49 protein-coding genes and 2 tRNA genes are annotated in these 57671 nt (G+C 66.3%); 23 read left to right on the top strand and 28 right to left on the bottom strand.

Features of this window, described 5'->3' with window-relative positions; translation table 11 throughout:
- Positions 1-54 precede the first annotated feature (54 nt).
- The 5 genes from KHP16_RS26205 to KHP16_RS26180 all read left to right on the top strand — a co-directional run bounded on the left by KHP16_RS26205 (position 55) and on the right by KHP16_RS26180 (position 5022).
- Positions 55-909 carry an AraC family transcriptional regulator gene (locus KHP16_RS26205; RefSeq protein WP_115952511.1) on the top strand — a complete coding sequence of 285 codons (855 nt, stop codon included), beginning with the start codon at positions 55-57 and terminating at the stop codon, positions 907-909.
- Positions 910-931: 22 nt separating this feature from the next.
- Entirely contained in the window at positions 932-1534 is a 603-nt protein-coding gene (locus KHP16_RS26200; RefSeq protein ID WP_121490714.1) for a LysE family translocator, read from the top strand.
- Positions 1535-1664: 130 nt separating this feature from the next.
- On the top strand, positions 1665-2162 hold the full coding sequence (locus KHP16_RS26190) for a LysR family transcriptional regulator substrate-binding protein (protein ID WP_109580685.1): 498 nt from the start codon (positions 1665-1667) through the stop codon (positions 2160-2162).
- A gap of 194 nt (positions 2163-2356) precedes the next feature.
- A complete protein-coding gene (locus tag KHP16_RS26185; protein ID WP_109580684.1) occupies positions 2357-3610 on the top strand; it encodes an oxalate decarboxylase family bicupin in 1254 nt (417 codons plus the stop codon).
- Positions 3611-3789: 179 nt separating this feature from the next.
- Positions 3790-5022: an Nramp family divalent metal transporter gene (locus KHP16_RS26180; protein WP_109580683.1), complete on the top strand. Its 1233-nt coding sequence runs from the start codon at positions 3790-3792 to the stop codon at positions 5020-5022.
- A gap of 12 nt (positions 5023-5034) precedes the next feature.
- Here KHP16_RS26180 and KHP16_RS26175 read toward each other — a convergent pair whose 3' ends face one another.
- From KHP16_RS26175 to KHP16_RS26165, 3 genes are read right to left on the bottom strand one after another with little or no spacing between them, the layout of a single operon-like run.
- Entirely contained in the window at positions 5035-6120 is a 1086-nt protein-coding gene (locus KHP16_RS26175; protein WP_109580682.1) for a LacI family DNA-binding transcriptional regulator, read from the bottom strand.
- A 59-nt stretch (positions 6121-6179) separates the two neighbouring features.
- Entirely contained in the window at positions 6180-6977 is a 798-nt protein-coding gene (locus KHP16_RS26170; RefSeq protein ID WP_244836047.1) for an SDR family NAD(P)-dependent oxidoreductase, read from the bottom strand.
- Positions 6974-7543 (bottom strand): VOC family protein, encoded by a 570-nt coding sequence (locus tag KHP16_RS26165; protein WP_211961442.1) that lies wholly within the window; start codon positions 7541-7543, stop codon positions 6974-6976. The genes KHP16_RS26170 and KHP16_RS26165 overlap by 4 nt, the downstream gene beginning before the upstream one ends.
- Positions 7544-7757: 214 nt before the next feature.
- On the opposite strand from KHP16_RS26165, the gene KHP16_RS26160 reads away from it, so the two are divergent.
- Genes KHP16_RS26160 through KHP16_RS26150 form a run of 3 tightly spaced genes read left to right on the top strand, consistent with a single transcriptional unit; the run spans position 7758 to position 9745 of the window.
- A complete protein-coding gene (locus KHP16_RS26160) occupies positions 7758-8726 on the top strand; it encodes a Bug family tripartite tricarboxylate transporter substrate binding protein (RefSeq protein WP_211961441.1) in 969 nt (322 codons plus the stop codon).
- 27 nt (positions 8727-8753) lie between these two features.
- Complete coding sequence (locus tag KHP16_RS26155; protein WP_121490710.1) at positions 8754-9188, top strand: ester cyclase; 435 nt, start codon at positions 8754-8756, stop codon at positions 9186-9188.
- 17 nt (positions 9189-9205) lie between these two features.
- Positions 9206-9745, top strand: coding sequence for a 2,4'-dihydroxyacetophenone dioxygenase family protein (locus KHP16_RS26150; protein ID WP_121490709.1), 540 nt, complete (start codon positions 9206-9208; stop codon positions 9743-9745).
- Here the strand turns inward: KHP16_RS26150 and KHP16_RS26145 are convergent.
- Both KHP16_RS26145 and hmpA read right to left on the bottom strand, forming a co-directional pair.
- Positions 9712-10692, bottom strand: a complete 981-nt coding sequence (locus KHP16_RS26145; protein WP_211961440.1) for an aldo/keto reductase — start codon at positions 10690-10692, stop codon at positions 9712-9714. The two genes, KHP16_RS26150 and KHP16_RS26145, sit on opposite strands and share 34 nt — an antisense overlap.
- Before the next feature lie 157 nt (positions 10693-10849).
- A complete protein-coding gene (gene hmpA, locus KHP16_RS26140) occupies positions 10850-12037 on the bottom strand; it encodes an NO-inducible flavohemoprotein (protein WP_115952516.1) in 1188 nt (395 codons plus the stop codon).
- A gap of 310 nt (positions 12038-12347) precedes the next feature.
- Here hmpA and KHP16_RS26135 point away from each other — a divergent pair, with 310 nt between their 5' ends.
- Positions 12348-14669, top strand: coding sequence for an FdhF/YdeP family oxidoreductase (locus KHP16_RS26135; RefSeq protein WP_211961439.1), 2322 nt, complete (start codon positions 12348-12350; stop codon positions 14667-14669).
- A 35-nt stretch (positions 14670-14704) separates the two neighbouring features.
- Positions 14705-15016 carry a hypothetical protein gene (locus KHP16_RS26130; RefSeq protein ID WP_109580674.1) on the top strand — a complete coding sequence of 104 codons (312 nt, stop codon included), beginning with the start codon at positions 14705-14707 and terminating at the stop codon, positions 15014-15016.
- A 59-nt stretch (positions 15017-15075) separates the two neighbouring features.
- Here KHP16_RS26130 and KHP16_RS26125 read toward each other — a convergent pair whose 3' ends face one another.
- Positions 15076-15492, bottom strand: a complete 417-nt coding sequence (locus KHP16_RS26125) for an SRPBCC family protein (RefSeq protein ID WP_115952518.1) — start codon at positions 15490-15492, stop codon at positions 15076-15078.
- Between the two features lie 24 nt (positions 15493-15516).
- The gene (locus KHP16_RS26120; RefSeq protein WP_211961438.1) at positions 15517-16530 is read right to left on the bottom strand and encodes an aldo/keto reductase; all 1014 of its coding nucleotides are present in this window, start codon (positions 16528-16530) and stop codon (positions 15517-15519) included.
- A 222-nt stretch (positions 16531-16752) separates the two neighbouring features.
- Between KHP16_RS26120 and KHP16_RS26115 the strand changes: the two genes are divergently transcribed.
- The 3 genes from KHP16_RS26115 to KHP16_RS26105 all read left to right on the top strand — a co-directional run bounded on the left by KHP16_RS26115 (position 16753) and on the right by KHP16_RS26105 (position 22598).
- Positions 16753-18135, top strand: coding sequence for an ATP-binding protein (locus tag KHP16_RS26115; RefSeq protein ID WP_211961437.1), 1383 nt, complete (start codon positions 16753-16755; stop codon positions 18133-18135).
- 144 nt (positions 18136-18279) lie between these two features.
- The gene (locus tag KHP16_RS26110) at positions 18280-19542 is read left to right on the top strand and encodes an oxidoreductase (RefSeq protein WP_211961436.1); all 1263 of its coding nucleotides are present in this window, start codon (positions 18280-18282) and stop codon (positions 19540-19542) included.
- A gap of 107 nt (positions 19543-19649) precedes the next feature.
- Positions 19650-22598, top strand: coding sequence for an ATP-binding protein (locus tag KHP16_RS26105; protein ID WP_211961435.1), 2949 nt, complete (start codon positions 19650-19652; stop codon positions 22596-22598).
- A 35-nt stretch (positions 22599-22633) separates the two neighbouring features.
- Here the strand turns inward: KHP16_RS26105 and KHP16_RS26100 are convergent.
- Positions 22634-22710, bottom strand: a tRNA-Arg gene (locus KHP16_RS26100).
- A gap of 80 nt (positions 22711-22790) precedes the next feature.
- The gene (locus KHP16_RS26095) at positions 22791-24089 is read right to left on the bottom strand and encodes a GGDEF domain-containing protein (protein ID WP_115952523.1); all 1299 of its coding nucleotides are present in this window, start codon (positions 24087-24089) and stop codon (positions 22791-22793) included.
- A gap of 379 nt (positions 24090-24468) precedes the next feature.
- Between KHP16_RS26095 and KHP16_RS26090 the strand changes: the two genes are divergently transcribed.
- From KHP16_RS26090 to KHP16_RS26075, 4 genes are all read left to right on the top strand, one after another.
- Positions 24469-24545: transfer RNA gene (locus tag KHP16_RS26090), tRNA-Pro, on the top strand.
- 223 nt (positions 24546-24768) lie between these two features.
- Entirely contained in the window at positions 24769-24990 is a 222-nt protein-coding gene (gene infA, locus KHP16_RS26085; protein WP_008641674.1) for a translation initiation factor IF-1, read from the top strand.
- A 221-nt stretch (positions 24991-25211) separates the two neighbouring features.
- On the top strand, positions 25212-25736 hold the full coding sequence (locus KHP16_RS26080) for a SixA phosphatase family protein (protein ID WP_121490702.1): 525 nt from the start codon (positions 25212-25214) through the stop codon (positions 25734-25736).
- A gap of 226 nt (positions 25737-25962) precedes the next feature.
- The gene (locus KHP16_RS26075) at positions 25963-26796 is read left to right on the top strand and encodes a GNAT family N-acetyltransferase (RefSeq protein WP_211961434.1); all 834 of its coding nucleotides are present in this window, start codon (positions 25963-25965) and stop codon (positions 26794-26796) included.
- Positions 26797-26841: 45 nt separating this feature from the next.
- Here KHP16_RS26075 and ppx read toward each other — a convergent pair whose 3' ends face one another.
- Entirely contained in the window at positions 26842-28374 is a 1533-nt protein-coding gene (ppx, locus tag KHP16_RS26070) for an exopolyphosphatase (protein WP_109580665.1), read from the bottom strand.
- 166 nt (positions 28375-28540) lie between these two features.
- Here ppx and ppk1 point away from each other — a divergent pair, with 166 nt between their 5' ends.
- The 4 genes from ppk1 (at position 28541) to KHP16_RS26050 (ending at position 34844) form a co-directional block, all read left to right on the top strand.
- Positions 28541-30634, top strand: coding sequence for a polyphosphate kinase 1 (gene ppk1, locus KHP16_RS26065; RefSeq protein WP_115952905.1), 2094 nt, complete (start codon positions 28541-28543; stop codon positions 30632-30634).
- Positions 30635-30748: 114 nt separating this feature from the next.
- Positions 30749-31306 (top strand): fimbrial protein, encoded by a 558-nt coding sequence (locus tag KHP16_RS26060; RefSeq protein ID WP_109580663.1) that lies wholly within the window; start codon positions 30749-30751, stop codon positions 31304-31306.
- A 35-nt stretch (positions 31307-31341) separates the two neighbouring features.
- Positions 31342-32163 (top strand): fimbrial biogenesis chaperone, encoded by an 822-nt coding sequence (locus KHP16_RS26055; protein ID WP_211961433.1) that lies wholly within the window; start codon positions 31342-31344, stop codon positions 32161-32163.
- A gap of 44 nt (positions 32164-32207) precedes the next feature.
- Positions 32208-34844 (top strand): fimbria/pilus outer membrane usher protein, encoded by a 2637-nt coding sequence (locus KHP16_RS26050; protein WP_211961432.1) that lies wholly within the window; start codon positions 32208-32210, stop codon positions 34842-34844.
- 18 nt (positions 34845-34862) lie between these two features.
- Here KHP16_RS26050 and phoR read toward each other — a convergent pair whose 3' ends face one another.
- From phoR to KHP16_RS25995, 11 genes are all read right to left on the bottom strand, one after another.
- Entirely contained in the window at positions 34863-36188 is a 1326-nt protein-coding gene (gene phoR, locus KHP16_RS26045; RefSeq protein ID WP_109580660.1) for a phosphate regulon sensor histidine kinase PhoR, read from the bottom strand.
- A 129-nt stretch (positions 36189-36317) separates the two neighbouring features.
- The gene (phoB, locus tag KHP16_RS26040) at positions 36318-37025 is read right to left on the bottom strand and encodes a phosphate regulon transcriptional regulator PhoB (RefSeq protein ID WP_109580659.1); all 708 of its coding nucleotides are present in this window, start codon (positions 37023-37025) and stop codon (positions 36318-36320) included.
- A gap of 33 nt (positions 37026-37058) precedes the next feature.
- Complete coding sequence (gene phoU, locus KHP16_RS26035; RefSeq protein ID WP_109580658.1) at positions 37059-37763, bottom strand: phosphate signaling complex protein PhoU; 705 nt, start codon at positions 37761-37763, stop codon at positions 37059-37061.
- Between the two features lie 73 nt (positions 37764-37836).
- Positions 37837-38625, bottom strand: a complete 789-nt coding sequence (pstB, locus tag KHP16_RS26030) for a phosphate ABC transporter ATP-binding protein PstB (protein WP_109582615.1) — start codon at positions 38623-38625, stop codon at positions 37837-37839.
- Between the two features lie 24 nt (positions 38626-38649).
- On the bottom strand, positions 38650-39552 hold the full coding sequence (gene pstA / locus KHP16_RS26025) for a phosphate ABC transporter permease PstA (RefSeq protein ID WP_109580657.1): 903 nt from the start codon (positions 39550-39552) through the stop codon (positions 38650-38652).
- Positions 39549-40514: a phosphate ABC transporter permease PstC gene (gene pstC, locus KHP16_RS26020; protein ID WP_109580656.1), complete on the bottom strand. Its 966-nt coding sequence runs from the start codon at positions 40512-40514 to the stop codon at positions 39549-39551. The genes pstA and pstC overlap by 4 nt, the downstream gene beginning before the upstream one ends.
- Before the next feature lie 61 nt (positions 40515-40575).
- Complete coding sequence (pstS, locus tag KHP16_RS26015) at positions 40576-41607, bottom strand: phosphate ABC transporter substrate-binding protein PstS (RefSeq protein ID WP_115952528.1); 1032 nt, start codon at positions 41605-41607, stop codon at positions 40576-40578.
- A 272-nt stretch (positions 41608-41879) separates the two neighbouring features.
- Positions 41880-43223 (bottom strand): phosphoglucosamine mutase, encoded by a 1344-nt coding sequence (gene glmM, locus KHP16_RS26010; protein ID WP_109580654.1) that lies wholly within the window; start codon positions 43221-43223, stop codon positions 41880-41882.
- On the bottom strand, positions 43213-44082 hold the full coding sequence (gene folP / locus KHP16_RS26005) for a dihydropteroate synthase (protein WP_211961431.1): 870 nt from the start codon (positions 44080-44082) through the stop codon (positions 43213-43215). The genes glmM and folP overlap by 11 nt, the downstream gene beginning before the upstream one ends.
- 70 nt (positions 44083-44152) lie before the next feature.
- A complete protein-coding gene (gene ftsH / locus KHP16_RS26000) occupies positions 44153-46039 on the bottom strand; it encodes an ATP-dependent zinc metalloprotease FtsH (protein WP_109580652.1) in 1887 nt (628 codons plus the stop codon).
- Positions 46040-46154: 115 nt separating this feature from the next.
- Positions 46155-46820 (bottom strand): RlmE family RNA methyltransferase, encoded by a 666-nt coding sequence (locus tag KHP16_RS25995; protein WP_109580651.1) that lies wholly within the window; start codon positions 46818-46820, stop codon positions 46155-46157.
- Positions 46821-46945: 125 nt separating this feature from the next.
- Between KHP16_RS25995 and KHP16_RS25990 the strand changes: the two genes are divergently transcribed.
- Positions 46946-47449 carry a YhbY family RNA-binding protein gene (locus KHP16_RS25990; protein ID WP_109580650.1) on the top strand — a complete coding sequence of 168 codons (504 nt, stop codon included), beginning with the start codon at positions 46946-46948 and terminating at the stop codon, positions 47447-47449.
- Between the two features lie 78 nt (positions 47450-47527).
- Here KHP16_RS25990 and KHP16_RS25985 read toward each other — a convergent pair whose 3' ends face one another.
- The 7 genes from KHP16_RS25985 to KHP16_RS25955 form a co-directional block, all read right to left on the bottom strand.
- Positions 47528-48031, bottom strand: coding sequence for a DUF4149 domain-containing protein (locus KHP16_RS25985; RefSeq protein ID WP_109580649.1), 504 nt, complete (start codon positions 48029-48031; stop codon positions 47528-47530).
- 13 nt (positions 48032-48044) lie between these two features.
- Positions 48045-48521: a transcription elongation factor GreA gene (gene greA / locus KHP16_RS25980; protein ID WP_109580648.1), complete on the bottom strand. Its 477-nt coding sequence runs from the start codon at positions 48519-48521 to the stop codon at positions 48045-48047.
- A gap of 232 nt (positions 48522-48753) precedes the next feature.
- On the bottom strand, positions 48754-52002 hold the full coding sequence (carB, locus tag KHP16_RS25975; protein ID WP_109580647.1) for a carbamoyl-phosphate synthase large subunit: 3249 nt from the start codon (positions 52000-52002) through the stop codon (positions 48754-48756).
- 72 nt (positions 52003-52074) lie between these two features.
- Entirely contained in the window at positions 52075-52761 is a 687-nt protein-coding gene (gene leuE, locus KHP16_RS25970) for a leucine efflux protein LeuE (RefSeq protein WP_115952531.1), read from the bottom strand.
- A 20-nt stretch (positions 52762-52781) separates the two neighbouring features.
- A complete protein-coding gene (gene carA, locus KHP16_RS25965; protein ID WP_115952532.1) occupies positions 52782-53918 on the bottom strand; it encodes a glutamine-hydrolyzing carbamoyl-phosphate synthase small subunit in 1137 nt (378 codons plus the stop codon).
- 311 nt (positions 53919-54229) lie between these two features.
- A complete protein-coding gene (locus KHP16_RS25960) occupies positions 54230-56122 on the bottom strand; it encodes a propionate--CoA ligase (RefSeq protein WP_121490699.1) in 1893 nt (630 codons plus the stop codon).
- A gap of 80 nt (positions 56123-56202) precedes the next feature.
- Positions 56203-57108 (bottom strand): glycerophosphodiester phosphodiesterase family protein, encoded by a 906-nt coding sequence (locus KHP16_RS25955; protein ID WP_244214463.1) that lies wholly within the window; start codon positions 57106-57108, stop codon positions 56203-56205.
- On the opposite strand from KHP16_RS25955, the gene KHP16_RS28490 reads away from it, so the two are divergent.
- Positions 57089-57355, top strand: coding sequence for a hypothetical protein (locus tag KHP16_RS28490; RefSeq protein ID WP_244214464.1), 267 nt, complete (start codon positions 57089-57091; stop codon positions 57353-57355). The genes KHP16_RS25955 and KHP16_RS28490 overlap by 20 nt on opposite strands.
- Positions 57356-57671 lie beyond the last annotated feature (316 nt).

The following is a 57671-nucleotide window of genomic DNA, read 5'->3' as shown; positions in this document are numbered from 1 at the left end:
CAGAACGCCGCGCGCCAACGGCGTAACATCGCGATTCAGCCGCCCCGCATCGCCATGGATACTGCCCCCTCCTCCCGCAACTGGATCGACCTCCGGCACGACGCTGCCTCGGGCATCGAGACGCTGCGCGCGCATTTCGAGGGACACGCCTACGACCCACACTGGCACGACTATTACATGGTCGGCTACACCGAGCAGGGCATCCAGCAGTTCCATTGCCGCAAGTCCCTGATCAGCAGTACCCCCGGGCAGGTGTTCATGCTCGAGCCCGGCGAGGTGCACGACGGCCACGCGGTGGCGCCCGACGGTTTCACGTATTCGATCCTTTGCCTCGATCCGCGGATGGTGGAGACGCGCCTGCGCGCGTTGTTCCCCGACATGCCGGACCGCTTCCAGCCAGCCTTCGTCCAGACGCTGATGCCCGATCCCGCGCTGGTCGCCGCGGCGGCCAACGCGTTTCGCGCCACGCATGACCCCGAGCTGCGCATCGTGCGCGAGGCCGCGCTCGATGCCTTGTTCGAGCGCCTGACCGGCCATATGCACTGGCGCAAGCGCATCGCGCAGGATCCGCGGCTGCCCGTGGTGGCGCAGCGCGCGCGGGAATTCCTGCACGATCATGCGAGCGAGGACATCGGTCTCGACGACCTCGCGCGGGTCACCAGCGTGGATCGCTACCGGCTGACGCGCGCGTTCAAGGCCGCGTTCGGGCTGGCGCCCCATGCCTACCTCGTGCAACTGCGGCTTGCGCACGCGCGGCGCCTGATGGCGTTCGGCGCCTCGCCGGCCGATGCGGCCGCGGCATCGGGCTTCGCGGACCAGAGCCATCTCGGGCGCTGGTTCCGGCGCGCCTATGGCATGACGCCCGCCCACTATCGTCAGCGCTGCTCAAACGTTCCAGACGCGCTCTAGTCCCGCCCGCAATACTGGGCGCATGAATCCCGCCCTGCTCCCCTTCCTCATGTTCGCGTTCGTGGCCTCGATCACGCCCGGGCCGACCAATATCCTCGTGTTCTCCCATAGCGCCCGCCGCGGCGTCGGCGCCTCCGTGCCGATGATTCTCGGCGGTTGCGGCGGGGCCGCGCTGCTCGTGCTCGCCGTCGGGCTCGGCATCGGCCACACGCTGGCGGAGCATCCCGACCTGCAGCGCGCGATGGCGCTGGCCGGCGCGCTCTGGCTCACGCGCATGGCATGGCAGCTGTTCCGTGCGGAACCAGCGGGCATCGAGGCCGACGGCGCGCCGGCCAGGCAGATCGGCTTCGTTGGCGCGGCGGGCCTGCAGCTGGTCAATCCGAAAACGTGGGTGATGGGGATTGCCGTCGTCAGCCTGTTCGCGGGTCATGGCGACGACCGCACCCACGACGTGGCGCTGCTGTCCCTCGTCTTCTTCTGCGTGGCGATTCCCTGCATGTTCGCCTGGGCATGGCTCGGCGCCGCCGCCGCGCGGCTGTTGCGTTCGCCCGTCTGGATCAGGCGTTTCGACAGGCTGATGGCGGTGCTGCTGTTCGGCTCCGCGTGGTGGGGGTTCCTCGGATAGCGGCCCGCTACACCACCGCGGTGGCACGGCCCTCCCAATATCCCGCCCGCAGCGCCTTCTTGTCGATCTTGCCGAGCGCGGTCAGTGGCAGCGACGCCGTGAATTCCACCGTCTTCGGCGCCATGACGACATGACGCGCGCGCTGCGGGCCAACGAGATGGACCTCGCCATCGCCTATCAGCCGACCGATGCGCACGACATGGTGTTCGAACCGCTGTGCGACGAAGAACTCGTGCTGTTCCTGCCCGGCGACCACGCGCTCGCGCGGCGCAAGCGCGTGCGGATGATCGAACTGCATGGCCGCGACATGGTGATGCTGTCCCCGCGCTACAAGACGCGGCAGATCATCGACGACGCGCTCGACTCCGCGGGAACGGTGCCGAACGTGATCATCGAATCCGGCACGATTCCGTCGCTGCTCAACCTCGTGCGCGAGACCGGCGCGCCCACGATCCTGTCGCGCTATGCGCTGACGCCGGGGTCTCCGCTGAGGACGGTACCGCTCGAAAGTCCGCGGCCCACGCGGACCACGGGGCTGATCTACAGCAGCCGCCGCGCGCGCACGCCACTGGAAACGGCATTCGGCGCGCTCTTGCGCAAAGTGGCCGTCAGCGACATCGCGGCCTGAAAACCGGCGAAGGATCGCCGAGCGATAGCGCATTTTTTCGCGATCCCGGCAACGTTTTCGATGCGCGCACGTTAGTGACGGTTTTGTAATGATTCGGTCAGTCAGAGGAAAGTGCCTCGGGCCAATACTGGTTTCAACTCTTCATCACCTGCGATGAGAGTCTGTATAGCCCCTCCTCTACCAGCGAGAACAACATGACTGACCTGAACCGACGCAAGGTAATGATCGGCGCTGCCACGACCGCCTTCGCCGCCGCTGCCGCATCCGCCCATGCAGCCTCCTTCGGCAACCCCGACCGTCCGCCCGAGGGCGCGATCAATGCCGTCAACCGGAATGGCCTGACCGACCCGGGCCCCGGCAACCCCGCGCTGCAGGAACAATTCCCCTCGTTCCAGAATGCGCCGGCGACCGACGTCAACGGCATGCCGCTGTTCTGGGCGTCGTTCAACAACGCGCACAAGCGCATTCAGAACGGTGGCTGGGCGCGAGAGGTCACGCAGGAAGACTTCGCGATCTCGAAGGACATCTCGGGCGTGAACATGCGCCTGTCCGCGGGCGGCATTCGCGAGATGCACTGGCACCAGCAGGCCGAGTGGGCGATCATGCTCGACGGCAAGTGCCGCATCACGACGCTCGATGAAGAAGGCCGTCCGTCCGTGCAGGACGTGAAGGCCGGCGACCTGTGGTACTTCCCGCCGGGCCTGCCACACTCGCTGCAGGGCGCGGGCACCACGGGCGCCGAGTTCCTGATCGCGTTCGACAACGGCATGGCGTCGGAATTCAACACGCTGCTGCTGACCGACTGGATCGCGCATACACCGCCCGAAGTGCTCGCCGCGAACTTCGGCGTGCCCGCGGAAGCGTTCAAGAACATCCCCGTCGATAACCTGTGGATCTTCCAGGGCAAGGAGCCCGGCCCGCTGGCCGCCGCGCAACGCGCGTCGGCATCGAAGAAGGGCCCGCCGGCGCTGCCCGTGGTGTTCTCGCTGTCCGACTCGACGCCCATCAAGAAGACGCGCGGTGGCCAGGTGCAGATTGCCGACAGCCGCAACTTCAAGATCTCGCAGAACGTTGCCGCCGCACTGGTCACCGTCAAGCCGGGCGGCCTGCGCGAACTGCACTGGCACCCGAATGCCGACGAATGGCAGTACTACATCAAGGGCAAGGGCCGCATGACCGTGTTCGACACCGGCCCCAAGGCGATGACCGCCGACTTCAACGCGGGCGATATCGGCTACGTGAAGAAGGGCCTGGGCCACTACGTGCAGAACGTCGGCAACACCGACCTGATCATGGTCGAAGTGTTCAAGGCCGACCACTTCGCTGAAGTGGGCCTGTCCGACTGGCTCGCGCACACGCCGCCGGAGATGGTCATGCAAACGCTGAACATCGACGCCGCGACGCTGGCGCAGTTCCCCACCGACCGCCCGGACATCATGCCGGAATGAGCGGCAGCGGTACCCGAACGTCCGCGGCTTCACGCCAAGGCTGCCGCGGACGTTCGGCGCAGCACAGAAAAAGGCGCCACACATGACAGGGGGAACATGCCGTGCCACCGATCACCACGTCCAGTACGAGCCTGGGGCCCGCCGCTCCGCTCACTATCACCGAACGTACATCGCGCTCGATGCGCGCGGCGCTGGAGGGGCGCCGCAACGGATTGCGCGCGTTCCTGCCATTCGTCGGCCCGGCGTTGATCGCCTCGGTCGGCTACATGGATCCCGGCAACTTCGCCACCAATATCGAAGCCGGCTCGAAGTACGGCTACGAGCTGCTATGGGTGGTGCTGTTGTCCAGCCTCATCGCGATGTTCTTCCAGGCGCTGTCGGCGCAGGTCGGCATCGTGACCGGCGCGAACCTCGCGGAACTCTGCCGTGAACACTTCCCGCGGCCGGTATCGCTTGCGATGTGGGGCGCATCCGAGGTCGCGGCGATCGCCACCGACCTCGCGGAATTTCTCGGCGGCGCCCTCGCGCTGTCGCTGCTGTGTCATCTGCCGATGCTCGCGGCGATGGGCATCGTGGCGGTCGTGACGTTCGCCCTGCTGTCGCTCGAGTCTCGCGGCTTCCGGCCGCTGGAGATCGCCATCGCGCTGCTGGTCGCCGTGATCGGCGGCACGTACGTGTGCGAACTGCTGATCGCCCCGCCCGACTGGGCAGCGGTGGCCATGCACGCGGTGGTGCCGCAACTGCGTGACAAGGATGCGCTGATGCTTGCCGTCGGCATCGTTGGCGCGACGATCATGCCCCATACGCTGTATCTGCATTCCGGCCTCACGCAGCATCGCGCGGTGACGGCCAACGTGCATGAACGCCGCCGGCTCATCGCCTTCTCGAACCGCGAAGTCGTGCTGGCCCTCGGCGCGGCGGCACTCGTCAACATGGCGATGGTCGTGATGTCGGCCACCGTCTTCCACCAGACCGCGCCGGCGATCGACGATATTGGCGTGGCCTATCACACGCTGATTCCAATTCTCGGCGGCGGTGCGGCGGTGATCTTCCTCGTCGGGCTGCTTGCTTCGGGCGTTTCGAGTTCGGTCGTGGGCACGATGGCCGGCCAGATCATCATGCAAGGCTTCGTGCGCGTGCGCATTCCGATGTGGGTCCGGCGCGCGGTGACGATCGCCCCCGCCTTCGTCATCGTGGCGCTCGGCTGCAACGTGACCACCGCGATGATCGCGAGCCAGGTCGTGCTAAGCATGGCCCTGCCCCTGCCGATGATCGCTCTGCTCGTGCTCGGCGCGCGCCGCGGCGTGATGGGCGAGTTCGCGCTCAGGCGGCGCACGCTGGTGGTGGCGTCGGCCGCCGCGGTGCTGATCGTCGCGCTCAACGTGCTGCTGATCTGGCAGGCAATGTCGTGACGGCGACGAACGCTAGATGCGCGCTGCGGGCGGCGCGCACGACTCGCGAACGACCACATGCGTGGTCAGGCGAATTTCGCGGGGCGCGGAGGGGGCGCTGTCGGCCGCGCCGCCTGCCGTGGGCGTCGCCCCGCTGCCGCCGATCGCGCCCATGAGGACCTCCGCCGCGGCGGTGCCGACGGCTTCAAGGTCCCAGTTCACCGCGGTGATCGCGGGCGAGTACAGTTGCGGCAGATCGCCGTCCCCCACGCAGATGAGGCTGACGTCCCGCGGCACGCGCAGGCCCGTCTGCTTCATCGCCTGGAGCACGCCGGACAGGATGCGCGTGCCGAGGCAGATGAACGCCGTGGGGCGATCCTTTGCGGAGAGCAGCGCCAGCGCATCGCTGAACGACAGGTCCATGGCGGAGCGGCTCGCCCGCACGAGGGTGTCATCCGCCGTCACGCCGCGCTCCGAGAGCGCTCGTCGATACCCGGCGATACGCTCTCGGCCCGGGCGAAGCGCGCTGTCGGATGTCAGCAGCGCGATGCGCGTGTGGCCGAGGTCAAGCAGGTAGCGCGTCGCCTCGAACGCGCCGCGGAAGTGGTCCACGTGCACGCCCGCGCCATCCTCGCCGAAGTCGCGGTCGAGCGCCACAACGGGCAGATCGCGCGCAAGCTGGTGCAGGAAGTCCGGACGCTCGACTTCGCACGGGCCGAGAATCAGGCCATCGACGCGGCGGCGGCGGAACAGCTCCACCATCATGTCCTCGCGCGCGTTGCTGTTGTGCGTGTTGCCGACCACCATCGCATAGCCCTCGCGCTGCAGGCGCGACTCCACCGCGGTGATGATGCGCGCGTAGAGCGGATTGGCGAGGTCCGAGACGAGCAGCCCCACGACACCCGACGTGCCGGTGCGCAGGCTCTGGGCGATGGGGTCCGGCGCATAGGCCAGCGCCCTGGCCGCGCGTTCCACGGCTTGCAGCGCCGCCTCGCTGACCGGGCCGCTGCGGTTCAGCGCGCGCGATGCGGTCCCGAGCGACACGCCGGCGGCGCGCGCCACGTCACGGATGGTGACGCGGGGCGGCGTGTCGGAGGCGGGCGGGCGGGTTCGGCTCATGGGCAATGGATGGAGATGGCGCGGCGCTGGGATTATCGCCGATCCGGTGTCGTGCGAGATCAATAGACCGCGCGGCCGCCGCTGATGTCGAACACCGCGCCCGTGCTGAAGCTGCACCGTGCGGAGCATAGCCACGCGGCCATCTCGGCGACCTCCTCGACCCGCACGAAGCGCTTCATCGGCACGCGCGCGAGCAGGCGCGCGCGCAGTGCCTCGCGCTCTTCCTCTCCGTACATGCCGAAGATCTCCGTATCGGCCGCGCTCGGCGTGATGCAGTTGACGAGCACGCCCTGCTCGGCAAGCTCCTTGCCGAGACTCTTGGTCAGCGAAATCAGCGCGGCCTTCGAGGCCGCATACGCGCCCGCGAACGCGTTGCCATCCTTGCCCGCGACGGAAGCCACATTGACCACGCGGCCCCACCCGGCAGCCACCATCGGCGGCACGACGACCTGCGCGCACGTCAGCGCGCCGAACACGTTGACGTCGAACGCGCGCTTCCAGTCGTCGAGCGCGGCATCGAGCGTGGGGCCGCTGCGGCCGAGGATGGCCGCATTGTTGACGAGGGCCGTGGGCGTGCCGAGGGCCGCGGCGCTTTGCTCGAAGGCTTGCTGGACCTGCGCGCGCACGGTGATATCGACGGGTATCGCATGGACGCGGGCGCCCGCCTCGCGCAGGCGTTGCGCGGCGGCGTCGAGGGCCGCGGCATCGCGGTCCCAGAGTGCTACCGCATGGTGTTCGGCAGCGAGGCGTTCGGCAATGGCGAGGCCGATGCCGCGCGCGGCCCCGGTGATCACGGCGACTGCCGCCGGGGTGTTGTTCGATGTCGTGCTCATCGTTGTGCCGGTCATTGCGCTCATGCGGAGGCCCCCAGGGCCGGGCTGGGCGATGGCATCCGGCGAATCGGGTCGGTGCCGTCCCATACCATCGCGGCCGCGGCGATCGTCTTGAAGTATTCGCCCTTGCCGCCCGCCATCTCGGAGATCTCGACGATGTTGCCCGGAAGGTCCGGATGCAGGTAATACGCGAACCGTCCGCGCATGCCCATGCGGCCGCCATGGCCCTCGACGTAACCGCTGGCGATCAGTCGCGCCGCGAAGGCGTCGAACGCATCGTCGGTCCAGCACGCGATGTGCTGCATGCCCTCGCCCCCCCGCGCGAGCGAATCGAGCGAATCGCGGTACAACGACGGCGCGTCGTTGCGCTGCTGGATCAGTTCGATCTGCACGCCGCCCGAGTTGGCCAGCGCGATCGACAGGTCCGGCAGCGCCGACGGCTTGCCGTAGTACCGAAACTCCGTGGTGCCCACGGCTTCCTTGTAGAACCACGGGCCCACGCCGAGGACCTCGCTCCAGTGGCGCATGGCGCGTTCGATGTCGCGGACGACGTAGCCGATCTGGCGCACGCCGCCGAGGTGCTGGCTCATGCCGGTCTCCTCGCATTGTGGAAACGTTTCCAATAAGCGATTGTAGGCTTCTACGAGCAAGCACCGCGCTCAGTGTTAACCATGATTGTCGATGCAGCGGGCCGCCACCACACTTCGTGGAAACGTTTCCACAAAGAATGGATACGTCTCAAAACAACGCCTACTCCACGACGTACATCAAGACGCGGACGATGGGCGAACCATGGAGACCCGCATGAGATCCACGCTCGCGACGCTGCTGATGGCGCTGTCCGCCACGACGCTGGCGGCCCCCGATGGCGCCGCCAATGGCTATCCCGACCGCCCCATTCGCATGCTGCTGCCCTTCTCGGCCGGCGGCGGCGGCGATATCCTCGGCCGCTTTCTCGCGGAGCGGCTGTCCGCGCGGTTGCATCAACCCGTGGTCGTCGAGAACAAGCCCGGCGCCGCGGGGACCATCGGCACGCATGCGGTGGCCACGTCCGCGCCCGATGGCTACACGATCATGATCGGCGGCATGTCGACGCATCAGCTCGCGCCGGCGACCTACGCCAGGTTGCCCTACGACCCCGTGCGCGACTTCCAGAGCCTCGGCGCGATCGGCAGCTCGTCGATCGTGATGGTTGCGTCGAACAGCTATCCCGCCAACACCCTCACGGAGGCGATCGCGCTAGCGCGCAGGCAAGGCACGCCGATCCAGTACGCGAGCTGGGGCGCCGGATCCACGGGCCACTTCTGCGGCGAGGTGCTGCGTCAGAAAACCGGCATCGCGATGCAGCACGTGCCGTACAAGGGCACGTCGCAGATCATTACCGACATTCTCGGCAACCATATCGCCGTGGGGTTCGTGGATATGGTCACGGCCACGCCGTTCGTGAAGGACGGCAAGGTCAAGGCGCTGGCCGTATGCACGCGCCGTTCGCCGAGCCTGCCGCAGGTGCCCAGCTACAAGGAACAGGGCGTGGACTTCGATCGCGAACTCAACTGGGCCGCGTATGTCCCCGCCAGGACGCCCAAGCCCATCGTCGACAAGCTGTCGGCGGCGCTCGAGGCCACGCTGAAGGAGCCCGAGGTCGTGAACAAGCTGCTGTCGCTCGGCATCTCCGCGCGTTACCAGTCTGGCGCCGAGCAACAGGCGACCAATGTGCGCGATATCCCGATGTGGAAGGAGATCGCGCGGCAAGCCAACATCAGCCTCGACTGAACATCCCACAACAGAGGAGCTTTTTTCATGAAGACCACACTCGACGCGGCACGCATCCAGACCGTGCGCGATCATATGGCGCTCGAATGCGTGCACGACTGGGACGCGGTCATCGACACGTTCGCGCATCCGCGCTACGAGATGCACGGCACCGGCGCGGTGTTCGATGGCGAAGCGGAAGTACGCGGCTATTTCGATGCGTCGCGCGAGCCGTTTCCGGACCTCAAGAACGAGATCATCGCCATTGCGGCGGCGGACGAGACCGTGCTCGTGGAGTTCTGGCTGCAGGGCACGCATCTGGGTCCGCTGCGCGCCAACGGCAAGGTGTTCGCACCCACGGGCCGCACGTTCCGCGTGCGCATGGCCGCGACGTTCGAATTTGCCCCGGGCTCCGACAAGATCATCTGCGAACGTCCGTACTCGGCGCCCGACGCCAAGCTGCGGTCGCTTGGTCTGCTGTAGCCGCTGGGAGACGCCTCATGCCATTGCCCAAGTCATTCACGCATCAGGACCGCCTGCTGTCCGTCAACATTGGCGACGCGACGCCCTTCCCCGGTTCCGAGGCCGGCTCGACCATCATTCCGCTGTTTCTCGACCGCGAGAACGGCGTCTGGGTGCTGTACGGCAGGTTCGAGCCGGGCACGACACTGCCGCCGCACTTTCATACGGGCACCGTCCACTTCTTCACGACGCGCGGCCAGTGGAACTACGTCGAGTACCCCGACGATCCGCAGACCGCGGGAAGCTATCTGTACGAACCGGGCGGCTCGATTCATACGTTTTCCGTTCCCGCCGATGCGACGGAGCCCGCCGAAGGGTTCATGGTCGTCTACGGGGCCAATGTCATCTTCCAGGATGGCGAGTTCCAGGGCGTGCGCGACGCCGGGGCCATCGAGGATGGCATCCTGAACGCGGCCAGGGCGATGGGGCTGCCCGTGCCGCGCTATATCCGCCCCGGCGGCGGCGCCACGTTCAGCCGAACGGATCAGGAGAAGCCCACCACCGCGTGCGGGACGTAGGGTGCTTCCAGCTGCGCGATCTCCTCGGGCGTGAGGGTGATGTCCAGCGCCGCAACGGCGTCTTCGAGGTGCCCGGGACGCGACGCGCCGACGATCGGGGCCGAGATCACGCTCTTCGACAGGACCCATGCGAGCGCGACCTGCGCGGGGGGCACGCCGCGGGCCCGCGCGACCTGCGCCACCGCTTCCACCACCTTGCGGTCGGCATCGGCAGTCTGCGCGTAGAGCGCCTTGCCGAACTCGTCGGTCTCCGTACGGCTGGTCTTCTCGTCCCACGGGCGCGTCAGGCGGCCGCGCGCGAGCGGACTCCATGGGATCACGCCGATGCCCTCCGCCCGGCACAACGGCAGCATCTCGCGTTCCTCCTCGCGATAGAGCAGGTTCACGTAGTTCTGCATCGTCGAGAAGCGCGTCCACCCGTTGGCCTTCGCCACGTGCAGCATCGTGGCGAACTGCCACGCGAACATCGACGACGCGCCGATATAGCGGACCTTGCCCGCTTTCACGAGGTCGTGCAGCGCTTCGAGCGTTTCCTCGATCGGCACCGCGTAGTCGAATCGGTGAATCTGGTACAGATCGATGTAGTCGACGCCGAGCCGGCGCAGCGAGTTGTCGGCTTCCTGCAGGATCGCCTTGCGGCTCAGCCCGGCGCCATTCGGACCCTTGTGCATGCGGCCGTTGACCTTGGTGGCGATGACCACCTCGTCGCGGCGCGTGAAGTCCTTCAGCGCGCGCCCGACGATTTCCTCCGACGTGCCGTCCGAATACACATTGGCCGTATCGAAGAAATTGATGCCCGCCTCCACCGCCTGGCGAATCAGCGGGCGGCTTTGCTCTTCGTTCAGCGTCCACAGATGCGCGCCGCGGTCGGGCACGCCATAGGTCATGCAGCCGAGGCACAGGGCGGAAACGTCGAGCCCGGTCCTGCCAAGCTTCCGGTATTTCATTACGCTCTCCAAACAGTCGAAATCGTCCGAGGCAAACCGCCGCATCGCACCAGCGATGCGGCGTCCAGCGACATCATATTTCGTTCTATCCGGAAAGATCATGCGGCAATGGTGCAAACGTCATGCGACGGCGCGGGAAGATCGCGCCACGCCGGCGTCAGCCGATCGCCATCTCCTGATGTGGGCCGAAGAACTCGGTGATGCAGCGGTCCGGCGGCACGCCGAGTTCGCCCAGCAGCTGAAGCACGCTCGCCATGAACGCCCCGGGGCCGACGAGGTACACGTCGGCGTCGCGATCCGGCGGCAGCATGTCGCGTAGCACATTGCTCGATACGCGCCCCGGCGGCAGGCCGTCGGGCACCGAGGGATCTTCATCGTAGAAGAAGCCGAACCGCACGCGCGGATGCGCGGCGGCCAGCTGTTCCACCCGCTCGCGAAATGCCTGCACCTCGGGATTGCGTACGAAGTGCAGATAGCGGATATCGCGCGTGCCCTGCGCCACGGCGGCTTCGAGCATCGCGATCAGCGGCGTCTGCCCGACACCTCCGGCGATCAGTACGAGCGGCCGCCCGGCATCCCTGAGATGAAACACGCCCGCCGGCGCGGTGAGTTCGACGATGTCGCCGACGTTCACATGGTCATGCAGGAAGCCCGACACCACGCCTCCCGGATCGCGCTTGACGCTGATGCGATAGCGCGTGCCATCCGAGACCGCCGACAGCGAATAATTCCTTCGCAGCGGCGCGCCCTCGACCGTCACCTGTATCGCGATGTACTGTCCCGGCGCGTGGCGCATTACCGGCCCGCCATCGACCGGCGCCAGATGGAACGACACGATCTCCGCGGACTCCACGATCCGCGCCGCCACGCGGAAGGGGCGGAAGCCGCGCCATCCGCCCTCCGTGGCCGCCTGCGTGGCATACATGTCGCGCTCGGCGGCGATCAGCATGTCGGCGAGCTGGCCGTATGCGGCGCCCCATGCGTCGATGACGGCGGGCGTCGCCACGTCGGGGCCGAGCACCTCGCGGATCGAGCGCAGCAGGTACTCGCCGACGACGGGATAGTGCTCGGGCTGTACCTGCAGCGACACATGCTTGTTGACGACCCGCCCGGCGAGCTCGCCGAGCGCCTCCAGCCGGTCGATGTGCTTCGCATACATGAGCACGCCGCCCGCCAGCGCGCGGGCCTGCGCGCCGGTCGCCTGATGCGCGCTGTTGAACATGCCTCGGAGATCGGCGCGTTCGGTCAGCAGCAGGTCATAGAAGTGCGAGGTCAGGGCCTCTCCGCCCGCTTCGAGCAGCGGGACCGTCGATTTCACGATGTGCTGGTGTTCGGTCGATAGCATGCGGGTTTCCTCGTGGTCGGAGCGTCGGGAACGTTGGGGACGTCGGGGACGTTGGCGTACTCAGCGTAGATGGCGAATCCGCGCATGGCAACGACGCCGCGCTGCCTTCGGTGAAGCGCCGTGAAAAGATGCAAACCCTGCTCGCCGCCCGCATCGCGCTGCACTATCGTGTCCTGAGGCATTGACCTTTCACCAGCGTGCAATCTTGAAACGGCGCACGCTTGCAGGACAGGCGCGCCACCGGCGTGGACGCATGATGGGCCACTTGTGCCGGCACACCCGCCGACAACGGTCCCCCTCGGAGCACACGATGAGCCAGGAAAAGCCACGCATCGCCCCTTACACACACGCTGCCGCGGGATGGGGCGCCATCAAGTACGTCGCGCTCAGCCTGCTGCGCGAACGCGTGAACGGGCTCAACTACCGCGCGCTGTTCTATCAGAACCAGCCGCACGGGTTCGACTGTCCCGGCTGCGCGTGGCCCGATCGGGAACATGCCTCCACGTTCGAGTTCTGCGAGAACGGCGTCAAGGCCGTGGCGGCCGAGACCACGAGCAAGCGCGTCACGCGCGAATTCCTCGCGGCGAATACCGTCGAAGCGCTGATGAAGCAGACGGACTACGAGCTCGAACAGCACGGCCGGCTGAGCGAGCCGATGGTTTACGATACGGGCACCGATACGTACCGGCCCATCGCCTGGCAGGCGGCATTCGACCTGATCGCCGAACATCTGCACGCGCTGCCCTCCCCCGATCAGGCGGCGTTCTACACGTCGGGCCGCGCGAGCAACGAAGCCGCGTTCCTCTATCAGTTGTTCGCGCGCGCATACGGCACCAACAATTTCCCCGATTGTTCCAACATGTGCCATGAAGCGACCAGCCGCGGGCTGCCGTTCGCGGTTGGCGTCGGCAAGGGAACCGTCACGCTGCGGGATTTCGAAAGCGCGGACACGTTGCTGCTGTTCGGCCAGAACCCGGCCACGAACCATCCGCGCATGCTCGGCGAGCTGCGCGAATGCGCGAAGCGCGGCGCCACGCTGGTGTCCATCAACCCGTTGCGCGAACGCGGCCTCGAACGCTTCACGAATCCGCAGAGCCCCGTGGAGATGCTCACGCTCTCCAGCACGAACATCTGTTCCGTGTTCGTCCAGCCGAAGCTCGGCGGCGACTTTGCACTGATCAAGGGCGTGGCCAAGCGCGTGCTCGAACTGGACGACGAAGCCGTCGCCAACAACGCGGAACGCGTGCTGGACGTCGACTTCATCGCGACGCACACGCGCGGCTTCGAGACCTTCGCCGACGACCTGCGCGGGGAATCGTGGGCGACGATCGAGACCGAGTCCGGCGTCGCGCGCGAAGACATCGAGGGCCTCGCGCTGATCTACGCGCGCGGCAAGCGCGTGATCTGCACGTGGGGCATGGGCCTGACCCAGCACAAGCACTCGGTGCAGACGATTCAGCTGCTTGCCAACCTGATGATGATGCGCGGCAATATCGGCCGCGAAGGCGCGGGCCTATGCCCCATTCGAGGGCATTCGAACGTCCAGGGCAACCGCACGGTGGGCATCGAGGAGAAGCCGACCCAGGCATTCCTCGACCGGCTGGGCAGTGTGTTCGACTTCGAGCCGCCGCGCGAGCACGGGTATGACGTCGTCGAGACGATCGAGGCGATGCGCGAGGGCAAGGTCAAGGTATTCATCGCGCTGGGCGGCAATTTCGCGATGGCCTCCCCCGATTCCGATGCCACATGGGATGCACTGCGATCGTGCGACCTGACCGTTCATATCGCGACCAAGCTCAACCGCAGCCACCTGATCCATGGCAAGGCCGCGCTCATCCTGCCAACGCTCGGCCGCACGGAGATCGACATGCAGGGCGGCGTGCCCCAGGGCGTGACCGTCGAGGATTCGGTGTCCATGGTGCATATCTCGTACGGCATGAAGCAGCCCGCGACGCAGACGCTGATGTCCGAGACCGCCATCGTCGCCAATATGGCCTGCGCGACGCTCGGCGAGGACAAGATCGCATGGCGCTGGTATGCGCAGGACTACAGCCGCATCCGCGACAAGATCGAAGCGGTGATCGACGGTTTCGAGCAATATAACGAACGTATCGCTCATCCGGGCGGCTTCCATATGCGCGTGGCCGCCCGCGAGCGGGAGTGGGATACCGCGTCGGGCAAGGCCGAGTTCCTCGTCAATCCGCTGGTCGTCGACACGCCGATTCGCCGGGCACAGGCCCGCTTCGGCGAACGGGCGATGGTGCTGATGACCACACGCTCCCACGACCAGTACAACACCACCATCTACGCGCTCGACGACCGCTATCGCGGCGTCTTCGGCCAGCGCCGGGTCGTCTTCATCCATCGGGACGATCTGGCGATGCTCGGCTTCAAGCCCGGGGAATGGGTCGACATCACCACGGTATGGGATGACGGCGTCGAGCGCCGCGCGCCGGGCTTTCTATTGGTCGAATACAACATTCCACGCGGCTGCATTGGCGCGTACTATCCAGAAACGAATCCGCTGGTCCCGCTCGACAGCGTGGCCGACGTGTGCAATACGCCCACGTCGAAGTCGATTCCGGTGCTGCTCCACCGGACGGCGGCGCCGGTCGTGTCCGCGGTGTCGTGAACGTTGCTGTCCCTTCCCTCTAACCGGAGCCTTACATGAAAACCTTCATCACGCTGGCAGCAGTCGTTGCACTTACCGCAGGTGCCACCGGCGCCGCCCTGGCGGGCACGCCGCAGGACCGATACAACCGGTCCGGCACCAGCAGCACTGGTGGCACGGATCCGCAGCGCATCAGCAACCGCGACGGCTACACGCCCGATGCGAACCGCGTGAACGACAAGTTCGACCCGTACACGCAGGGCGCGAGGTCGGGCACGGGCAGCGCGCTCGTCGATGAAAAGTCGAAGGCCAAGAAGCAGAAGCCGCAGAAGAAGCAGATGGCCAAGCCGATGACCGAAAAGCAATAAGCCCGGCGATCGCACGCCCGATGGCGGTGGCCGCCGTCGGGCGTCGGCCCCATGCGGGCCTACCGCGCCAGGCCTTCCGCCAGCGCCTTTAGCCCATCTTCGTAGATCTTCTGAAAGATCGCCGTGGCTTCCTGATCGCTCACGCCATTCGGCGTGAACTCTCCGGACCACTCGACGCGCGACTTGCGGCCGCCATCGACGGCCACGACGCGTAGCGTCGAGAGGTAATTCGTCACGGGGAATGGCGCTTTCAGGATCGCATAGCTGTAGCTACGCTGACGCTCGTCGAACGCCATCAGCCGCTCGACGATGGCCTCGCCATTCGGATTGGCGAGATGCCGCACGCGCCCGCCTTCCGACAGTTCGCTCTCCGGGATATAAGGAAGCCAGTCGGGCAGCGAATCGAATCCGCCGATCAGGTTCCAGACCGCATCGGGTGCCACCGCGACCTCGATGCTCGTGGACGCTTTTGCCATATCGTTTCTCCGTTCAGGCGGGGTTCAGCGATCAATGGGCAGCGGTGCTTCGGGTGAGACAAGCCCCTGGCCGCGCAGATCGCGCCAGAATTCGGCGGGGATCGGGGCTTTCAACGCCGCATGATCCTCGGCGATGCGCTCGGGCTTGCTCGCCCCGGGGATAACCGCCACGGATGCGGGGTGCGCGAGCGAGAACTGCAGCGCCGCCGCCTTGATCGGCACCTCGTACTTGCCGGCGAGCGCGCGAATGCGCTCGACCTTCGCCAGGATCTCCGGCGACGCCTTCTGATATTCGAAATGCGTGCCGCCCGCGAGGACGCCCGAGCTGTATGGCCCGCCGACCACCACTTCCACGTGCTTCTTCTCGCAGGCAGGCATCAGCCGATGCAATGCGGACGCGTGATCGAGCAGCGAGTAGCGGCCCGCCACCAGCAGCGCGGTGGGCCGGTGCTCGTCGAGATCGACGGCCAGCTCGCACGGCTCCACGCGATTGACACCGAGGCCCCATGCCTTGATCACGCCCTGCTCCTGCAACCGGCTGAGCGCGCGGAACGCACCGGTGCGCGAGGTCTCGAACAACTGCAGCCAGCCGTCGCCATGGAAGTCCCTGGCGATGTCATGGACCCACACGTAATCGAGCCGGTCGACGCCCATGCGCTTCAGGCTGTCCTCGATCGACTTCATCGCGCCGCCCTCGGTGTAGTCGTAGACGATCTTGTTCGGCCGGCCGTGCTCGAACAGCCCGCCCTTCTCGCCAAATTCGCGTTGCCCGCTTTCCACCTCATCGAGGATCAGCCGGCCCACTTTGGTGCTCAGTACGTAGTCGTCGCGCTTGTGCTTCGACAACACCTTGCCGAGGCGAATCTCGGACAGGCCCGCGCCGTAGAACGGCGCCGTATCGAAATATCGCGTACCCAGGTCCCATGCCGCGTCTACGGTCGCCTCCGCCTCGGCGTCCGGAATCTGGCGGAACATATTGCCCAGCGGTGCGGCGCCGAAGCCGAGCGGGCCATTGGGTAGCGTGTCGCGGATGCTCATTGCAATCTCCAGGTGTGTGACAGCGCTTTCAATGTGGCACGCGGCCGCCGGTATGGCCCGTTAACGCTGGTGAACGATGGTGAACGGCGCACTCCCCTTGACCGAAATTAACCCCGCTTAACCGCGCCTTCCGGGAACTGCGTTTACAACGAAGCATATGGGGAGGAACGTTCTGTCTCCTCCTTGTCACCCGGGCATCGGGCCAGTCGTACAGGAATATCCATGAGCGAGACTTATTCGTTTGGGCCGTTCCAGCTCTATACGCAGTTGCGCGTGCTGGAACGTGGCGGCGCGGTGATCGCCATGGGCAGTCGCGCCTTCGACATGCTCGTGGCCATGGTGCAGCGCCCGGGAGAGGTGGTATCGCACCGGGAGCTCATGGCGTTCGCATGGCCGGAACTCGTCGTCGAAGAGTCGAACGTCCGCGTGCAGATGGCGAAGCTCCGGCGCATCCTCGGCTGTGGGCGCGACGGCATGCAGTACATCGCGAGCGTGTCCGGCCGCGGCTACTGCTTCGTCGCGCCGCTTCGCAACCTGCCCGCCGCCAGTACGTCCATCGTCGGCACGCATCTTGTTGATACGCATGTTGTGCACGCCGATATCGCCGAGCGGCACGGGAGACCCGCATGGCGGCGCGCGGCGCCAGCGCCGCTGAGCCCGCCGATCGGACGATGCGGACACCTCGTCGAGCTATCCCGCGCGCTGCAGGGCGCACGCCTCCTGACGATCGTCGGTGCCGGTGGCGCGGGCAAGACCACCCTGGCGGCCCTGCTCTGCCACACACTGCCGGCACTGGAGGGCGGCACCTTTTTCGTGGACCTCAGTTCCGTGACCACCGTCGCGCCGCTGGGCGAGCCGCTGGTGAACGAGATCCTCCACACCGTCGCCTCGCGCCGCATGCTGCTCGTGCTGGACAACTGCGAGCATGTCGCCGGGGACATCGCGCCCCTCGTGGAGCGGCTGCTATCGAGCACCACGTCGTTACAGGTGCTCGCAACGAGCCGTGAGCCGCTACGCGTGCGCGGCGAGCGTCTCTATCCGGTCCCGCCGCTGGGCATGCCGCCGATGACCGGCCCGATCACGGCACAGCAGGCGATGGCGTTTCCGGCGGTCCAGCTGTTCATGGATCGCGCGATGGAAGGCGGCTACGACGCGCCGCTGGGGGACGACCACGCACCGGCCGTCGCGGCGATCTGCCGCCGGCTCGATGGCAACCCGCTCGCGATCGGGCTCGTCGCCTGCCGCGCCGCGCTCTATGGCATCGATGGCGTCGCCGAGTTGCTCGGCACGCAGCTAGCGCTGTCCTGGCGCGGCCGCCGGGATGCCCCGGCGCGCCACGGTACCGCGGAAGCGACGCTCGACTGGAGCTGCAATCTGCTCGCCGCGCGCGATCGCCGCATCCTGCATTGCCTCGCGTCGTTCCCGGGCACGTTCACGATCGACGCGGCGGTTGCCGCCGCCGCGCCCGAATTCGGCACGTTTGCGGTGACGCAGTCCATCGCCGGCCTGATCGAAAAATCGCTGATCGCCGTCCAGGACATCGGGGGCAACACCGCGCTGCGCCTGCTGGACACCACACGGCTATACGCCGCAACGCGACTGTAACCTGACCATGCAGACATCACGGTAATTCACAACGTTTAACCCGTGCGGCCCCTTCCACTCCCCTAGGCTGATAAAGTGCTCGCGGCGGCAATCTGCGCGGCGTATTCCCCAATATGAAGGCCGGACACGAATCGAGGGGTCCCCATGACCGCCAAGCCTTGCAATGGATCGCCCGTACTGGGACGTTCCGGCTTTGCCGCATCCGCGCTCGGCTCCACGGCGCTCGCGGCGAGCGCGCTGTCGCCGGGGACGCCGGGCACGATACTGCGCCCCGCATGCCGACGCGGCCGCGCGCCGCGCCGGCCTCGCCTGCTGCGTCCGTTGACCATCGATGGCCTCGAACTGCTCAATCGTGTCGTTATCGCGCCCATGCGGCAGTACGCCGCCAATGACGGCTGCATGAGCGACTGGCACCTGATCCATCTGGGCCGGCTTGCGCTCTCGGGCGCGGCGCTGCTCGCCATCGAGCACACGGCCGTGTTGCCGGAAGGCCGGTCCACGCATGCGGACCTGGGACTCTGGAACAGCATGACGGAAGCGGCGATGGGCCTGACGATCGAAAGCCTGCGCCGATGGTCCGACATGCCGATCGCCATCCTGCTCAGCCACGCGGGCCGCAGGGGATCGAACGACATCCCCGGTCACTCGAGCGGCGTCGCCAGCGCGCAGATCGGGCCGGCCGAGGGCCTCGGCTGGCAGACCGTCGCGCCCTCGGCGCTCGCGTACGACAGCGGACACGTGCTGCCCGAAGTGCTCGACCATCAGGACATGCGCGTCATTCGCGAAGCCTTCGTCGCCGCCGCGCGCCGCGCGGTGAACGTGGGCGTCGATGCCGTATTCATCGATGCGGCGGGCGGCCACCTGCTGCACCAGTTTCTCTCGCCGCTCTCGAATCGCCGCAACGACCTGTACGGCGGCACGCTGCAGAACCGTCTGCGGTTTCCGCTCGAAGTTTTTGCCGCCGTGCGCGATGCGCTGCCCCAGGGCCGGCCGCTCGCCTGCCGCATTCCCGCGCAGGACTGGATGGGACAGGGGTGGGACCTCGAGCAGGCCAGCGTGTTCGTGCGTTGCCTCGCCACGCAGGGATGCAACGCGTTCTACGTGAGCGCGGGCGGCCTGCTCGCGGGCGAAAACGTCCCGTATGGGGCCGGCTACCTCGTCCCGCTCGCGCGCGCGCTCAGGCAGGAGACGGGGCTGCCCGTCATCGCCACCGGCGCGATCACCGGCTTCGAACAGGCCGAGGCCATCATCGGCACGGGCGATGCCGATCTTGTCGCGATCGACCAGGCGATTCTCGACGATCCCTTCTGGCCTCGCCATGCGGGCGTCCAGCTCTGCGGCCGTGCGCAGGCCGCGCATCCCTGGGCACGCGGACAAGACGGCGGCATGCAGTGGGCCGGCGACTAGCGCGGCCCGGCCTCCGGATACCGCGGTAACCACCGTCTCCTATACTGCGGGGATGCACGCACCGCCCTGCGTGGCGTTGACAGACCATCCCACTGTCCCGGCGCATCGTGACCCTCGAAACCATCCATTCCCGCACGCTTCCTCCAGCGCAGGATCCCGCCAGCGCGCCGGTCTTCTCCTTTGGGCCCTTCCGGCTCTTTCCCGCACGGCAGTTGCTGCTCAAGGACGACGCCCCCGTCCACCTGGGCGCTCGCGCGATCGAATTGCTCGCGGCGCTCGCGGAGCGCAGCGGTGAACTCGTCTCCAAGGGCGAACTGATGCGCCGCGCCTGGCCCAACACCGTGGTTGAGGAGAGCAATCTGAAGGTCCATATGACCGCGCTGCGGCGCGCGCTCGGCGACGGGCAGAATGGCCAGCGCTACATCGCCACGGTCGTGGGCAGAGGCTATCGCTTCGTAACGCCCGTCGTCGGCGGACGCCTGGCCATGCAGGCTCCTGTGCCCATGCCGCGCGCATCGGGGCTGCCCGCCCTCACTACCTGCGTGCTCGGCCGCGGCCCCATCATCGAAGCAATCGGACAGCAATTGCGGCAGCACCGCCTCGTGACGGTGCTCGGTCCCGGCGGCATTGGCAAGACTACGGTGGCGATCAGCGTGGCGAAGGACATCGCGCTCGGGCTGGACGTAGAGGTGTGCTTCGCCGACCTCGGCGCGGTCCGCGACGGCAAGTTCGTCGGCAACGCGATCGCCGCGGCGGCCGGGCTCACGCCGCAGGCCAGCGATTCGGCGCCCGCGCTCGCGCAGGCCCTTGCGCAGGCGCTGCACGGGCGCCCCACGCTGCTCGTGCTCGACAGCTGCGAACGGTTCATCGAGGAAGTCGCCGCGCACGTCGACCAGATGCTGGCTGCGATACCCGATCTATCCGTCCTGGCAACGAGCCGCGAGACACTGCGCGTGCGCGGCGAATGCGTGTACCGGCTGCAGCCGCTCGATCTTCCCCCACCGTCGGTCACGCTCAGCGCCGAGAAAGCGCTCACCTACGCCGCGGTGGCGCTATTCGTGCGCCGCGCGTCGGAATGCGTGGACGACTTCCGGTTGCGCGACGACGACGCACCGATCGTCGCGGACATCTGCCGGCGGCTCGATGGCATCGCGCTGGCCATCGAACTCGCGGCGACGCGCGTGGACGCGTACGGCATCCGCGAATTGCAGCTGATGCTCGACGATCGCTTCCGCGTCCTGACGCAGGACCGGCGCGGCGCCCTGCCCCGGCACCGCACGCTCGGCGCCGCGCTCGACTGGAGCTACGACGCGCTGCCGCCCGACGAACAGGCGCTGCTGCGGAGCCTGTCGGTATTCGTCGCGCCGTTCACGCTGGAGGCCGCGGCCGCGCTATGTCGGCAGTCCGGCCCTCACGCGTCGCACGCGCTCCACGATGCGCCGGGCATCGCCGACAAGCTCGCGCGGCTCGTCGCGAAGTCCCTCGTCGTCGCCGACCTGAGCCGCGATGTCGTGCGCTACCGGCTGCTGGACACCACGCGCGCATACGGCCAGCAGAAGCTGCAGGACGCGCACGAACTCGAGCTATGGCTGCGCCACCATGCGCAGCTCACCATGCAGCGCCTGGCAAAAGCGGAATCGGAATGGGAGTCGCGACCCACCGACGAATGGCTGCGCGATCATCACGACAAGATCGACGACGTGCGCGCGGCGCTCAAATGGGCTTTCTCGGCCGAAGACGCGCGCGGCACGATGGACGCGCCCGCCAAGGACATGGCGGTCGCGCTGACGCTTGCCGCCATTCCGCTATGGATGCACCTGTCGCGCTACGACGAGTGCCAGCAGTTCGTCCGCCGCGCGCTGAAGATCCTCGACGCGGAGCACGAGCGCGTGGTGGCGATGAAGCTCACCGGCGCCCTTGCCGCGGCACTGCTTTATGCCACGGGATCGACGCCGGAAGCGGGCAGCGCGTGGCAGCGCACGCTTGCGCTCGCGGAACACAATGACGATGCGGAGTACCGCCTGCGCGCGCTGTGGGGATTGTCCGTCTACCACACGTATCGCGGCGAGCATCGCGCCGCGCTCGAACTCGAGGCGCGATTCCGCGCGCTGGCGGACGCGTCCGGCGACGCGGCGGCGCAGTCGAGTGTCGATCGCATGACGGCCACCTCGCTACGCTATCTGGGAGACCAGACGCAGGCGCAGAGCCATCTGGAGCGCATGCTGTCCGCCTACGTGCCGTCCGCGCGCCGCTCGCATATCGCGCGGTTCCAGCTCGACCAGCGCGCCGCGGCCTATGGCACGCTGTCCAACGTGCTGTGGCTGCGCGGATATCCCGATCGCGCGGTCGATGCGGCGCGCAACGCGTTCACGCACGCGCAGATGACCGCCCACGCATTGTCCATCTCCAACGCGCTCGTACACGGGACGTGCTCGATCGCGCTGCACGTGGGCGACTACGCGGGCGCGCGCGACGGCCTTGCGCTGCTGCGCGAGCATCTGGCGCGGCATCCGATCGGTTACTGGAACGCGCTGAGCGCGGCGATTGACGGACTATTGCGGATCGCGCTCGACGACCGGAGCGGCATCCACCTGCTGCGCGATGCCATCGCGGAACTCGACGACTGCGGTTTCCGCCTGCGATTCCCCGCGTTTCTGGGCGCGCTGGCCGAGGGCCTCGGCGCGTCGGGCAACCTGTCGGGCGCCCATGCCACGGCCGATGCCGCCATCAGCGCCGCGGTCACGAGCGGTGAATGCTGGAGCATGGCGGAGCTGCTACGCATCAAGGGCGAACTCTGGCGCCTGGAATCGCGTCCGGCGCATGCGGAGACGTGCTTTCTGCGATCGATCGGCACCGCCCGCGAAAGCCACGCGCTTTCGTGGGAACTGCGCGCGATGACGAGCTATGGCCGCCTGCTCGGCGCGCACGGCCGGGGCGCCGAAGCGGCCACCGCGCTCGACGGCGTGCTGTCGCGATTCACGGAAGGCCACGGCACGGCGGACCTGCAACAGGCCCGCGCGCTGATCGAGCGGCTGCGCCACGACACCGTCGATTGACGCGCGCAAGAGAGAGGACTGCAAGAGGATTGATCTGGCCCGCCCTACACGATTCGAACGTGTGACCGCTCGCTTAGAAGGCGAGTGCTCTATCCAACTGAGCTAAGGGCGGCCGGGAGAAGAGGCCCGCATTCTACCGCACACGCGGTCGCGCCAGAAGACCCGGCGATGTGGGCGGTGAAAATCGGGGGCTTATGGCCGCGGCTTGACCGCGCCGTCGGGCGAGGGACGCTCATCCTCACGCACGCGCGGTCGGCGCGGCATGCCAGGAACATCGCCGCTGTCGTGGGAAGACACGCAATTCCGGCCCATCAGCTTGGCGTCGTACAGCGCCCGGTCCGCGCGCCGCATGACCGCATCGGCGTTTTCGCCCGGATGGCGCTCCGCCATGCCGATGCTGACGGTGTAGGAAATCGGATCGGGCTCCGACGGACACGGCGTGGCGCGCACGAGCGTGTTCAGGCGCAGGCTCGCGGCGCGCCCCGCTTCCATCGTGGTGGCGGGCATCACGACCGCGAATTCCTCTCCGCCAAGGCGGCCGGCCACCGAGCCCGGCGGCGCGTTCCGGCGCAGCAGTCCCGCGAAATGACGCAGCACGCTGTCGCCAGCAAGGTGGCCGTACAAGTCGTTGATGGCCTTGAAGTGATCGAGGTCGATGAACGCGACCGTCAGCGGCTGGCGCGTCCGCTCCGCCTTCTTGCATGCGAGTTCCAGCTCTTCCCAGAAGGCCCCCCGCGACAGCACGTCGGTCAGGTCGTCGTGGCGCGCGCGGCGCTCGAGCATGCGACGCAGCCGGTCGTGCGCCATCAGAGCGAAGCTGACCGAGAGTCCGACCATGCCGAACACGAGCAGCACGACGATGCCGTCGTGCGACGTCACCGCGGGCAGATGGCGCCCATCGGCGAGCATGACGACCGAGGGCGCGATCAGCATGCCGATGAGCACCGTGCACGCCAGCGCCACGAGGACCAGCGACAACGCGGCCAGCCGTCCCGTGCCGCGCTTCGCCGGGACGCGCGGCACCGTGATCCGCACGAGTTCGAGCAACAGCAGGATCTGCACGACCGAGGCGGCGAGCGTCAGTGACGCCACCGCGGGTCCCGAAGCGGCGTGCAACATGGACACACCGTGGGCCACCGGCGCGAATCCATGGTCAATCGCCGCCGCGCCGCGCGCCGCAAGCCCGGGCACGTTCAGGGCGAGCAGCACCAGTCCGCGTCCCGGGCGGCCGACGAAATGGCGCATGCCATAGACCATCATGGAGAGGCCGCCCGTGAGCAACAGCTCGGGCACCGCCTCGAGCGGCAAATCCGGACGCATCGTGTGGGCCGCGAGCAGGACGACGGCCAGGGTCACGATCAGGTCGCCCGCGGCCCACGAACTCAGGCCACTGCGTCCCATCCCCGGCGAGCGCCGCAGCACGGCGCAGACGACCGCCATCTGCAGCGCGAACAAGCCTGCGATCAGCACCACCACCTGCGACTGAAACATCTTCTTTCCCGTTCACAAGGACACGGCATGGCTCCGCACGGCCATGGTGCCCTGATGTTTGCGGCCTGCGATGGGCCGTCCTGTTGTTGTTCCGCAGGTTCCGGATGTGCTACGGCCCAGCCGCCGCGTCGCGCGCGAAGCCGGGCGTGCCATGGTTGTGATTGTCGGGACCGGGTCCGGAAGAGATCTGCCCTGGCCCCGTGGCGAACGGAGCATCGGACCCTGGCGGTGTGCGGATTATGTCAGCGCGACGGCCCAAGTCAAGCCGAATCCCACCCCACCTGAAGCAGGGTGCTGCGTGGCGGCGAAGCGCGCACTTTGAGAAGGGCGTGCGTGGCATTTGACCCACGGGCAAACAACCGGCTACAATCGCGGGCTTCGGAGCGTAGCGCAGCCTGGTAGCGCATCTGATTTGGGATCAGAGGGTCGTAGGTTCGAATCCTATCGCTCCGACCATATTTGCAGGGCCCGCGCTGGCGCGCGGGCCCTTTGTCATTTGCGCCGCGTGATATAATGCGAAGGTCAGTTCCGGGGTCTGTGAGCACGCCCGGAAGCCAGGTACCGTCAGATCGGCGGCTACAGCCCTCCCCTCCACGATTCCCTCGGCGATGCCTGTGCCATGCGGCACGGTGCTCACTCAACTCGCGCAGCCTTTGGCTGCATGCAAAGGACTACAAGATTGGCTAAGGAAGAACTCATTGAATTTGGCGGCGTGGTGTCGGAAGCCCTCCCCGACAACCGTTATCGCGTGACGCTGGAAAACGGCGTGGAAATCTGGGCATACGCTTCGGGCAAGATGCAGAAGCACCGTATCCGGATTCTGGCCGGTGACCGCGTGACCCTGGAAATGTCGCCCTACGACCTGACGAAGGGCCGCATCAATTTCCGCCACAAGTCCTGAGTTGTCCCTGAGCGTTTCCCTGTGAGCGAGCGTCTGCGTCTCGCGCGGTGACATCCCCGACGTGACATCCCCGCATCACAGGCTGACGGGCTGCCCGCAGGCTCTACGAGCTGCCGGCGGCCCGTCTTGTTTTCCGTCCCGCGCGCGGGCTCATGGTCTACCCTCTTGCGCCCCGCGAGGTGGCTGACCATACTCGGGATTCGTCCAGCCACCGTCCGCTCATGAATCTCATCCTGTGGCGCCACGCCGAAGCGGAAGACCTTCCCGCGGCGATGAGCCTGTCCCGCAATGCCGACCTCCAGCGCGTGCTGACCCCGCGCGGGCACAAGCAAGCCCAGGCGTCGGCCAAATGGCTGCGCAATCACCTCCCCAGCCCGTATCGCGTGGTATGCAGCCCCGCCGTGCGCGCACGAGAGACCGCCGCGGCGCTCTGTAGCGACGCCGAAGTCCTGCCCGAGCTCGGCCTGGGCGCCAGCGTCTCCGAGGTGCTGGCGGCCGTCGGCTGGCCCGGCGCCGACGAGGCTGTGGCCCGCGTCGATGGCGCCGATCGGGGCCACCGGGGCGACCGGACTGTCGTCGTCGTCGGCCACCAGCCCTGGTTGGGCCGCGTCGCCAGCCGCGTGCTCGCCGGCCGCGAAATGCCGTGGAGCGTCCGCAAGAGCGGCGTCTGGTGGTTCACCGCCCGCGCGCGCGATACCGAGGGGCAGGTGGCGCTGCGCGCGGTCGTCCATCCGGATTTTCTCTGACCGCCCCGCACTGTTCGTCTTCGCACGTTGCGGCTGTCACAATTCTGTATCCTAATCGTCACATTTCTCGGAAAGCTTATGGCGCGTGGCGTGCAAGCCGGTTAGAGTCACCGCAAGCACCCACGCAACGCGATTCTGGTCACGGAATCGTCACAACCGTGCCACGGCGTTGTCACTGGGCGTCCCTACATTGTTTCGAAGCCGTTTCGTCACCGAAAGGACACACATGCGAGACCTTCCGACGCCTACCCAGCCGCTCTTCGACTCTTTGCCCACTGGCCAATCCGGCCAGTCGGCGCGGAGGCGTCTTCCTCGTCAGCAACAAGATCAGTCAAATCCGACGCCTGCTTTCACCGTGGCGTGGGCACGCCACCAGGACGAAGTAGAAGAGGCCCAGCGCCTGCGCTACAAGGTGTTCGCCGAGGAGATGGGAGCCCGCCTCCAGACCGCGACGCCCGGCATGGACGTAGACATGTTCGACACCTACTGCGACCACCTGATCGTCCGCGATCAGGAGACGCTGAAGGTGGTCGGCACCTACCGCGCCCTGCCCCCGCACCAGGCCAAGCGCATCGGGTGCCTCTACGCCGAATCCGAGTTCGACCTCGTGCGCCTGAACCACCTGCGCCCCAAGATGCTGGAAGTCGGCCGCTCGTGCGTGCACCGGGACTACCGCAGCGGCAGCGTGATCATGGCGCTGTGGGGCGGACTCGGCGAATACCTGCAGAAGTATGGCCTCGAGTCGCTGCTGGGCTGCGCGAGCGTGCCCATGAGCGATGGCGGCCACTACGCGGCCAGCCTCTATCGGCAGTTCGCGGAACGCTCGCTGGCGCCGATCGAGTACCACGCGTTCCCGCGCGTGCCGCTACCCGTGGAAGACCTGAACCAGACGCTCGATGTCGACCCTCCCGCGCTGATCAAGGGCTATCTGCGCCTGGGCGCGAAAATCTGCGGCCTGCCAGCCTGGGATCCCGACTTCAACGTGGCGGACTTCCTCACGCTGTTGCGCGTGCGGGACATGAACCCGCGTTATGCGCGGCACTTCCTCGGGTTGAAGTAAAAAAAAGCCGCGCCCGATGCGCGGCTTTTTTTTGGCGCCGATCCCTCAGACGTACACCACCTTGTATCGCTTGCCGATGCGTTCCCACTCGTCGGCCTCTTGCGCAAGGCTGTATTCGACGAGCGGATTCGCATCGATCCACGCCTTCGGCAACCGCACCTCGAAGCCCTCGTCGAGCGCGTCCGCGCGCTGGCTCACGCGAATGTCGGGCAGCTTGGCATCGGAGCGCCTGCGGCACAGCACGAAGGCGAGGCGCAGGCTGAACAGCATGCGCCAGTCCAGGAACTTGCCGCTGCCGGACAGCTTGCCCAGCTTGCCCGCATGGCCAAGCAGCAGCGTGGCAAGGCGCGCCTGATCGGTCTTCGAGAAGCCCGGCATGTCGGCATGGGTCGCGATATACGCCGAGTGCTTGTGGTAACCGCCGTGCGAGATCGACATGCCGATCTCGTGCAGGCTCGCCGCCCAGCCAAGCAGCGCGAGGTTGTCCTCGCGGCGCTCATGCGGCGGCTCGGGAAACTGCGCGAGCAGCTCGCGCGCGGCCGCGCCCACGCGCTCCGCCTGCGCGCGATCCACCGCGTAGCGGCGCATGAACTGATCGACCGTCACCGTGCGCATGTCCTCGTGGTGACTGCGGCCCAGCAGGTCGTACAGCACGCCGAGGCGTAACGCGCCGTCGGTCACGTCCATGCGGTCGATATCGAGTTCGGCGAACACGCCGAGCATGATCGACAGACCGCCCGGCAACACGGGGATGCGGTCGGCCTTGAGACCGGCCAGCTTCACGCGATTCGCATTCTCCGCCTTGACCAGCGCGCGCTTGAGCCGCTCCAGCCCTTCCCGCGTGATGCCATGGTCGGCGGGATTGTCGTTCATGCCGTTGAGCTCGATGAGCTCGGCCAGCGCGCGCGCGGTACCCGAAGATCCCACGGCCTGCTGCCAGCCCGCCGCGCGGTACTGGCGCACGAGCACCTGGATTTCGCGGCGCGCGGCCAGCTCGGCCTGCTTCATCGCGTACTCGTCGACATTGCCGCTCGGGAAGAACTGACGGCTGTGCGAGACGCAGCCGATATACAGGCTCTCCATCAGCTTCGACTGGTAGCCGCTGCCGATGATGAACTCTGTCGACCCACCGCCGATATCCACTACGAGGCGATTGCCCTGGCAGGCCGGCGCGTCGTGCGAGGCGCCGAGGTAGATCAGCCGCGCTTCCTCGCGGCCCGCGATGACCTCGATCGGAAAACCGAGCGCATGCTCGGCCTCGATCAGGAACTCGGGGGCATTGCGCGCGACGCGCAGCGTATTGGTGGCCACCGCGCGCACGTGCTCGGGCGCGAAGTCCCGCAGCCGGTCACCGAAGCGGCGCAGCGCGTCGATGCCGCGCCGGCGCGCGGGCTGGTCGAGGTATTTGTCGGGCGTCAGGCCGGCCGCGAGGCGCACGGGTTCGCGCAGGGCATCGACCTGGAAGATCTGGCTGGCTGGGCCGGAAGCCGTCGGGGTCTCGTCAACCCGCCCGATCATCAGGCGGAAGCTGTTGGAGCCCATATCTACGGCGGCCAGCAGGCGTGGTGTCTGTGTCATTGCTAGTGTGAAGCACGGGGTGGCGGGATCGACGGGTGGCGCCACCGCATCAAACCCCGTAAATTATGTCTTCGTCATGTCCGGAGCATGACAAATCCAAAGTGTCATGTAAATGACACACAACTATGGAAAAGTCGCCACATTCCGAAAAAGAACATTCATGACCATGTCGACGACTGCGCCCGGTACCCTGCTTAACCGCGAACTGGGTATCCTCGAATTCAACGCGCGCGTCCTGGCGCAAGCCGCCGACCCCAACGTCCCGCTGCTGGAAAGGCTCAAGTTCATCTGCATCGTTTCCAGCAACCTCGATGAATTCTTCGAAATCCGGATGGCGGGTCTCAAGGAGCAGATCCGCGACAACCCATCGGGCACCACGCCGGATGGGCTTTCGTTCCTGCAAACCTATCAACTGGTCACAGAACGCACGCAGCGCCTCGTTGCCTCGCAGTATGACATGCTGCAGAACGTCATATTCCCCGCGCTCGAGCAGGAAGGCGTCTACTTCCACCTCATGGGCACGTGGACCGACGTGCAGCGCGAGTGGGCGCGCGACTTCTTCGTGCGTGAACTCGGTCCGGTGCTCACGCCGATCGCGCTCGATCCCGCGCATCCCTTCCCGCGCGTGCTCAACAAGAGCCTGAACTTCGTCGTCGAACTGTCCGGCAAGGACGCCTTCGGCCGCGATGCGGACCTCGCCATCGTGCAGGCCCCGCGCGCGCTGCCACGCGTCGTCAAGATGCCGGAGAAGCTGTCGGGCTACCCGTATGGCTTCGTCATGCTCTCGTCGTTCATGCAGGCCTTCGTGCACGAGCTGTTCCCGGCCATCGCCGTGGAGGGATGCTACCAGTTTCGCGTGACGCGCAACTCCGACCTGTTCGTCTCCGAAGACGACATCACCGATCTGCGCGAGGCGCTGCAGGGCGAACTGCCCGCGCGCCATTTCGGCGATACGGTGCGGCTCGAGGTGTCCTCCGACACGCCTCCCCCGCTCGCGCGCCGGCTGCTGCTGGAATCGGGACTCGGCGAGCAGGATCTGTATCGCGTCAGCGGCCCCGTGAATCTCGTGCGGCTCATGCAGATTCCCGATCTGATCGATCGGCCCACGCTCAAGTACCCGCCACACGTGCCGGCTCCGGTCAGGGCCTTTCCGCCGGGCGCGCCCATGTTCGATGTCATTCGCCATCAGGACGTTCTGCTGCACCATCCGTTCGAGAGCTTTACGTCGGTGCTCGATCTGCTGCAGCTGGCCGCATCGGATCCGAACGTCGTGGCGATCAAGCAGACCGTCTATCGCACCGGCAACGAATCCGCGGTGATGGAAGCGCTCATGTCCGCGGCGCGCAACGGCAAGGAAGTCACCGTCGTGGTGGAACTGCTCGCGCGCTTCGACGAAGAGACCAACATCAACTGGGCGGAGCGGCTCGAGTCCGCGGGCGCCCACGTGGTGTACGGCGTGGTCGGCCACAAGTGCCACGCGAAGATGCTGCTGATCGTCCGGCGGGAGCCGAGCGATGGCAAGAGCATCGTCAAGGGCAAGGCCGTGCAGCTGCGCCGCTACGCTCACCTGGGCACCGGCAACTATCATCCGCGCACCGCACGGCTCTACACCGACTTTGGTCTGCTGACCGCGGACGAGAAAATCTGCGAGGACGTGCATCACGTGTTCCAGCTGCTGACCGGCACAGCGGGCACGATTCGGCTGAACCATCTGTGGCAGTCGCCGTTCACGATGCATAGCAACCTCGTCGACCACATCCGCAACGAGGCGCGCAACGCGCGCGCGGGCAAACCGGCGCGGATCATCGCCAAGATGAACGCGCTGCTGGAGCCGTCGATCATCGAGGAACTGTACAAGGCGTCCCGCGCGGGCGTGAAGATCGACCTGATCGTGCGCGGCGTCTGCGCGCTGCGGCCCGGTGTGCCCGACATGTCCGAGAACATCACGGTACGCTCGATCGTCGGACGTTTTCTCGAACACCATCGCGTCTACTACTTCCGGGCGAACGGCGACGACGTGCTCTATCTGTCCAGCGCGGACTGGATGGACCGCAACCTGTTCCGCCGCGTGGAGGTCGCGTTCCCGATCCTCGACCGCGCGCTCAAGGCGCGTGTGATCAAGGAAGGGTTGCAGGTGCATCTGCGCGACAACACGACCGCATGGATCATGCAGCCCGATGGCGAGTACGCGCGCAGGCCGTCGCGCGCGAAGAAGCCGTTCGTGAGCCAGCTTGCGCTGCTGGAGTGGTTCGGCAGCTGACGCGCGCGTGTCTGTTCGTGTGTGGGAGGGGAGATGGCAAAGATGTGTTGAGATCGTGTGGACGGGACGGCCGGGTCCTTAGACTTTGCCATCCCCAACACGGATTCCCATGTCATGAATGCCAAGCTCCTGTCCCTGCTGCTGATCGCCAGCAGCACCCTGCTCGTCATGCGGGCCCATGCCGCCAGCGGCACCATCACCTTCAACGGCAAGGTCAATACCAGCACCTGCAAGATCAACGGCCTGGCCGATGGCGCTGCCGATATTCACGTCGCGCTGCCTACCGTCTCCGCCGATGCGCTGAAGACGCCGGGTGCGACCGCGGGTCTCACGCCGTTCACGATGCGGCTCACTGGCTGCGATCCGAAAGCGGGCCGCGTGTCGGCGAACTTCGAGCCGAGTACCAATCTCGATCTCACAACGGGTCATCTGAAACTGGACAGCGGCGCGGGAATGTCCGGCGGCTCGGCCGCCACGAACGTGCAGATCGCCCTGCTCAATGGCGACGGCAGCCGCATCAGCCTCAATGGCGGTAACCAGAATGCGATGTCCGCGATCGTCGAGGCCGATGGCAGCGCCACGCTGAAGTATGCGGCGGAGTATGTGGCCACCGGCCCCGCGCTCGGCGGCATCGCGACGGCGCGCGTGCTCTACACGATCACTTACCAGTAAGCGCGGCCACGCTCGCGGTTGCAGCGGTTCTCTTCATGGCGTATCGATTCGCACCTGCCGCAATGCGGGTGGCCATTGCCGCCGCGCTGGCCGTCTCCGTTCCGGCGCAGGCGTCGATTGTTCTCGACAACACGCGCGTGGTCTACCACGGGCCGGACGCGGAGGCCACGGTCCGCCTGACCAATGGGGGCAGCCAGCCTGCGCTCGCGCAGGTGTGGATCGACGCGGGCGATGCCGCGGCGTCCCCCGCGGCGATCGATGTGCCATTCGTGGTGACGCCGCCGATCGCGCGCATCGACCCGGGCAAGGGACAGACGCTCCGGATCGTGTATGCGGGGGACCCGCTGCCGGGCGATCGGGAGTCGCTGTTCTTTCTCAACGTCCTCGAGGTGCCGCCGCGGCCCACGGGGGATGCCGCGCAAGGCAACCTGCTGTACATGGCGTTCCGCACGCGGATCAAGCTGTTCTTTCGGCCTGCCAAGCTGGCCGGCTCCGCCGCCGAAGCGCCCGCGCACGTGACATGGCGCGTTGCGCGCGTCGATGGCCGCATGGCGCTCGAGGCTACGAATCCCACTCCGTATCACGTGACGCTTGTCGACATTGGGTTAACGAATGGCGGTGGGGCCGATGGAGGCCATCGGGACGATGGCCGGGATGACGGGCGCGAGCCCATCGGCGGCATGCTTGCCCCCGGCGAGTCCAGGCGGTTCCCGCTCGACGGCGCACGGCCCGCCCCCGGCACGCGTGTGCGATTCGGCGCCATCAACGACTATGGCGGTACGTCGTACCTGTCCGGGTCCCTTTCTGGATCCCTGTCTTGGACGCCGTCCGTGGACCGGTCGGCGGCAGCGGATTAGGATCGCCGGGAACGACACGTGGCACCTCCGTACTGGTTTTCGTAATGCGCGCCGCCCGCCCCGCGCGTGCCGCGGCCATGGCGCTCGCACTCGTCGCCGCCACCGCGCCCGCGCCCACCGGCGCGGCGCGTAACGAGGCGACGATGCTCGCCGCCGTCGAATTCGACATGGGCTTTCTGCGCGGCGACGGCCCGCCCATCGACGGCGCGCGCTTCGCCTACGGCAACCCCGTGCAACCGGGCGTGCATCCGCTCGCGCTCCACCTCAATGGCCGCCGGATTGGACGCGCGGACATCCGCCTCGACCATGTGAACGGCTACGGCGCCCTGCCCCAGCCCTGCATCGACCGCGCGCTGCTCACGCGGCTCGGCGTCGATACCGCACGGCTGACGCGGGAGGCCACGGCGGCACTGACCGGCCCGGCAGAGACATGCCATCCGATCGACACGTTGATCGACGGCGCCACCGCGCATGTCGACATGAGCGACTTCCGCATGGACATCGGCGTGCCGCAGGTCGCTCTCGCCACGCGCGCGCGCGGATCCATCGACCCAGACGAATGGGACGACGGCGTGACCGCCGCCATGCTGCGTTATGACGCGAGCGTCTACGGCACACGTTACTCGCAAGCCAGCGCGGGCACCTCCATGCAGGCCTATGCAGGGTTGCGTGGCGGCATCAATCTCGGCCCGTGGCGCCTGCGCCATGACGGCAATCTTAGCGCTGCCTCGCGGGATGGTGGCGATGGCCGCACCACATACCGCACCACGTACCGCGCCATGCAAACGTCGCTGCAACGCGCGATCGCCCCGCTCGACAGCCAGCTCACCGTCGGCGACGGCTTCACCGATGGCACGCTGTTCGACAGTGTGGGCTTCCGCGGCATCCGCCTCGCCAGCGACGACCGCATGCTGCCCGAATCGCGGCGCGGCTTCGCACCCGCCGTGCGCGGCATGGCAAACACCAACGCGCGCGTGCAGATTCGCCAGCACGGCACGCTGCTCTACGAGACCACCGTCGCGCCGGGCGCATTCGAGATCGGCGATCTGTATCCCACGGGCTACGGCGGTGACCTGGACGTCAGCGTCACGGAAGCGGACGGCAGCGTGCGCGCGTGGCGCGTGCCATTCACGGCCACGGTCCAGGCGCTGCGCCCCGGTGTCACGCGCATGGCCCTGACGGTCGGCCAACACCGGGTCGGACAACACCGGGTCGGACAACACCGGGCGGGGCAATATCGGGCCAATCAAGGCCGACAGTCTTCGAGCGACGCCACGCCGTGGCTCGCGCAGGCCACGGTGCGCCATGGCCTCACCAATCTCGTGACACTGGAGGGCGGCATCGCGGCATCGCGGGACTATGCGGCCCTCGCGGCCGGCGTCGCGCTGAACACCGCGTACGGCGCATTCGCGGCCGACATCACGCAAACGTTCGCCGCCTCGGCCGACGGCACCACCCACCGGGGCCAGCGCCTGCGGGTTGCCTATCAACGGACTTTCCCGCTCACCGGCACAAGCGTGTCGCTGTCAGGCTACCGCCTCGCTGGCGACGGCTATCTCTCGCTCGCGGACGCCATCGCGCCGAGGCATGCGCCGTCTCCCGACATGGCAATGACCATGCAGCCCATCGGCCGCGTGCAGGCGATCGTCAATCAGCCGATCGGCACACAACACGGGACGTTCTATCTCTCCGGCTCGATGCAGACCTTCCGCCATCGCGACGGACGCCACGGCCAATTCCAGATCGGCTACAGCCATCGCCTGGGTCGCGTCCACTACAGCCTGTCCGCCGCACGATTGCTGGATATGGACGCAGGCCGATGGGACACGCGTGTCATGCTGACGCTCGGCGTGCCGCTCGGCGACGGCACGCACCGGCCCTATGCGGGCTCGGCCCTCACCTACGACCCGCGTGGGCACCTGACCGCGCAGCAGAGCCTGACCGGCACCGCGGGGCGCGACAACACGCTGGCCTACGGCGTCACGGCAACCGCGAGCCGCATCGCCAATGCCGGCGGCCCACGCGAAGCGTACGGCGCAAGCGCCAACGCCGCCTACGTCGGCACCCTCGCCGCGATCAACGGCAACGCCGGCGTGGCCTCCGGCTATCGGCAGGCGGGTGGCGGCATCTCCGGCATGATCGTCGGATATGCGGGCGGCCTCGCGCTTTCGCCCGCGCAGGGCGACACGCTGGCGGTCGTGGAAGCCGACGATGCGCCGGGCGCGCGTATCGCCTCGGCCAGCGGCATGCGCGTCGGCCCATGGGGACGCGCCGTGGTCTCGAACCTGCAGCCGTTTTCGCGCAATGCCATCGAAATCGATCCGCGCGGGCTGCCGCTGAGCGTGGAACTGAAAACCGATACGCACCATGTCGCGCCGACCGCCGGCGCGGTGGTCCGCGCGCGCTTCGATGCGCATCGCTCGGGGCGGCCCGCGCTGATCCGCGCGCGCATGGCGGACGGCCTGCCCATGTCCTTCGGCGCGGAGATCTTCGCGGCGGACGGCCGCGCGCTCGGCACCGTCGCGCAGGGCGGACGGGCGTTGGTGCGTGGACTGATGGAGGACGCGGGCGCCCTCACGGTGACATGGGGCGCCGGGCCGCACGAGCAGTGCGTGCTCGACTATGTGCTCGCCGGGGGCTCCTCCGACCTGCCGGCAGGCGAAGGAACGTGCAGACGGTAGCCCGAATTCGCTGACAGGCTAAGCCACCTGCCGCGTCTCGTCTTCCGGCGCGTAGCCGCTGCGGTCCTCGGGGAAGATGATGCGGAAGGTACTGCCGCGACCGAGTTCGCTGGTCACCCGCAGATCGGCATGGTGGCGCGACAGCACGTGCTTGACGATGGCGAGTCCGAGGCCCGTGCCGCCCGTGTCGCGCGACCGGCTGCGGTCGACGCGATAGAACCGCTCCGTCAGACGCGGGATATGCTCGGGCGCGATGCCGAGCCCCGTATCGCTGACCGAGAACACCGAATGGCCATCGGTAAACTTCATGCGGATGGCGATGCGGCCGCCGTCCGGCGTGTAGCGCACGGCGTTGGAAACGAGATTGCCCAGCGCGGACAGCAACTCGAGCTCGGCACCGCGCAACACCACGGCTGGATCGATATCCACTTCGATGCGATGCCGCTGCTGCGACAGCGCCTCCGCGTCGTGCACGAGGTGCGCGGCCAGCGCGGCCACGTTGATGCGGTCGAACGTCGGCGCCTGCGCGTCGCTTTCGAGCTTGGCGAGCGCCAGCAGATCCTCGACGATGCGCTGCATGCGCATCGACTGCACGAGCATCATGTCGATGTATCGATGGCGGTCCTCCTCGGAAACCGGCAGGTCGCGCACCGTTTCCAGAAAACCCGTCAACACGGTCAGCGGCGTCTTGAGTTCGTGCGAAACGTTCGCTACGAAATCGCGCCGCATGGCTTCGGTGTTCTCCACCTTGGTGATGTCCTGGGTCAGCACGAGCTTTCGGTTCTCGCCATAGGGAAGGATCTGCACGGCCGTCACGTTGCGCTTGTGCTCGCCCATGTCGCGCATGACGAGCGGCTCGTCGTAACGTTCGCGCGTGAGGTACTGCACGAACTCGGGGCGCCGGATCAGATGCGTGATGCGCTGCCGCACGTCGCGCCGCGCGTTGAGGCCGAAGTGCTGCTCGGCCACGCCGTTGCACCATTCGATCTGGTCGGCGTCGTCGAGCATCAGCACACCGTATGGCGATGCCTGGATGGCCTGAATGAAACGTGTATGCTGCTGCTCCACCTGGAGCACCTGCGTGCGCCAGCGCTTGACGAGCCGGTGCAAGCGGTAATAGACCTCGCCCCAGATACCCAGCGCGCTCGGAATCTCGCCATAGGCGGGCGCGTCGAGGACCTTCCACAGCCGGTTGATCTGGAACAGGTAGTAGCCCAGCAGCGCGAAGAGCATCGCGCACAGGGCGAGCAACGCCGGCACCGCACCGGAGAACATGTAGATCGCCGCCGCGATGACGGCGAGGCTGATCAGGGCGGCCGCGGATCGGGCCCAGATGATATTCATGCGGAGGTCAGGGAATCGAACGGCTTCAGACGGCGCTTTCGGCGGCGCTCACAGGAAGCCACCGCGTTTGCGACGGAGTGTGCCACGGAATGATCCCCGTGGCACGGCATGGCGAATCCCCTCGACGGGTCAGTGGTTCGGCGAACGGGCCAGGCGATAACCGCTGCCGCGTACTGTCTCGATCATGTTGCTGTAGCCGCCTGGCGTGAGCGCGGCGCGCAGGCGCTTGATATGGACATCCACCGTACGTTCCTCGACAAAGACGTGGTCGCCCCATACCTGGTCGAGCAGCTGCGAGCGGCTATGCACGCGCTCCGGATGCGTCATCAGGAAGTGCAGCAGCCGGAACTCGGTGGGGCCGAGGTCAAGCTTCAGCGGGCCGGAGTCGTCCTGTCCGGTCACGCGGTGCGTGGCCGGATCGAGCCGCAGGCCGTTGATCGCCACCACGTCGTCGGTCAGCTGCGGCGCGCGGCGGCGCAGCACGGCCTTGATGCGCGCGAGCAGTTCTTTCGGGGAGAACGGCTTGGTCACGTAGTCATCGGCGCCGGCTTCCAGGCCCATGACCTTGTCCTGCTCTTCGCTGCGGGCCGTCAGCATGATGATCGGAATCTGCTTGGTGCGATCGTTGGAGCGAAGCTCCTTGGCGAAGGTCGCACCCGACTTGCCGGGAAGCATCCAGTCCAGAAGCACGAGGTCGGGCAGGACGTCGCTCATCAGGGAAAGGGCTTGCTCGGCGTTATAGGCCCGGATCGGGTAATGTCCCGCGTGCTGCAGGTTGACGGCGATCAGTTCCGCGATCGCCGGTTCATCCTCGACAACGAGAATACTGCTTGGCATGTAATTTTTCTCCGCTATCAGTCCCGCACCGCGTCAGCTCAGCGCTTCCCGCTCCATGTCTTCACGGGAGGCGTGGCGAACGTCGGTACCCTTCACGATGTAGATGATGAACTCCGCGATATTCTTGGCATGATCGCCGATCCGCTCCACCGCCTTGGCGATGAACAGGAAGTCGAGTGCCACAGAGATCGTACGCGGGTCTTCCATCATGTACGTAATCAGCTTGCGCACGAACGCGCGGAATTCGTCGTCGATCGCCTTGTCGTCCTTGACGATGCGGGCGGCGGCGACGGTGTCCAGACGCGCGAAGGCGTCCAGCGCCTGGCGCAGCAGTTGAATCGCCATCTCTCCGGACAGCTTCACTTCCGAATAATTGATCGTGTGCGCGGCCGCATCTTCCATGATGTGCTTGGTGCGCTTGGCGATCTTTTCGGCCTCGTCGCCCGCGCGCTCGAGGTTCGTGATCGTCTTGGAAATCGCCATCACCAGGCGCAGGTCGCGCGCGGTCGGCTGGCGGCGCGCGATGATGTTGTTGCAGTCGGCATCGATTTCGACCTCGAGCGCATTGAGCTGCAGCTCGCGCGCGATCACGCGGTCCGCCATCTCGCTGTCGAAATCGGCCAGCGCGCGCATCGCCGTTTCGATCTGCGACTCCACCAGACCACCCATCTGCAGCAGCTTGGTGTTGATGGCGTTCAGTTCGGCATCGAACTGGGTCGAGAGGTGCTTGTCAGTCATGGTGTTCTCCTGGCCGCTCTGCGTGCATCACGCACTATGTTACGACGTCCGTTGATCCGTCAAACGCTTGGCATTAACCGAAGCGGCCGGTGATGTAGTCTTCCGTTTCCTTGCGGTGCGGCTTGATGAAGATCTTCTCGGTCTCGCCGAACTCGATCAGTTCGCCCAGATACATGTACGCGGTGTAATCCGAGCAACGGGCGGCCTGCTGCATGTTGTGGGTGACGATCACCACGGTGTACTCGTCCTTGAGCTCGGCGATCAGTTCCTCGATGCGGCCCGTCGAAATCGGGTCCAGCGCCGAGCACGGCTCGTCCAGCAGCAGGACTTCGGGACGGATGGCGATGCCGCGCGCGATGCACAGGCGCTGCTGCTGGCCGCCGGAGAGGCCGTAGCCCGACTGGTGCAGCTTGTCCTTGGCCTCGTTCCACAGCGCGGCCTTGGACAGCGCCCATTCCACGCGGTCGTCCATCTCCGAGCGCGACAGCTTCTCGAACAGTCGCACGCCAAACGCGATGTTGTCGTAGATGGACATCGGGAACGGCGTCGGCTTCTGGAACACCATCCCGACCTTGGCGCGCAGCAGCGCGATGTCCTGCTTGCTCGTCAGCAGGTTCTCGCCGTCCATGTTGATCTCGCCCTCGGCGCGTTGCTCCGGGTACAGCGCGAACATCTTGTTGAACGTGCGCAGCAGCGTGGACTTGCCGCACCCTGACGGGCCGATGAACGCCGTGACCTTGCGGTCCGGGATCGACATGTTGATGTGCTTGAGCGCGTGGAACTGGCCGTAGTAGAAGTTCAGATCGCGCACGTCGATCTTGGCGCGGACGGTATCGGGAATGTCGATGACGGTAGAGGTCATGGTCATTGTCTCGCTTGAATTCGGTTATTTCTTGAACAGCATGCGCGCGATGATGTTCAGCGCCAGCACACCGACAGTGATCAGGAAAACGCCAGCCCAGGCCAGTTGCTGCCATTCCGTGAAGGGGCTCATCGCGAAGCGGAAGATCGTCACGGGAAGGTTGGCCATCGGCTTGTCGAGGTCCGTGCTCCAGAACTGATTGGAGAGCGCCGTGAACAGCAGCGGCGCGGTCTCGCCGGCGATACGCGCCACCGCCAGCAGCACGCCGGTGATAATGCCCGCGTACGAGGACTTGACCGTGATCGACATCACCATCTTCCACTTCGGCGTGCCGAGCGCCACCGCGGCTTCACGGAGCGCATTCGGCACGAGGTTCAGCATGTTCTCGGTGGTGCGCACGACGATCGGCACCTGGAGCAGCGCCAGCGCGCAGATGCCCGCCCAGGCCGAGAAATGGCCCATGCGGGTCACCACGAGCGCGTAGACAAACAGGCCGATCACGATCGACGGCGCCGACAGCAGGATGTCGTTGATGAAGCGGATAAGGCTGGCCAGCATGTTCTTCTGGCCGTATTCGGCGAGGTAGATGCCCGCGAGCACGCCCAGCGGCGTGCCGATCAGCGTGGCGACGCCCACCATCACGAAGCTGCCGAAAATCGCGTTGGCCAGACCGCCGCCGGCGGTGTTCGGGGCCGGCGTCATCTGCGTGAACAGATCGAGCGACAGGCCGCCAATACCCAGCGAGATCGTGGTCCAGAGAATCCACATCAGCCAGAACAGGCCGAAGGCCATCGCGCCGAGCGATGCGGTCAGCGCGTACAGGTTGGTTCGGCGGCGCGAGCCTTGCAGGCGCGCGCGAACGGCGTCGGCATCGGGCCGGACCGCGGGAATGGAAGAAGTCGCCATGGCTTGACTAGCTTGGTTCATTTGCCCCCCTCGTTCTTCGCAAGGCGCAGCAGCAGCAGTTTGGAGAGGGCCAGCACGACGAACGTGATGAAGAACAGGATCAGGCCCAGTTCCATCAGCGCGGCCGTATGCAGGCCCGGCCCTGCTTCGGCGAACTCGTTGGCGAGGGCCGAGGTGATGCTGTTACCCGGCGCGAACAGCGACGCGCTGTCGAGCAGGTTCGTATTGCCGATGACGAAGGTCACGGCCATCGTCTCGCCGAGCGCGCGGCCCAGGCCGAGCATCACGCCGCCGATGACACCGGCGCGCGTGTAGGGCAACACCACGCGCCACATCACTTCCCACGTCGTGCAGCCCACGCCGTAAGCGGATTCCTTCAGCAGCGTGGGCGTGACTTCGAACACGTCGCGCATCACCGAGGCGATGTACGGGATGATCATGATCGCCAGGATCACGCCCGCGCACAGCAGGCCGATGCCGAGCGGCGCGCCCTGGAACAGCTTGCCGATCACGGGCACCTGCCCGATGGTCGAGGAGAGCGGCTTCTGGAAATATTCGCCGAAGATCGGCGCGAACACGAGCAGGCCCCACATGCCGTAGACGATCGACGGCACCGCGGCGAGGAGCTCGATGGCGGTACCGAGCGGTCGACGCAGCCAGGCCGGCGACAGCTCGGTGAGAAACAGGGCGATGCCGAAGCTGACCGGCACGGCGATGATGAGGGCGATCAGGGAGGTCACGATCGTGCCGTAGATCGGCACCAGCGCGCCGTACACGTCCGCGGGGGGATCCCACTCGGCGTTCCACAGGAAGCCGATGCCGAACTGCTTGATCGACGGCCATGCGCTGATGGCCAGCGAAACGATGATGCCGCCCAGCAGCAGCAACGTCACGATGGCGGCGCCGCGGGTCAGCCCGCCGAACAGGATGTCGCCGGTGCGGCTTGGTGGCCGTACGGCCGGAAGATCGGACGAAGTCGCCATGGTGGAATCGAGGTTACGTTGAACAACGGCCGGGCCGCCGGGGCCCGGCCAGTGACACGGCTTAATACAGCGCCTTGCCCGAAGCGTCCTTCACCGAGGTCTTCCACGTGTTGCGGATCTGGTTCACGACCGATTCCGGCAGCGGCACGTAGTCGAGGTCGGTCGCCATCGCGCCGCCGCTCTTGTAGGCCCAGTCGAAGAACTTCAGCACTTCCGTGCCCTGCGCGGCCTTGTCCTGGCTCTTGTGCACCAGGATGAAGGTCGCGCCGGCGATCGGCCATGCGCCCTTGCCCGGCTGGTTGGTCAGGATCTGGTAGTACGTCTTGCTCCAGTCCGCACCTGCGGCGGCGGCGCGGAACGCGTCGTCGCTCGGCTGCACCGTTTCACCGGCCGTGTTCTTCATGTTCAGGTGCGTCATCTTGTTCTGCTTGGCGTACGCGTATTCCACGTAGCCAATCGCGCCGTTCAGACGCTGCACGAACGCGGCGACGCCTTCGTTACCCTTGCCGCCCGTGCCGCCGCCCGGCCAGTTCACGGTCGTGCCTTCGCCCACCGTGTTCTTCCAGTCGGCACTGGCCTTCGCCAGGTAGTTCGTGAAGATGAAGGTCGTGCCCGAACCGTCGGCGCGGCGCACCGGCAGAATGTCCTGGTTCGGCAGCTTGACCTTCGGGTTCAGCGAGGCGATCGCGGGATCGTCCCACTTCTTGATCTTGCCCAGGTAGATGTTCGCCAGCACTTCGCCGGTGATGACGAGTTCGCCCGGCTTCACGCCTTGCAGGTTGATCACGGGCACCACGCCGCCGATCACCGTCGGGAACTGGACGAGGCCTTGCTTGGCCAGTTCATCGTCCTTCAGCGGCGCGTCCGAAGCACCGAAATCGACCGTCTTGGCGCCGATCTGCTTCAGGCCGCCCGACGAACCGATCGATTGATAGTTGACCTTGTTACCCGTTGCTTTTTGGTAGGCATCTGCCCATTTGGAATACACGGGCGCCGGGAACGAGGCGCCTGCACCGGTAATTTCCGCCGCGAACGCAGTACCTGCTACCACCATCGAAACGATGCCTGCCACGGCAGTCTTGACCAGCTTCATATGTCCTCCAGAGAACATGGTTGGGGAATGACAAATTTTTGACAAGTCGAACTGTATGCCGTCTGTATGACAGTTCCGTGACATCACGCAATGTTCTTCAAAAGTCGCCTGGCGTGGCGGTGGGTGGCTGTCAGAGGTCCCCCGGCCGACCGGACGCGACCGCGTGGAGGGGTGTCATATCCGGCGGTTAATTGAAATATCTGGCAAAAAATAAGGCCAGCGCAAGGCTGGCCTCAGGTCACCGGCCGCGATAGCGGCCCGGGGTCACGGCGTCAGGACTGCAACGCCTGGGCGAGCGTCTGCGCCGCCCGTTCCGCTGTCTCCACCTGCTCCGCTTCCACCATCACCCGGACCACGGGCTCGGTCCCCGACGCGCGGATCAGCACACGGCCGCGGCCTTCGAGCTCGGGCTCGACCTTCGCGCGCGCGGCCGCGAGGCCCGCGTGGGTCTTCCAGTCGAAGCCCTTCTCCACGCGCACGTTGATCAGGGTCTGCGGGAAGAGGCTCACGCCCTCGAGCATTTGCGAGAGGGTCTTGCCGCTGCGACGCAGCGCGGCGAGCACCTGCAGCGCGGAGACGATGCCGTCGCCCGTCGTATGGCGGTCCAGGCACAGCAGATGGCCGGAGCCCTCTCCGCCCAGCGTCCACTTGTTGCGATTGAGTTCTTCCAGCACGTAGCGGTCGCCGACGTTCGCGCGCACGAACGACACGCCCAGGCGCTTGAGCGCGAGCTCCACCGCCATGTTGGTCATCAGCGTGCCCACCGCGCCCTCGACCGTCTGACCGGCGGCCTGACGATCGCGCACGATCACGTACAGCAGTTCGTCGCCGTTGTAGAGACGGCCCGAGGCATCGACGACCTGCAGCCGGTCCGCGTCGCCGTCGAACGCGAGGCCCAGGTCCGCGCCATGCGCCTTGACCGCTTCCACGAGCTTGTCCGGCGCGGTCGCCCCGTAGCCTGCATTGATATTGCGGCCGTCCGGCTGGTTGCCGATCGAGACCACGTCCGCGCCCAGCTCATGGAACACGTGCGGAGCAATGTGATACGCGGCGCCGTGGGCGCAATCGACCACGATCTTCAGCCCATGCAGGTCCTGCTCGTATGGGAACGTGCTCTTGCAGAACTCGATGTAGCGGCCAGCGGCATCGTCGATGCGCCGTGCGCGGCCGAGGTCGTCCGAGCGCACGCAGGCCATCGGCTCCTCGAGGGCGGCTTCGATTTGCGACTCCACGGCATCGGGCAGCTTGTCGCCATTCGACGAGAAGAACTTGATGCCATTGTCGTAGTAAGGGTTGTGGCTGGCCGAGATGACCACGCCCGCCGCGAGGCGCAGCGCGCGCGTGAGGTAAGCGATGCCCGGCGTGGGCAGCGGCCCCGTCAGCAGCACGTTGACGCCGGCGGACGTAAAACCCGCCTCGAGCGCGGCTTCAAGCATGTAGCCAGAAATCCGCGTGTCCTTGCCGATCAGTACCGTCGGCTTGCCTTGCGTGGTCTTCTGGCTCAGGGCCAGCACCTTGCCCGCGGCATAGCCGAGGCGCATCACGAAATCCGGCGTGATCGGCGACTCGCCGACCCGGCCACGCACGCCATCGGTCCCGAAATATTTACGTGTCATCTGTTTTCGTTCTCCCAACCGATTCATGACGGATCGCCCACCACGTCTTGAGGGCGTCCACCGTTTGTTCTACGTCGTGCACGCGCACGATAAAGGCCCCGCGCTCCGCGGCGCAGACCGCGGCAGCCAGGCTGGCCGCGACGCGCTGCATCGGCGGCTTGCCCCCGATGATCGCACCGAGCGTCGACTTGCGCGACAAACCCGCCAGAATCGGCAGGTCATCGATCGCGAGCCGCGGCAACTGTGCGAGCAGACGGAGATTATGATCCGGGGTCTTGCCAAACCCAAAGCCCGGATCGAGTGAAATGCGCGCGGCACTGACGCCCGCCATCCGCAGGGTTGACACCCGTTCCCGCAGGAAATCGGCCACCTCCCCCACCACATCCGTGTATTGCGGGTCCTCCTGCATCGTCTGCGGGTCGCGCTGCATGTGCATGACGCACAACCCCGCATCGCCTTCCGTGACGGCTTCCACCGCGCCGGGCATCCGGAATCCCCAGATATCGTTGATCAGGTCGGCCCCGCCCGCCAGCGCGGCGCGCATGACCTCCGGCTTGTAGGTATCGATCGACAGCGGCTTGCCGCAACTGGCCAGCGCCTCGACGATCGGCATCACGCGCGCGAGCTCCTCGTCCAGCGGCAGCGCCGCGGATCCGGGCCGGCTCGATTCGCCGCCGATGTCGATGATGTCCACGCCCTCCGCGATCATTTGCTCCGCGTGCCGCAGCGCCGCGTCGCGCGAGGCATGGCGGCCGCCGTCGGAGAACGAGTCGGGCGTGACGTTGAGAATGCCCATCACGAGCGGGCGGCGATCGCGGGCGAACTGAAATCGCCCGCATTGGAAAACTGAATTCGTCATCGACGGGAGAGTACCAAAAGAAAAAGCCGGTGCGCAAAGGCACCGGCTTTTCATGCGGCGTCCGCCAGAATCAGGCGGTCGCGGGCGCGTTGCTCGGCGGGGTCACCGGCGAACCACCCGACGGGGTGTTGCCACCGCCGTTCGGGCCCGACACGCCACGCGGCGGGCGCGGCGGCTTGCCGGCCATGATGTCGTTGACCTGTTCGGCGTCGATCGTTTCCCACTCCATCAGCGCGTTGGTCATCGCTTCGACCTTGTCGCGGTTCTCTTCGAGCAGGCGCTTGGCCAGCGCGTATTGCTCGTCGATGATGCGGCGGATCTCGCTATCGACCTTCACCTGCGTCGCCTCGGAAACGGTCTTCGACGACAGCTTGCCGAACATGCCGTCCTGCTCGGTATCGACGTAGACCATCGCGCCGAGCGAATCGCTCATGCCGAAACGGGTCACCATGTCGCGAGCGATCTTGGTGGCGCGCTCGAAGTCGTTGGACGCCCCCGTGCTCATGGCGTTGAGGAAGACCTCTTCCGCCGCACGGCCGCCGAAGAGAATGGCGATCTCTTCCAGCATGTTGTCCTTGTACTTCGAATACTTGTCATGCTCCGGCAACTGCCAGGTCACGCCAAGCGCCCAGCCGCGCGGCATGATCGTGACCTTGTGCACGGGGTCGGCCTTCGGCAGCAGCTTCGCCACCACCGCGTGACCGGATTCGTGGTAAGCCGTGGCCTTGCGCTCTTCCTCGCGCATGACCGTCGACTTGCGCTCCGGACCCATATAGATCTTGTCCTTCGCATCCTCGAAGTCCTGCATGTCGACCACGCGCTTGTTGCGGCGTGCGGCGAACAGCGCGGCCTCGTTCACGAGGTTCGCGAGGTCGGCGCCCGAGAAGCCCGGGGTACCACGCGCGATCACCGAGGCGTCCACGTCGTTGCCGATGGGCACCTTGCGCATATGGACCTTCAGGATCTGCTCGCGGCCGCGGATATCCGGCAGACCGACGTAGACCTGGCGGTCGAAACGGCCCGGACGCAGCAGCGCCTTGTCCAGAACGTCCGAACGGTTCGTCGCGGCGATCACGATCACACCCGAATTCGCCTCGAAGCCGTCCATCTCGACCAGCATCTGGTTCAGGGTCTGTTCGCGCTCGTCGTTACCGCCACCCATGCCGGCGCCACGATGACGGCCGACCGCGTCGATTTCGTCGATGAACACGATGCAGGGAGCCTGCTTCTTGGCGTTCTCGAACATGTCGCGGACGCGGGCCGCGCCCACACCGACGAACATTTCAACGAAGTCCGAACCGGAGATGCTGAAAAACGGCACCTTGGCTTCGCCGGCGATAGCGCGCGCCAGCAGCGTCTTGCCGGTACCCGGAGGGCCCACCAGCAGCACGCCGCGCGGAATACGGCCGCCCAGCTTCTGGAATTTCTGCGGATCTTTCAGGAAGTCGACCAGCTCGACCACTTCTTCCTTGGATTCGTCGCAGCCGGCGACGTCCTGGAAGGTGACCGCGTTCTGGTTCTCGTCGATCAGCCGCGCGCGCGACTTGCCAAACGAGAAGGCGCCGCCTTTCCCGCCGCCCTGCATCTGCCGCATCATGTAGAACCAGAACACGATGATCAGCAGGGTGGGCCCGAGATAATAGAGCGCCTGAACGAGGACGTTCGGCTCGTCGTCGGCCTTGCCGGTGACCTGCACGCCGTACTTCATCAGGTCGCCGACCATCCAGATGTCGCCCGGCGAGATGATGGTGTACTTGGTGCCTTCCTTCGGTGTCACCACCAGGTTCCGGCCCTGCACGTCGACGCGGCTCACCTTGCCATTCTTGGCGTCATCCATGAACTGCGAATAGGTGACGCCGTCCTGAGCGCGAGGTTTGTCGAACTGCTTGAAGACGGTGAACAATACCAGCGCGATCACGAGCCAGATTGCCGCCTTTTGAAACAGGTTGTTATTCAAGGCCGAACTCCTTTGCAATTGCCTTGCCAACGGGATAGCTGCATTGCATTGTAATGCAGCGCCCGTTCCTGGGGGTGAAACGCAAAACTATCGGACCGATAGTGCCTGGATAGGCTCAATCGACCGTTTTCAGATGCCGCCCAAGAATAAAGGTTTCCGACGACTTGTCGCGCGACGCCTTGGGCTTGCGCTTCGCGACCACCTTGAACTGGCGTTTGAACTTTTCCACGATCTGGCTATAGCCGCTACCGTGGAAACACTTTACCAGCAAAGCACCGTCTGGCTTCAGGTGGGCCTGGGCAAATTCCAGCGCGAGGTCGCACAGATACTCGATACGCGCGGAGTCGGCCGAGGCCACACCTGACAAATTGGGGGCCATGTCCGAGATAACAAGGTCGATTCTCGACCCGCCGGATGCCGCCAGCACGACCGATTCGAGCTCCCGGAACACCGACTCCTCTCGGAAATCGCCCTGAATGAACGTGACGTCCGCCACGGGTTCCATAGGCAGAATATCGATCGCCACCACCGCGCCGTCGATTTTCCCGTCCTTCGCCCGCGGCGAGGCCGCAAGCCGGTTACGGGCATACTGGCTCCAGCTGCCGGGCGCCGCGCCGAGGTCAACGACGACGCTGCCGGGCTTGATCAGCTTGTCCTGCTCGTCGATTTCCTTGAGCTTGTAGGCGGCCCGGGCGCGATAGCCCTCCCGCTGGGCCATCTTGACGTACGGATCGTTGATATGGTCGTGCAGCCACGACTGGTTGAACTTGTTCTTGGCCATGCTGTGCCGTTTCCCGCCCGAGATTTCATGATCTCGCGCAGGAATCTGTCCCTTTTTCCTGATGTTTACCGCCTGAGGACGCGGTTTTGGCGGATAATACGCGCCACTTTGCCTTTGCAGATCTCATGCCCGCACTACAACTGATCCCCGCCCAGCGTTCCGAACTCCGCTCCCGTGCCCACGGCCTCAATCCCGTCGTGATGGTCGGCGGCGAAGGTCTCACGCGCGCGGTCCTGGCCGAGATCGACCGCAGCCTGGCGGCACATGATCTCATCAAGATCCGCGTGTTCGGCGACGAACGCGACGCGCGTATCGCCATTTACGACGCCATCTGCGACGAGCTCGACGCCGCCCCGATCCAGCACATCGGCAAGCTGCTGGTCGTCTGGCGTCCGGGTCCGGCCCGCCTGAAGGAAAACCAGCCCGACGATACCGGCCGCCGCATGCTGAAGCGTAGCGGCGGCGCTGCACCGCGTACCGTGACCATCCGCAAGCCGAGCGCGGCGCCGAATCGCCGTCCGACGCGCAAGGAAGTTACCGTGCTGGGCAATGAACGCGTGACGGCGGGCGGTACGGTCAAGCGTTCGCGTGCACGCCCGGCCAGCCAGAAGAAGAAGTCGCTCGGCTAGTCCCTCGACGCGCTAGCCCGTCGCCCATTCCGCCGAGCGGAGCCTCCTCTCACCCTCTCCCCGCGGGAGAGGGGTGTATCACTCCCCTGCCGACCGCGGCGCCGACGCGCGCCACACCAGCACCAGCGCCAGCACGCTGTGCACGAGGTAAATCACGCTCGACACGCCGTGCAGCATCCCGAACTGGGACTTGTACTGCGACTCCGACACGCCGACACCGGCGGCCTGCGCCTTGGCGCGCAGGCTTTCCATGAACGGCTGCACGCCGAAATACCCCGCCAGCACGCATACCAGCATGGCCAGCACGATCCAGCGCAGCGCGCGGTATCGCGCCGCCCCGCGGCGGATCATCACGTTGCACAGCACGAGCTGCAGCACGCCGATCGTCACGCCAAGGATCGCCTCGGTGCGGAACAGGTGCCCCGCGATCATGCCGGCGGTTTCCCGGCTCGGGAGCACCGAAAACAGCGTCGGCGCGACCATGTACCCGACGGTCCACAGGCTGCCCGCCCAGATCACCGTCAACAGCAGAAAGATGCGATGCGGCAGCGGGGGCAGGTTCGAATAGGAGGACGAGAACACAGCCGGCCGCCCGTCAGACGTAGCGGACGGTGACCACTTCGTATTCGCGCTCGCCACCCGGGGCGAGCACGGTGGCGACGTCGCCCTCGAACTTGCCGATCAGGGCGCGGGCGATGGGCGAGCTGACGGAAATCTTTCCCGAATCGATATCGGCTTCATCGTCGCCGACGATCTGGTAGCTGACGTTCTTGCCGGACTCGAGGTCCTCGAGGTCCACGGTCGCGCCGAACACGATGCGGCCGTCGGTATCCAGCTGGGTCGGGTCGATGACCTGGGCGGCGGACAGCTTGGCTTCCACTTCCAGGATGCGTCCCTCGATGAAGGCCTGCTTTTCCTTGGCGGCATCGTACTCGGCGTTCTCGGATAGGTCGCCCTGCGCACGCGCTTCAGAGATGGCGTTGATCACCGCAGGACGTTCGACGGCCTTGAGGCGCTGCAGCTCTTCCTTCAGGAGTTCCGCGCCACGCTTGGTAATCGGAATGGTGCTCATGTCTCGTTCAACAAAAAAATGAGCCGCAGCGGAGCTGGAACCATGCCTCTGGAATGAAACGCCAAAGGCACTTCCGCTCGACCGCGGCTTTCAGATGAGGTTCGGGAGGCCGCAAAAGCAATGCCTCGCCCGAACGGCGAATTCGACGTAGTGTAGGCCATTACGCCCGCCGGTATCAACCCAGTGAAATGCTGGGTTGCAATTGGATATTCGGATCCGGCGGGCGGCGCGCTCAGGCGAGCGACGCGTGCAGGCCTTGCAGGTCGTACACCTCGAGGCTCTGCATGTGCTTGAGCCCTTCGACCGCGGCGCGGGCGCCAGCGATCGTGGTGTAGTACGGCACGCGGTTGGCCAGCGCGGCGATGCGGATCGAACGCGAATCCGCGATGGCGGTACGCGTCTCATCGACCGTCGTGAAGACCAGCGCGAGTTCGCCGTTCTTGATCATGTCCACGATGTGCGGACGGCCGTCCTTGACCTTGTTGACCACGCGCACGGGGATGCCGGCCGCTTCGATCGCGGACGCCGTGCCGCGCGTCGCCACGATCGGGTAGCCCAGGTCGTGCAGCATGCGGGCGACGCCCACCGCGCGGACCTTGTCGCTGTCCTTGACCGTGATGAGCACGGTGCCCTTCTCGGGCAGGCGCGAACCGGCCGCGAGCTGGCTCTTGAACAGCGCCTCGCCGAACACCTTGCCCACGCCCATGACTTCACCGGTCGAGCGCATTTCAGGTCCAAGCACCGGATCGACGCCCGGGAACTTGTTGAACGGGAACACCGCCTCCTTGACGCTGTAGTACGGCGGCACGACTTCTTCGCCAATGTTCTGCGAATCGAGCGTCTGGCCGGCCATGCAGCGCGCGGCGATCTTGGCGAGCGACAGGCCCGTGGCCTTGGACACGTACGGCACCGTCCGCGAGGCGCGCGGGTTCACTTCCAGCACGTAGACGGTGTCCTTGCCGTCGGCCTGCTGGATCGCGAACTGCACGTTCATCAGGCCGATCACGTTCAGGGCCTTGGCCATCGCAGCGGTCTGGCGCTTGAGTTCGTCCACGGTGTCCTGCGACAGCGAGTACGGCGGAAGCGAGCACGCGGAGTCGCCCGAGTGGACGCCTGCCTGCTCGATGTGCTCCATCACGCCGCCGATGAACACGCGCTGGCCATCGCTCAGCGCATCCACGTCGCACTCGATCGCATCGTTCAGGAAGCGGTCCAGCAGCACGGGGGAGTCGTTCGACACCTTGACGGCCTCGCGCATATAGCGCTCGAGGTCGCGCGGCTCGTGCACGATTTCCATCGCGCGGCCGCCCAGCACGTACGAGGGACGCACCACCAGCGGGTAGCCGATTTCCTCGGCCAGACGCAGGGCTTCGTCCTCCGCGCGCGCGGTGCGGTTCGGCGGCTGGCGCAGGCCGAGTTCGTTGAGCAGCTTCTGGAAGCGCTCGCGGTCTTCGGCCGCATCGATCATGTCCGGGCTCGTGCCGATGATGGGCACGCCGTTGGCTTCCAGGTCCAGCGCGAGCTTCAGCGGCGTCTGGCCGCCGTACTGCACGATCACGCCGACCGGCTTTTCCTTGTCCACGATCTCGAGCACGTCCTCGAGCGTCAGCGGCTCGAAATACAGGCGGTCCGAGGTGTCGTAGTCCGTGGAAACCGTTTCCGGGTTGCAGTTGACCATGATGGTTTCATAGCCATCCTCGCGCAGCGCGAGGGCCGCGTGCACGCAGCAGTAGTCGAACTCGATGCCCTGACCGATCCGGTTCGGGCCACCGCCCAGCACCATGATCTTGCGGTTGCCCGTGGGATCCGCTTCGCACTCGCCATGCTCGGCCTCGTAGGTCGAGTACATGTACGCGGTGTTGGTCGCGAATTCGGCGGCGCAGGTGTCCACGCGCTTGTAGACCGGACGCACGTTGTTGGCGATACGCGCCTCGCGCACGGCCTTGGCGTCGGTCTTCAGCAGACGCGCCAGGCGGCGGTCGGAGAAGCCCTTCTGCTTCAGGTGGCGCAGCTCGACGGCCGACAGGCTGTCCAGCGTGCGCGCGCGCACGAGGCCTTCGGTCTTGACGAGGTCTTCGATCTGCGCGAGGAACCACGGGTCGATCGCGGTCTCGGCATAGACTTCCTCGAGCGACATGCCGAGGCGGAATGCGTCACCGACGTACCAGATACGATCCGGACCCGCTTCTCCGATCTCCTCGATCACTTCGTCGCGATCGGTGGACTTTTCGTCCAGGCCGTCCACGCCGACCTCGAGGCCGCGCAGCGCCTTCTGGAACGATTCCTGGAACGTACGGCCCATGGCCATCACCTCGCCCACCGACTTCATCTGCGTGGTCAGGTGGCTGTCGGCCTGCGGGAATTTTTCGAACGCGAAACGCGGCACCTTGGTGACCACGTAGTCGATCGACGGTTCGAACGAGGCCGGGGTCTGGCCGCCGGTGATCTCGTTCTTCAGTTCGTCCAGCGTGTAGCCCACGGCCAGCTTGGCCGCGACCTTGGCGATCGGGAAGCCCGTGGCCTTCGAGGCCAGCGCCGACGAGCGCGACACGCGCGGGTTCATCTCGATGACGATCATGCGACCGTCCTTCGGGTTGATCGAGAACTGTACGTTCGAGCCGCCGGTGTCCACGCCGATCTCGCGCAGCACGGCCAGCGATGCGTTACGCAGGATCTGGTATTCCTTGTCGGTCAGCGTCTGGGCCGGGGCAACGGTGATCGAATCGCCCGTGTGGATGCCCATCGGGTCCAGGTTTTCGATCGAGCAGATGATGATGCAGTTGTCGTTGCGGTCGCGCACGACTTCCATCTCGTACTCTTTCCAGCCGAGCAGCGACTCTTCGATCAGCAGCTCGCGCGTCGGCGACAGGTCCAGGCCGCGCTTGCAGATCTCTTCGAATTCTTCGCGGTTGTAAGCGATGCCGCCGCCCGTGCCGCCCAGCGTAAACGACGGACGGATGACGATCGGGTAGCCGCCGGTGCCGGTTTCCTGCGCGATGCGGCCCTGCACGGCCATCGCCTCGTCCATCGAATGCGCGATGCCGGACTTGGCCGAGCCGAGACCGATCTTGGTCATCGCGTCCTTGAACTTCTGGCGGTCCTCGGCCTTGTCGATTGCCTCGGGCGACGCGCCGATCAGTTCCACCTTGTACTTGTCCAGCACGCCATGGCGATGCAGGTCCAGCGCGCAGTTCAGCGCCGTCTGGCCGCCCATCGTCGGCAGGATCGCGTCGGGGCGTTCCTTCTCGATGATGCGCTCCACCACTTCCCACGTGATCGGCTCGATGTAGGTCACGTCGGCCGTGTTCGGGTCCGTCATGATCGTGGCCGGGTTCGAGTTGACCAGCACCACGCGGAAGCCTTCCTCGCGCAGCGCCTTGCAGGCCTGTGCGCCGGAATAGTCGAATTCACACGCCTGGCCGATGATGATCGGGCCCGCGCCGATGATGAGGATGGTTTGAATGTCTGTGCGCTTTGGCATTGCACGCTCTCTTTTGTGGCCGGCACGCGAAACTGTCGCGCACCGCGCCGGATATCAGGATATGGCCGCTCGTCAGTTCAGGGTGGCCGTGGCCAGCTTGGCGCTGAAGCCCAGGAACATCGCGCCGACGCCGCTCGTCATGCCCGCCGAAAGGCGGCGGCGCCTGCGGAACGCGTCGGCGAGCCGCGCGCCCACGAGGATGATCGTGGTCAGGTACGCAAAGCTGCAGACTTGGCACACGAGCCCCAGCGCGACGAACGACAGCGCGGGGTAGCCGAATTGCGGATCGACGAATTGGATGAAGAACGAGATGAAGAACAGGATCGCCTTCGGGTTCAGCAGGCTGATGACCAGCGCCTTGCGGAACGGGCTCGGCGATGCGGCCGCCGGGACCTGTGCCGCTTCCGCGGCGCCCGCGTCCACGGCTTCTGCCCGCCGCAGCCACGCGCGTACCGCGCCGCGAAGCATCTGCAGGCCGATCCACGCCAGGTAGCCCGCGCCCACGTACTTGACGACGTGGAACAGGCCCGGGCTCGCCTTCAGCAGCGACGCCACGCCCGCGGCGGACAGCACCATCAGGATCGCATCGCCGAGGAAGACGCCGCACGCCCCGCGGTAGCCCGCGCGGATGCCGCGCTGGGCCGCGATCGACAGCACATACATCGAGTTCGGCCCCGGCAGCAGCACGATGAAGATCGTGCCGAGCAGGAAGGTCCAGAAATCGGTAATGCCGAGCGTGGCGTGCATGAAGGCGTTCATCGCGTTCTCACTTTCCGGTCTTATTGCTTCGCGTCCTTCATCAGCTTGATGAAGCGGTCGAACAGGTACGCGACATCGTGCGGGCCCGGCGACGCTTCCGGGTGACCCTGGAAGCAGAACGCGGGCTTGTCGGTCAGCGTGAAACCCTGCAGCGAACCGTCGAACAGCGACGTATGCGTGACGCGCACGTTGGACGGCAGCGTATCCGCATCCACCGCGAAGCCGTGGTTCTGCGAGGTGATCACGACGCGGCCGTCGTCCATGTCCTTGACCGGATGGTTGGCGCCGTGGTGGCCGAACTTCATCTTCAGCGTCTTGGCGCCCACCGCGAGGGCCATGATCTGGTGGCCCAGGCAGATGCCGAACGTCGGGATGCCGCGCGCGATGAATTCGCGCGTGGCGGCAATCGCGTAGTCGCACGGTTCCGGATCGCCGGGGCCGTTCGACAGGAAGATGCCGTCCGGATTCAGCGCGAGCGCGTCGGCGGCGCTGGCCTGCGCGGGCAGCACCGTCACCTTGCAGCCGCGGGCCGCCAGCATGCGCAGGATGTTGAACTTGACGCCGTAGTCATAGGCGACCACGTGGAACTGCGGCTTGTCCTGCCTGCCGTAGCCCGACTCGAGCGACCACTCCGATTGCGTCCACTCGTACGGCTCGCGCACGGACACGACCTTGGCCAGGTCCATGCCGGCCAGGCCGGGGAACGAGCGCGCGAGGTCGATGGCCTTCTGGACATTGTCCTCGCCGGCCAGGATGCAGCCGTTCTGAGCGCCCTTCTCGCGCAGGATGCGCGTGAGCTTGCGCGTGTCGATGCCGGCGATGGCAACGACCTTCTCCTGCTTGAGGTAATGACCGAGCGTGTGCTGCTTGCGGAAGTTGGAGGCCAGGATCGGCAGATCCTTGATGATCAGGCCGGCGGCATGGACTTTCGTGGCTTCGACATCCTCAACGTTCACGCCGTAATTGCCGATATGCGGATACGTCAGCGTGACGATCTGCCGGGAATAGCTGGGATCGGTGAGGATTTCCTGATAACCGGTGATGGCGGTGTTGAACACCACTTCGCCGATGGTATGGCCGGAAGCGCCAATGGAATAGCCACGAAAGACCGTGCCGTCTGCAAGCGCGAGGATGGCGGACGGAAAAGACGGTAACACGGGTAGGCTCCTGCTGGATTCACCCCGTGACCGACCTGCACAACGCATCCCTGCCCAGGGCCGCGACCGAGGGCAGCGTTTTCAGCACATTTGGCGCGATCGAACGAACGGATCGAACGATTTGCGCGAAGTGGAAAATGCTCGCCAGAGTCAGGGGCGACCGAAGACGGCGGAAGGTTGGAGTTCCGGTAGTTGGCGGTAGGCGCTAGGGTGAAGGGTTCTGAAAGCGAAACTTTCGAATTATATCCTGCGCCGCCCAATTTCTCAAGTTTTCAAGGACTTGGCGACGACCATCGCCGCCCCGTCAAACCCTATTCGGCCATCGCCGCCTTGATCTGCTCGAGCGCCGTCGGGTCCTCGATGGTCGTCAAGTCGCCCGGATCGCGGCCCTCGGCCACCGCCTGGATCGCGCGCCGCAGCAGCTTGCCCGACCGCGTCTTCGGCAGCGCGTTGACAAAATACACACGCGACGGACGGGCGACCGCGCCCAGTTGCCGGTCCACGGTCTTCATCAGTTCCCCCTCCAGCGCCATGCGATCGGCCGCCGTCGCCGTGCGCCCCGCGTCGCGTGCGATGCAGAAGCCCATGGCCACCTGCCCCTTGAGCGCGTCCTGCACCCCCACCACCGCCACCTCCGCCACGCCGGCATGCGACGACAGGCTCTCCTCGATCTCGCGCGTCCCGAGCCGGTGCCCCGCCACGTTGATCACGTCGTCGGTCCGGCCGAGGATGAAGACATAGCCATCCTCGTCCCGCACGCCCCAGTCGAACGTCGAGTAGCTCTGCCGGTTCGGCACCGCCGACCAATACGTCCGCACGAATCGGTCGTCATCGCCCCACACCGTGCTCATGCACCCCGGCGGCAACGGATAGTCGATCGCGACCACGCCCTTCTGCCCCGGCGGGCACTCCTCGCCCGTCACCTCGTCAACGATGCGCAGGTCGTAGCCGTAAGCCGGCACGCCCGGCGACCCGAGCTTGGCGGGCAACGCCTCCACCCCGCGCTGGATCGCGATGATCGGCCACCCCGACTCGGTCTGCCAGTAGTTGTCCACCACAGGCTTGCCGATCCCATCCTGAATCCACCGCGCAGTGGGCTCGTCGAGCGGCTCGCCGGCCAGAAAGAGCAGACGCAGGCTGGACAGATCGTGCTGCCGCAGCAGCGCCGGGTCCTGCTTCTTGAGCACGCGGATCGCGGTCGGCGCGGTGAAGAGCAGGTTCACGCCATACCGCTCCACGAGGCGCCACAGGATGCCGCCATCGGGCCGGATCGGCGTGCCTTCGTACATCACGGTGCTCATGCCCGCGAGCAGCGGCGCGTAGACGATATAGCTGTGCCCGACCACCCAGCCGACATCGGACGCGGTGAACATGGTGTCGCCGGGCTTGCCGCAGAAGATGTACTCCATCGACGTGGCGAGCGCGACCGCATAGCCGCCCGTGTCGCGCTGCACGCCCTTGGGCTTGCCCGTCGTGCCCGAGGTGTAGAGCACGTAGGACGGCTCGTTCGACTCGAGCCACACGCACGGCACATCGGTGCCGGCCACGCGTTCGCGCCAGCTCGCGTAGTCTTCATCGCGGCCTGCCTCGCGCGACATCTCCGCCAGCTTGCGATCGACGAGCAGCACCTTGCCGGGCTTGTGCGAGGCGAGACGAATGGCTTCGTCAAGCAACGGCTTGTAGGGCACCACCTTGCCCGCGCGCGAGCCGGCGTCCGCACTGACGATGACAGCCGGCCTTGCGTCGTCGATGCGCGCGGCGAGGCTCACCGACGCAAACCCGCCGAAAACCACGGAATGGATCGCGCCGATGCGCGTGCACGCGAGCATCGCGAACAGCGCCTCGGGGATCATCGGCATATAGACAAGCACCCGATCGCCCTTCCCCACACCGAGGGATTGGAGGATCGCGGCCATGCGCACGACCTCGTCATGCAACTGCGCGTAGGTATAGACGCGCGCTTCGTCCGTCTCCGTCGAAACGTACACGAGCGCGCGCGCGTCCGAACGCTCGGGCAGATGCCGGTCGATCGCGTTGTGGCAGATATTGGTGCGCCCGCCGACGAACCAGCGCGCGAACGGCGCGCGGCTGTCGTCGAGAACGCGCTCGAACGGTGTTTCCCACTCGATACGCGCCGCCTGCTCGGCCCAGAACCCCTGCGGGTCGGCGAGCGACCGCGCGTGCATGGCACGGCTTGCCGTCATGATGTCGTCTCCTCCTGCGTTGCCTGCAGATCCGCTGGCGCTTGCCTGCCAACGCATGGCAGCGATGGCTGGCCGGCCGGCTACTTGTTCGCGGCGCTCACGGCATTGTCGGCATTCGGCGTCTTCGGCACGCAGGGTGCCGGCAACGTCTTGAGCCTGGCGCGTATCGCGCGCATTCGTGCCGGAGAATCTACCATGACTGCATCCACGCCGAGCCGCATCGCCTCGCAATAGTCGGCCTTGTCGTTTACCCCAAAGGCGACCAGATTCACGGCGCTGCGCGACCGATAGCAGGCGACGCTACGCGGATTCCAGAATGCGGCGCGCGTGACCGTCTCGCCTTTGCCCAGGGTGAACGTCTCCGTGACCGTGACCTTGCGGTGCAATTCGAAGCCGGCCCACGTGCCGTTGCCGGGCGCATCGCAGCGGCCGCCCAGCGTCGCGTCGGCGAGCCGCTGCCGCGTGGCATCGCGGGATTCGAACAGGCGCGCCTTCGGGTACGCGGCAAACGTCCGCTGGTAGTCGGCCTCCGTCGAGTAGATGAGCACGCGGCCCCAGGCGCCCTCCTTGTCCAGCACCTTCGCCACGGCCACCGTCTGCAAGGCCGCGGGCATGGCCTTCATGTCAAGCACGACGGGCACGCTGGCGGGTATCCGCTGCAACGCCTCGCGCAGGGTCGGTATGCGGAGCGGACGCTCGCGGTAGGGATGGAGGGGCGGCTCCACTTTCGCGGGGCCCGTGAACGTCCAGCCCGCATTCAGCTGTTGCAACTGTTCGAGCGTCATGCCGGCGACGGGGCCCTTGCCATCGGTCAGGCTGGACAGGTCGGCGGGGCGGTATAGCACGGGCACGTCATCCGCGCTCAGCTGCACGGACAGCCAGATCATGTCGGCGCCATTGGCGAGGGCGGTGTCGATCGCGAGAATCGTGTTCTCCGGCCGGTCCGCGGTGCCGCCGCGATGGGCGATGAGCTTCGGGAACGGCAACGCCCCGGCTGCCGATGCTGGCGCTGACGATGGCGAGGATGACGGCAAGGACGACGTCGAGGAGGGGGCAGAAGATGGAGCGGTGGCGGAGGGTACGGAAGAGGCGGAAGCTGAGGGATCGGACCAGGGCATCGCACCCGATGGTGGGAGCACCACGGTCGGCGAGCACGACGCTGCCATCGTGACACTGGTGGACAACAGCAACAACGAAGTAAAACGTCTGCGCGACATGGTCGACTCCGGTTGACAAGGTCATCCTCAGAGTGTCTTCCCATGCGCCAGTGCCCGAATTCGAAGCGGCGCGCCGCACTTGGTTGATCGGGATCAAGTGCCGCACGCCTTGGGCCCCGCATCGGGCCTACATCAGATCGTCGTTCGCTTAAATGGGACGGATCGCGGGACGGGCCGCTTAAACGGGACCGATCGCCAAACGTCCATCACCGTCCATCAATGCCCGCCACGCTTGCTGGCGCTCGCCTTTGGCGCGGCTTTCGCGGGGGCGGCCGCGCGCGCGGGGGCGGGCGCAGGGGCGGCCTTGGCGGGCCTGGCCGACTTGCGCGCGG

It is taken from the genome of Cupriavidus plantarum, from assembly GCF_905397285.1.
Lineage (GTDB): Bacteria > Pseudomonadota > Gammaproteobacteria > Burkholderiales > Burkholderiaceae > Cupriavidus > Cupriavidus plantarum.
This window is presented reverse-complemented; position numbering and strand designations above follow the sequence as displayed.

Excerpts from the sequence above, each read along its gene's own strand:
- KHP16_RS26205 (WP_115952511.1), top strand. The coding sequence starts at position 55 with ATGGATACTGCCCCCTCCTCCCGCAACTGGATCGACCTCCGGCACGAC.
- KHP16_RS26200 (WP_121490714.1), top strand. The coding sequence starts at position 932 with ATGAATCCCGCCCTGCTCCCCTTCCTCATGTTCGCGTTCGTGGCCTCG.
- KHP16_RS26190 (WP_109580685.1), top strand. The coding sequence starts at position 1,665 with ATGACGCGCGCGCTGCGGGCCAACGAGATGGACCTCGCCATCGCCTAT.
- KHP16_RS26185 (WP_109580684.1), top strand. The coding sequence starts at position 2,357 with ATGACTGACCTGAACCGACGCAAGGTAATGATCGGCGCTGCCACGACC.
- KHP16_RS26180 (WP_109580683.1), top strand. The coding sequence starts at position 3,790 with ATGCGCGCGGCGCTGGAGGGGCGCCGCAACGGATTGCGCGCGTTCCTG.
- KHP16_RS26175 (WP_109580682.1), bottom strand. The coding sequence starts at position 6,120 with ATGAGCCGAACCCGCCCGCCCGCCTCCGACACGCCGCCCCGCGTCACC.
- KHP16_RS26170 (WP_244836047.1), bottom strand. The coding sequence starts at position 6,977 with ATGAGCGCAATGACCGGCACAACGATGAGCACGACATCGAACAACACC.
- KHP16_RS26165 (WP_211961442.1), bottom strand. The coding sequence starts at position 7,543 with ATGAGCCAGCACCTCGGCGGCGTGCGCCAGATCGGCTACGTCGTCCGC.
- KHP16_RS26160 (WP_211961441.1), top strand. The coding sequence starts at position 7,758 with ATGAGATCCACGCTCGCGACGCTGCTGATGGCGCTGTCCGCCACGACG.
- KHP16_RS26155 (WP_121490710.1), top strand. The coding sequence starts at position 8,754 with ATGAAGACCACACTCGACGCGGCACGCATCCAGACCGTGCGCGATCAT.
- KHP16_RS26150 (WP_121490709.1), top strand. The coding sequence starts at position 9,206 with ATGCCATTGCCCAAGTCATTCACGCATCAGGACCGCCTGCTGTCCGTC.
- KHP16_RS26145 (WP_211961440.1), bottom strand. The coding sequence starts at position 10,692 with ATGAAATACCGGAAGCTTGGCAGGACCGGGCTCGACGTTTCCGCCCTG.
- hmpA (WP_115952516.1), bottom strand. The coding sequence starts at position 12,037 with ATGCTATCGACCGAACACCAGCACATCGTGAAATCGACGGTCCCGCTG.
- KHP16_RS26135 (WP_211961439.1), top strand. The coding sequence starts at position 12,348 with ATGAGCCAGGAAAAGCCACGCATCGCCCCTTACACACACGCTGCCGCG.
- KHP16_RS26130 (WP_109580674.1), top strand. The coding sequence starts at position 14,705 with ATGAAAACCTTCATCACGCTGGCAGCAGTCGTTGCACTTACCGCAGGT.
- KHP16_RS26125 (WP_115952518.1), bottom strand. The coding sequence starts at position 15,492 with ATGGCAAAAGCGTCCACGAGCATCGAGGTCGCGGTGGCACCCGATGCG.
- KHP16_RS26120 (WP_211961438.1), bottom strand. The coding sequence starts at position 16,530 with ATGAGCATCCGCGACACGCTACCCAATGGCCCGCTCGGCTTCGGCGCC.
- KHP16_RS26115 (WP_211961437.1), top strand. The coding sequence starts at position 16,753 with ATGAGCGAGACTTATTCGTTTGGGCCGTTCCAGCTCTATACGCAGTTG.
- KHP16_RS26110 (WP_211961436.1), top strand. The coding sequence starts at position 18,280 with ATGACCGCCAAGCCTTGCAATGGATCGCCCGTACTGGGACGTTCCGGC.
- KHP16_RS26095 (WP_115952523.1), bottom strand. The coding sequence starts at position 24,089 with ATGTTTCAGTCGCAGGTGGTGGTGCTGATCGCAGGCTTGTTCGCGCTG.
- KHP16_RS26080 (WP_121490702.1), top strand. The coding sequence starts at position 25,212 with ATGAATCTCATCCTGTGGCGCCACGCCGAAGCGGAAGACCTTCCCGCG.
- KHP16_RS26075 (WP_211961434.1), top strand. The coding sequence starts at position 25,963 with ATGCGAGACCTTCCGACGCCTACCCAGCCGCTCTTCGACTCTTTGCCC.
- ppx (WP_109580665.1), bottom strand. The coding sequence starts at position 28,374 with ATGACACAGACACCACGCCTGCTGGCCGCCGTAGATATGGGCTCCAAC.
- ppk1 (WP_115952905.1), top strand. The coding sequence starts at position 28,541 with ATGTCGACGACTGCGCCCGGTACCCTGCTTAACCGCGAACTGGGTATC.
- KHP16_RS26060 (WP_109580663.1), top strand. The coding sequence starts at position 30,749 with ATGAATGCCAAGCTCCTGTCCCTGCTGCTGATCGCCAGCAGCACCCTG.
- KHP16_RS26055 (WP_211961433.1), top strand. The coding sequence starts at position 31,342 with ATGGCGTATCGATTCGCACCTGCCGCAATGCGGGTGGCCATTGCCGCC.
- KHP16_RS26050 (WP_211961432.1), top strand. The coding sequence starts at position 32,208 with ATGCGCGCCGCCCGCCCCGCGCGTGCCGCGGCCATGGCGCTCGCACTC.
- phoR (WP_109580660.1), bottom strand. The coding sequence starts at position 36,188 with ATGAATATCATCTGGGCCCGATCCGCGGCCGCCCTGATCAGCCTCGCC.
- phoB (WP_109580659.1), bottom strand. The coding sequence starts at position 37,025 with ATGCCAAGCAGTATTCTCGTTGTCGAGGATGAACCGGCGATCGCGGAA.
- phoU (WP_109580658.1), bottom strand. The coding sequence starts at position 37,763 with ATGACTGACAAGCACCTCTCGACCCAGTTCGATGCCGAACTGAACGCC.
- pstB (WP_109582615.1), bottom strand. The coding sequence starts at position 38,625 with ATGACCTCTACCGTCATCGACATTCCCGATACCGTCCGCGCCAAGATC.
- pstA (WP_109580657.1), bottom strand. The coding sequence starts at position 39,552 with ATGAACCAAGCTAGTCAAGCCATGGCGACTTCTTCCATTCCCGCGGTC.
- pstC (WP_109580656.1), bottom strand. The coding sequence starts at position 40,514 with ATGGCGACTTCGTCCGATCTTCCGGCCGTACGGCCACCAAGCCGCACC.
- pstS (WP_115952528.1), bottom strand. The coding sequence starts at position 41,607 with ATGAAGCTGGTCAAGACTGCCGTGGCAGGCATCGTTTCGATGGTGGTA.
- glmM (WP_109580654.1), bottom strand. The coding sequence starts at position 43,223 with ATGACACGTAAATATTTCGGGACCGATGGCGTGCGTGGCCGGGTCGGC.
- folP (WP_211961431.1), bottom strand. The coding sequence starts at position 44,082 with ATGACGAATTCAGTTTTCCAATGCGGGCGATTTCAGTTCGCCCGCGAT.
- KHP16_RS25995 (WP_109580651.1), bottom strand. The coding sequence starts at position 46,820 with ATGGCCAAGAACAAGTTCAACCAGTCGTGGCTGCACGACCATATCAAC.
- KHP16_RS25990 (WP_109580650.1), top strand. The coding sequence starts at position 46,946 with ATGCCCGCACTACAACTGATCCCCGCCCAGCGTTCCGAACTCCGCTCC.
- greA (WP_109580648.1), bottom strand. The coding sequence starts at position 48,521 with ATGAGCACCATTCCGATTACCAAGCGTGGCGCGGAACTCCTGAAGGAA.
- carB (WP_109580647.1), bottom strand. The coding sequence starts at position 52,002 with ATGCCAAAGCGCACAGACATTCAAACCATCCTCATCATCGGCGCGGGC.
- leuE (WP_115952531.1), bottom strand. The coding sequence starts at position 52,761 with ATGAACGCCTTCATGCACGCCACGCTCGGCATTACCGATTTCTGGACC.
- KHP16_RS25960 (WP_121490699.1), bottom strand. The coding sequence starts at position 56,122 with ATGACGGCAAGCCGTGCCATGCACGCGCGGTCGCTCGCCGACCCGCAG.
- KHP16_RS28490 (WP_244214464.1), top strand. The coding sequence starts at position 57,089 with ATGAGCTTCGGGAACGGCAACGCCCCGGCTGCCGATGCTGGCGCTGAC.